Here is a 57,671-nt window from a genome sequence, read left to right as displayed (position 1 = left end):
GCGACTCGTACGAGCTGCCGCACCCAGTCTGCCCAGCCGGTCGCAGGGACGCCAGGGTGCATTTCGACACCTTGCCACAAGTAGTTGCTATGAAACCCCAAAGTGAACGTTTGTGCAGGTGAGGGGCTTATGGTGCAGTGGGGAGTGGGCTGGCGGGGCGTGAAGAAGTCAAGAAGCGGCAAGTGCAGGCAAGGAGTGGGGCGCATGAGTACGTACGAGGCGGCGGCCACGATCGACGTGGACCGGAGCGACACCGCATACCGGGCGTGGCTGAAGGACGCGGTCCGGAAGGTGCAGGCCGATGCGAACAGGTCGGCCGACACCCATCTGCTGCGCTTCCCACTGCCCGAGCAGTGGGGCATCGACCTCTACCTGAAGGACGAGTCCACCCACCCCACCGGCAGCCTCAAGCACCGCCTCGCCCGCTCGCTGTTCCTGTACGGGCTCTGCAACGGCTGGGTCCGCCCTGGCAGACCGGTCATCGAAGCGTCCAGCGGTTCGACCGCCGTCTCGGAGGCCTACTTCGCGAAGCTGATCGGCGTTCCGTTCATCGCCGTCATGCCGCGCACCACCAGTGCCGAGAAGTGCCGTCTCATCGAATTCCACGGCGGACAGTGCCACTTCGTGGACGACCCGATGAAGGTGTACGAGGAGTCGGCGGCGCTCGCGGTCGAGTGCGGTGGTCACTACATGGACCAGTTCACCTATGCCGAGCGGGCCACCGACTGGCGCGGAAACAACAACATCGCGGAGTCGATCTACCAGCAGCTCAACCGGGAACGCTATCCGGAGCCCGCCTGGATCGTCGCCACCGCCGGTACGGGAGGTACTTCCGCGACCATCGCCCGCTACGTCCACTACATGCAGTACGACACTCGCGTGTGTGTGCCCGACCCGGAGAACTCCTGCTTCTTCGACGGCTGGACCCGCGGCGACGCGACGGCCACCAGCGACTGCGGCTCGCGTATCGAGGGCATCGGCCGCCCCCGTATGGAACCGAGCTTCGTCCCCGGCGCCATCGACCGGATGATGAAGGTGCCGGACGCGGCGACCGTCGCCGCCGTCCGCGCCCTGGAACGGGCCATCGGCCGCAAGGCGGGCGGCTCCACCGGCACCGGGCTGTGGAGCGCGCTGAAGATCGTCGCGGAGATGCTGTCCGCAGGGGACAAGGGCAGCGTGGTCACACTGATCTGCGACCCGGGCGACCGCTACCTCGACAAGTACTACTCCGACGCCTGGCTGGCCGGTCAGGGTCTTGACATCGCTCCGTACGCCGAGGTGATCGACCGCTTCCTCGCCACGGGGAGCTGGCCGGACTGAGCGCCCGTCAGCGGTCAGCCGGCCAGCGAGGCGAGACGGCGGTCGAGACGGCGCACCGCGTCACGGAAGGAATAGCCCACGCCTGCCTTGCCCAGCCGCATCCCGAACCGGAGCAGCCCCGGGCCGTCGACCGCCATGGTCCACCGCACCCGGGTGCCGGACCCCGCGGGCGCGAGGCGCCACTCCTCGAGCATGGCCCGCACACCGGGCAGATTGGTTTCGTCGATCCGGTAGGCGTACCGCGTCGCGGGTTCCGAGGCCATGACCGTCTCCCGGAAACGGACCCCGCCCCGCAGAGCGACGTCCCGGCCGGCGCCCTCCCGGGTCGGCTTCGCCCGGGCCACGGCGGTGAACCAGGCCGGCCAGCCTTCGACGTCGTCGGCGAGTGCGCGGTAGACCACCGACGGAGGCGCGGCCACGTCGGCGGTGAACACGAGGCGCACGGGGGCGGACTCGACGAAGTCGAGCGGCACGGGGTTCAGCCTGCGTGGCATCGGAGCGTACCTCCGGGTGGGTCGGGCGGGATGGCGTACGGGCCGGGACACCATAGCCGCCGGAACGCCGATGCGGCAGCATCCCCACGTGAGCGAAGCGCTGCGCAGTTCCCAAGGGGCGGTCCCGTGCTCCCCGTTGGATCAGCGTGCGGCGTCGGATGCATGGGGTCTTCCCCGGCCCTTCGGGGCCGAGGCGTGGGGTCTCCCCACCGAGGGTCAGGGGAGGCGTCCTCAATACCGGGCGTATTCGGATGACCCGACACCGCAGCGTGGGGGTACCGCCCGGCGAAGCCAGGGGGAGTGCCGTAGCGGGCGTCGTGCGCCGGCTGGGGGACCGCCTCAGGCCCTGGCCAGCAGGCCGTCGACCACCCGGCCGAACACCCGGCGGGCCGCCAGCGCCACAGTCGCATCCAGGGCGCGGGGCACGCCCCGTGGCCGGAGCTCCTCCTCCCAGCTCACCCGGGACCCCCCGGGCACCTCCCGCACCTCGATCTCGGCCCAGCCGAGGACCACCCGACCGCGCTTCTCGAGGCGGCACCGGCCCGGCAGTCCCGGGGCCGGGGGCTGCCAGTGCACGACCTCCATGATGTCGTCGAAGGCGCAGGGACCCAGCCCGGTGCGCGCGACGAAGCGGGTGCCCGCACCCGGTGGAGCGGGTGTGAGGACCGAGATCCGGGTCAGCGGTACGTGCGTCGCGTGCGCGGGCCAGTCGGTGAGGCGCCGCCAGGTCTCGGCGGCGGGGAGCGGTGTCGTACGGACGACGCGGAAGACGGCCATGTCTCAGTCCCCGGTGGCCGTTTCGCGCCCGGGTGCCCCGTCCGCCAACTCCACACGCGGCAGTCGTTCCGCGAGTGCTTCACCCGTCCCGCGCGGCAGTCCCTCGGTCGCCGTGGCGTCCGGCACCGCGACGGCGCTCCGCGGCCCGGCCATGCCTGCGGCCGTCCGTGCGATGTCCTCCGTCGCGCCGGGCTCCGGCGCCGCCTTGGCTCGGCACCCCGGCTCATGTGCGCCGGCCTCGCCGTGCACCACACCGTCGTGCACGTTCGTGACGGTGCTTCGCCGGGCGAGAGCGTCCGGACCGCGGCACACGGTCACAGGGGAGACCTTCCGCCTGCGGGTGGGCTCGCTGACGCGGGCGCCGCCCCGGCGCCGCACCTCATCGCGGATCAAGGCGCGCCGACGCTCCGCGAGGAGGTTCTGCCTGCCGTTCACCACCGGGCCGCTCCTTCCGCTGGGCTGTTCATCCTGCCACGGTCCAGAGGCACTCGTACGGGGGAGATTCCAGGAGAAGCCCGCGCCGGTGAGCCACGGAGCGCGACGCTGGACAAGCGGTCGATCCTCCCAGCGGAGAGGAGCCACGGAATTGTCTGCTGCCACCCCCGCACACGATCCGGCGTATGAACCAGCCCGTTTACCGGCGCCATCGGCCGAAGGCGAGGGCGGCGGTGCCGCCCTGGAGCTCCTGGTCCACGGCGTCGGCGGCGCCACCCCGCAGGACATGCTCGGCGACCCCCGCACCGTGAGGATCACCGGCGACGCGACCGCAGCCGTCTACCGGCGCCCCGAGGACGCCGACGCCGAGCAGCACCCCGACCGATACGCACACGGCCCTGTGCCGGAGGCGTACTGCTGGGCCAACCTCACCTCGGGCAACGGCGCCCGCGCGCTCTGGCTGCTGCTCCTGCCGTTCATGGTGGTCAACCTCGCGCACTGGATGCGCCCGACGACCAAGGGCCCGCCGGCCGCGGTCAGATGTTACGGAATGCTGGTCCGCCTCGTGGCGCTCAGCCTCACCGCCCTGCTCACCGCAGCCACCTGCGAGGTCGCACTCGATCTGACGGCCTGGCAGTGCGCGGGCTCGGCACCCTGCTCGGCGAGCCGCTCCTGGCTGGGGTTCCTCTCCGCGGCGGGCGACGGCTGGTGGTCACAGCCGGGCCGGCGACTCTCGCTCGCGGCGCTCGTCCCCACGGCACTCGTGGGACTGCTCTGGTACCTGTCCAACCGCACCTGGAGCGCCTACGAGTCCCAGCGGCCGCCCGCCACCGAAGCCGCACACGGCACCGGAGCCACCAGAGTCACCGGAGCGATCGCGACCGCCGCAGCCACGGGCGGTCCGACGTCCATGCGCCCCGCACTCGGACGGCCCGGCTTCTGGTACGGGCGGCGCATAGTCGCCCGGCTGCGGGCCGCGCACACCGCGGCCGGATTCCTGATCGTGGCAGCCGCCGTCGCCGGGGCGGCCGCACGCCACGACCGCGGTGCGGACGTCCTCGCGCTCGACCTCGCGGGCCGGGCCCTGGAGTCGGTGCTCGCGCTCGCCGGAGCCTTCGTCGTCGCGGTCGTGTTCCGCCGCGGGCACAGCGACAGCCTCATCGACCAACGCATCGACCGCGCCGTCGTCGGCTGGCTGCCCGGCATCTCCCTGGTTCTGCTGGCCCTCGCCATGCTCTACGCGTCCTGGTCCCGCCCCGGCTGGGCCTCCCACGGCACACTCCCCGGCGAGGAGGCCTTCCGGATACTCACCCTCGTCCAGGGCGTCCTGATCGTGGCTCTGGCTGTGTGTGCTCATCTCCTGCACCGGCGTGCCCGCCATCCCCGCACCGCCCTGCACGGCCTTGGCGGGCCCGCGGTCGCCCTCCTGGCCTGCGCACTCGGCGGGGTCATGACCGGTGGCGTCGCCCAGCGGGTCGCCGACTGGCTGGACGGCCCCGCCACACCCGGCATGGGCCACGGGCCCATCACCGGCCCGCCCGTGCTGCTCAGTTGGCAGGCCTCGGTCATCCCCGTGCTGCTGCTCCTGCTGCTCGTCCCGTTGGCGGTACTCGCCGTGCGGACATGGCGCACCGCCCGCTCCCTCGCCACGGCGGTGGAACACGACTACCCCGACGAGCGGCCGGACGAGGTCCGCACCCGGCGCATTGCCGCCACCCGGGCCACCGCGGCCCTCACCGACGCCATCCCGGCCATCATCGGCATCCTGTGCACCGCCACCCTGCTGCTCGGCGGGGGCGCGTTGGCCGGCTCCTGGGCGACCGGTGAGGTCCCGGGCGAAGCCTTCGACCGGGCCCATCCGGTGGTGGAAGCCATCGCCGACGCCGCACAGACACTGGGCTCGCTGCTGATCGGGCTCGGCTTCGTGCTGATCGTCACCTGGGGCAGACGCGCTTACCGGGACGCGGCGGCCCGGCGGACGATCGGCATCCTCTGGGATGTGGGCACGTTCTGGCCTCGCGCCGCCCACCCCTTCGCCCCGCCCTGCTACGCCGAGCGGGCCGTGCCCGACCTCACCTGGCGCATGGCTTCCTGGACCGGCAGCACCGGCGGACGCCTCGTCATCTCGGGCCACTCGCAGGGCAGCGTGCTGGCCGCCGCCGCGGTCTGGCAGCTCCCCGCGGCCACCCGGCGCAGAGTGGCCCTGCTCACCTACGGTTCCCCCCTGGAGCGCCTCTACGGACGCTGGTTCCCCGCCTACTTCGGTCCCGCGGCACTTCGCGCGCTCCACCGGGAGCTGCACTGCTGGCGCAATCTCTGGCGTCACACGGATCCGATCGGCGGACCCCTGCTGCTCCCGCCCGAGCAGGGCAAGCCCGCCGTCGACCGTGCAGCGCTGCGAGACCCGGTGGTCTACGGGCGCACCGACAGCCATCCCCTTCCGGAACCGATACTCGGCCACTCCGACTACCAGGCCGACCCGGCTTTCGCACAGGAGCGCAGGGAGCTGCTCAACCGGTTGCCACCCGCGCTTCCGGGCCAGCGGGCCCCGGCACACACGGCGGATCCGCCGGATGACTGAGACAGGTCCTTGACGGAACATCGGACGCCGACCACGGAGAGCCCCGCTCGACCACGGCCCTGCTCAGGGCAGCTCGGGCAGGTCATCGGGCACCAGCAGGGTCAGATCGTCCGTGCTCACCTCGGCGAGCCCGGCGACCCGGCCCGCATGCCGCTCCACCATCGACTCGAAGGTCTGACGCGCCGTACGGCCGTTTCCGAACGCTGCGCCCTTCGGCAGCGCGGTGAAGTACTTCAGCAGCGCCTCGGCGGTACCGTCGGCCAGTCGGTACTCGTGCTCCTCGGCCTGCTGTTCCACTATCCGCAGCAGCTCATCCGGCACGTAGTCGCTGAAGGTGATGGTCCGTGAGAAGCGTGATGCCACGCCCGGGTTGACGGTCAGGAAGCGTTCCATCTCCGCCGTGTACCCGGCGACGATGACGACCACCGCGTCCCGGTGGTCCTCCATCAGCTTCACCAGGGTGTCGATGGCCTCCCGCCCGAAGTCCCGCCCGGAGTCCTCCGGTGACAGCGCATACGCCTCGTCGATGAACAGCACCCCGCCCCGGGCCCGGTCGAACGCCTCCTGGGTGCGGATCGCCGTCGAGCCGATGTGCTCGCCGACCAGATCCACCCGGGACACCTCGACGAGATGCCCGCGCTCCAGCACTCCGAGTGACGCGAGGATCTCGCCGTACAGCCGGGCCACCGTCGTCTTGCCGGTGCCCGGGGAGCCGGTGAAGACCAGATGGCGGCGGACCGAAGCGGCCTTGAGTCCCGCTTCCTGGCGGCGGCGGCCGACCTCGATCATGTTGGTGAGGGTGCGAACCTCCCGCTTGACGCTGTCCAGACCGACCAGGTCGTCAAGCGCGCTCAGTACGTCGTCCGGGGTGCGGATGGGAGCCGACCGAACCGCGTCGGGCCCAGCGGATTGCTGGACGGGCGCGGCGGGATGGTGTGCCGGGAGCTCGCCGAGCAATCCGGGGGAGCGCTGTGACTGGGCGGTGGTCACCACCGCCGGAGCGGGCGCCGTCGCAGCGCGCACTCCGCTGGTGTCGCTGGTGCAGTCCTCCGCGCGCACACCTTCGCCGGGGAACTCATAGCCCCCGCGGGCACAGCGTTCGGTGCGGCAGCCCATCAGCGTCGTACGGCAACCGTCGGTCACATGGAAGCCGTAACCCGAACTGTCCGTCACCCGGCAGGCGCGGAAGGTGCCGCGGCCTTCCGCCGACACGTAGAAGCCCGCCTCCGCCGGGGAGGTCACCGTGCAGCGCTCGATCGAAGGGTCGGCCCCCTTGGTGACGATCACTCCCGTCTGCGCCTTGTCGATGGTGCAGTTGTTCAGGGTGCCCCCGCTGCCGTGGTCGCGGAACCACGCGCCCGTCGAGGCCTCCCGGATCCGGCAGTCGTCCAGCTGGGCCGTGGCGCCGTCGCTGACCGACACCGCCGTGTTCCGCACCTGCGCGAGATCACTGTCGACCACATCGGCACGCGAACCACGGTCGAGCACGAAGAGCGCGTCCGGCACATCGTGGACCCGGCAGGAGTCCAGCACCGCGGTGGCCCCGTCGCTGACCCACACGGCGGGGTAGTCACCCGTGCTGTCGTGGATCTCGCACTGGTTGGCGTCCACCCGGGTTCCCGGATCCCACACCGACAGGCCGTTGCGTCCGAACCGCCGGACGGTCGACCGGGTGAGCGTGAGCACCGAACGCGAGCGCAGATCCACCGCGTTCTCGGGTATGTCATGGATGTCGCAGTCGGAGAGGGTGAGCACCGCGTCCGTGTCGAGGGTGACACCGTCGGCGGAGGTGCGGTGCACGCTGGACTCGGTGAGATGTGCCGTGGCCCGCGAGGCGATCTGCACACCGGTGCCCTTGATCTCGTACACCTCGCAGCCGATCGCCTCCAGCGCGGTCGACTCGCCCGTGATGCTGAGCCCCGCGCCCGAGGCATGGTGCACCCGGCAGCGCTCCAGTCGGGGATGGGCGCCGCCGTGCACCGAGACCCCGGACTGTCCGGCCGCGACGACCTCGCACTCCTCGAACACGCCACCCGCACCGTCCAGGACGGCGATACCCACGCCCGCGGGGTTGTCGACCGTGCAGCGGCGCACGGTCGGTCGGGCGGCGCCGCGCACCTCGACACCCGCCGCGGAGCGGGTGACGATCCGCAGGTCGGTCAACTCCGGTGTGCCGTCCTCGATCAGCAGCGCGGGCGCCGCGGTGTCCTGGCCCTCGACATGCAGGTCCCGCACGGTCGCGGAGGCCCGTATGGTCAGCGGGACCCCTTCGGAGGGCGCGATCCGCACCGAACCGGCCGCTCCGTCGGGCCCGCGCAGGGTCACGGCACACCGCACCACCAGGTTCTCCCGGTAGGTCCCGGGGGAGACGGTGAGGATGTCACCGTCGGCGGCGGCCTCCAGGGCCGCGGCGAGGGAGGCGTACTCGCCCGTGCGGCGCCGCCACCGCGACGTGCCGGTGTGCGTCACCTGGACCGTGCCCTGTGCCATGGTGCTGCCTTGCCCCCACCTCGTCGTTCACCCGCCACGCGCATGCTGTGCCCGGCGTGGCCCCACCGTAGCGTGACGGAGGCGCGGCGGGTGAGCGGTCAGCAGCCTGTGCCCGTACGGCCCCAGTCAGGACCGGATTTCGCCCATGCCCGGTCGAGATCTGCATACCTGTGCCGCATCAGCCGCCGTACGAACAGCCGTCTGCCGCTCTCCACCAGGCCGGCCAGGACGGCCGCGACGCCGAGACCCGCGAGCACGGCATGTGCCCGTGCGGCACCGCCGTCCAGGGGGCGCGTGACCGACTGGTCCCGGCTGTCGGTCCATATCCGTATGGTGTCGCCCGCGCGCACGGTCACCGTGCGTGCGGGCACTCTGTCGCGGTGCTGTTTCCCGTCTCTGCCCGTCCACTCGGCGACCACCGTGATGCGAGTGCGTTCCTCGCTCCGGGCGTCCGGATGGGCGGCTGACCGCTTCGGCTGGGGCAGCACGCGCACGACCCGTGCGGCCGTGGGACGCCGATCGGCCTGCTGGACGCGCACGGTCTCACGGAGCGCGGAATCGGCCAGCGCGCCGCAGAGCCATCCGGCGACCGGTGCGCCGACGGCCAGCAACAGCACCGCGGCCAGCGTCACCCATGCCTCGACCAGATCGGTGGTGCGCCGCAGGGGATTGCGCCGCCAGCGCCACACACCCATGAAAGCCCGCACAGGTCCGCCCCCTCTGCGCCGTGACGGCCTCGCAGCCCGCGCAGACCTCCGCAGGCTTCGACACCGCTCGGAGAAGCCGGCACATCCCGGCTCAGGGCCAAACGAGCGGGACGGCGCGGGGGTTCCGTCGCCCGGTGAACCGCGGGGGTTCCGTCAGTCGATGATCCGTACCGGGTCCCCCACCCTGACCGACCCGGACGTCTCCGGGACCAGGTTCTGGCCGAACACCAGCCGGTCCCCGAAGCGCCGGTGGCGGGCGAGGGTCCGCAGCGGTTCCCTGCCGCGTACCGCGGTCGACTGGTCGGTGGTGGTCACGACGCAGCGGCCACACGGTTTGCTCACCCGGAAGCGGACCTCACCGACCTGGACATGCCGCCACTCGTCCTCGGCCCATGGGTCGCCGCCGTCCACGACGAGATTGGGCCGGAAGCGGTTCATGGGCAGTGGGCCCTCGTCCGGGTTGTCTCCCCGCGCGATGAGGGTGTTCAGCGCGTCGAGCGACGCGCGCGTGGTCACCAGCAACGGGAACCCGTCCGCGAACGAGACCGTCTCGCCCGGTCGTGCGTAGTCCGGAGCAACTGGCCTGCGGTGTGCGGGATCGTCGAGATGCACCAGCCGGACCGGTGCGCCGACGTACGCGCCGAACCAGTCGTCGGAGGCGGCGCCGGCCGGCACCGCCTCCACCTTCTCCCCGAAGATCTCCACGACGACCGTGCCCTCCGGCTCGGGCACCGTCACGGTCAGCGGTGCCTGACCGGGCGCCGTCACCAGGATCCCGCCGTCGTCCGCGGGCACGGCGGACGCCAACGCGAGCCGTGCGTGCTGGCGTTGGGTCACTGCCCGGCCCGTGGCGTCCACGACCATCCACCTGCGGTCACCGGCCAGACCCCATGGCTCCACGACCGCCGTGTCCGGAGCGAAGCCCGCGAGGGACTTCACTGGGTGGACATGGAGGGAGTGGACGGAGCGCTGCACGGGACCGGTCATACGGCCATCCTGCCAGCAGACGTGCCGGTATCGCTCGGCGCCGGCGTAACCGGTACGGCTGGTTCTGGCCTAGTATCCGCCGCCCTGGTACGGGCGGTTGTACGGGTCGTCGTACGGCGCCGGGGTCGGCATCGGGCGCGGCGCCGCCGGGCGCATCGCCTCGTAGCCGGTCGCCAGCGGCCTGGGCATCTGCTGGGGCTGGACGCCCGGGTAGCCGCGCGGGGCACCGGGCTGCTGGGCGATGTACGGCGCCGGGGCCTGTTGCAGCGGCACGGGCTGCGACATCTGCTGCGGGTAGCCGTACGACGGTGAGGGCTGGGAGGGAGCCGCCGGGAGGGCGGGCAGGGCCGCGGGAAGCGCCGGCATGTAGCCGCTGCCGACGGAGTCGTAGGCGGCGGGCACTCGGATCGGGGCGATCTGAGGCGTGCCCCGCTCAGCGACCAGGGAGTCGTAGATCGGGGTGTCGGCGAACGGCGGCACGGAGTAGTAGCCGCCACCGTAGGTGGAGCGGGGGGAGGTCATGGCACATAAGTTAAGCCCACGATGTGCTGGTTGGGGAGCCCGATAAGAGGGTTGTTTGACGTGATACCGGTGGCCGGCGATCCCCAATGCGAGCGAATTATGGAAAATCGGTCGCCCGGAGGCATCTAGATCATGTAAAGGGCGAGCTGAGAGGGGGTTACCCACGGGTCGCAGGGGTGCCCGGACGGCGTCCGGCGCTACGTTGGGCTCATCGAATCGACCGGGTGCCAGGACCCGTGATGGGGGCGAGGATGTCCATGCTCAAAGGGGCGAATGTCCCCGTACCCGTGCCGATCGTCCATGTGGAGCTCGGCTGGCGCTCCGGGAGCGGTGCGCCCGACGTCGACGCGTCGGCTCTGCTGCTCGCCTCGGGTTCGGGAAAGGTCCGCTCCGACGCGGACTTCGTCTTCTACAACCAGCCCGAGCACGCTTCGGGTGCCGTCCGCCACGAGGGCAAGCGCACGGCGGGCGCCGTGACCACCGACCACATCACCGTCGACCTCGGCCGTGTCGAGCCGTCCGTCGAACGGATCGTGCTCGCGGCGTCGTCGGACGGCGGTAGCTTCGGACAGGTGCCGGGGCTGTACGTCCGGGTGCTCGACGCGGCGGGCGGCGCGGAGATCGCCCGCTACGAGAGCGGCGACGCGACGGTCGAGACGGCGTTCATCCTCGGCGAACTCTACCGGCGCCAGGGTGCGTGGAAGTTCCGCGCCGTGGGCCAGGGATACCAGAGCGGACTCGAAGGGCTCGCCACCGACTTCGGCATCACGGTCGACGAACCGCAGCAGGCCGCACCGCTGCCGACTGCCCCGGGCCCGGTCCCCGCGACCCCGCAGGTGCCTGCCGCGGCCTCGGCTCCGGTCGCCCCCGCACCCGTGCGCCTCAGCAAGATCACCCTGACCAAGGAGGCCCCCACCGTCTCGCTCGCCAAGCAGGGCGGGACATCCGGCACCATGCGTGTCAACCTCAACTGGGAGGTGCGCAAGCAGTTCACGGGCTGGGGCTCCAAGCTCGGCCAGGCCGTGGCCATGCACGCCGATCTCGATCTCGACCTCTGCGCCCTCTTCGAGCTCGGTGACGGCCGCAAGGGAGTCGTCCAGGCTCTCGGCAACGCCTTCGGGGCCCTCCACCAGCCCCCGTACATCCAGCTCGACGGTGACGACCGCACCGGCTCCGTGGCCACCGGCGAGAACCTCAGTATCAATCTGGACCACAAGGACAAGCTCCGCCGCGTCGTCATCTTCGTCACCATCTACTCCGGTGCCCGCAGCTTCGCCGACCTGCACGCCACGGTCACCCTCCAGCCCCAGCACGGCGCACCCATCGAGTTCTCGCTCGACGAGTGCACCGTGCCCTCGACGGTCTGCGCCCTCGTCCTCCTCACCAACCAGGGCGGTGATCTGGTCGCCCAGCGCGAGGCGCGCTATCTCGTCCCCGAGCGAGGAGTCAGCCCGCAGCGCACGATCGACCACGCCTACGGCTGGGGCATGAACTGGACGCCCGGACGGAAATGAGCCCGCTCAGCGGTCCGGCGCGGCCTCGGGGCGCGCATAGGTGCGCCCCTTCCAGGCCGCGCCGCGTCCCTGGTAGTGACGCACCGCCGAGTCGACCGTCATCAGCAGGTAGAGCAGCGCCGTGACCGGAAGCAGCGGAGCCAGCCACAGAGTCTGCCGGTAGTAGCGCAGTATCGGCACATACGTCCCGGCCATCACCGCCCACGCCGCGCCCCCCGCCCACCACGCCACCGCGTCCCCGGCGCCCCCAGCCCCGTACACCCCGGCGAACACCGCCACCGGCGGCACCAGGTAGACCAGCGAGAGACCCGCCACCGTCCCGGCGAGCAGCAGCGGACTGTGGCGCAGCTGGGCGTACGCGCTCCGGGAGACCATGCGCCAGAGGTCCGTCAGCCGCGGATACGGACGGATGCTGTCCACTCGCTCGGCGAGACCCAGCCACACCCGCCCCCCGGCCCGCCGCACCGCGCGCGCCACCGCCACGTCGTCGATGACCGACTGCCTGACCGACCACGGAATGCCCGCCCGTTCCGCAGTCGCGGTCCGCAGCAGCACACATCCGCCCGCGGCGGCCGTCGCGCGGGCCCGCCCGCCGCCCGCCTTCCTGTCGCCCGCTCCGCGGTTGATCCAGCGGAACGGATAGAGCTGCGCGAAGAAGTAGACGAAGGCAGGCACCACCAGCCGCTCCCATGGAGTGGCCACCCGCAGCCGCGCCATCTGCGAGACCAGATCGATCCCGTGCGCATGCGCCGCGGAGACCAGATCGGACAGACTGTCCGGCTCATGCGCGATATCGGCGTCCGTGAGCAGCAGATACTCGGGGTCCCTGGCCCGTGCGAGCGCGATGCCATGGCGCAGCGCCCAGAGCTTGCCCGTCCAGCCGGGCTCCGGCTCCCCCGGGGAGGCCACGGTGAGCGGCAGCCCGCCGTAGCGCTCCGACAGTTCGCGCGCCAGGGCGCCCGTGCCGTCCGTACTGCCGTCGTCCACGAGGATCACCTCGGCCTCCCCCGGATAGGACTGCCGCAGCAGCGAGGGCAGGCTCTCCGGCAGTACGGCGGCCTCGTCCCGGGCCGGTACGACGATCACCACCGACGGCCAGTCGTCGTACGCCCCCGGCGCCGCCTCGCGCCGGGGCAGCCGCTGATCCGTACGCCAGAAGAAGCCCTGCCCCAGCAGCAGCCACAGCCACACGGCCAGGGAAACCACGGCGATCCACGCGAGGGTGCCCATTCTTCGCAGTCTGCCCCACAACGGCCGGGCCGCAAGGGTCGTCGGCTAGGGTGACCGGGTGAAGATCGCACTGATGGACTCCGGGATCGGCCTGCTGGCGGCCGCCGCCGCGGTGCACCGCCTGCGACCCGACGCGGACCTGGTGCTCTCCTGCGATCCGGACGGGATGCCCTGGGGTCCCCGCACACCGGAGGATCTGACCGCACGCGCGCTCGCCGTCGCACGCGCCGCCGCGGCGCACCGCCCGGACGCCCTGATCGTCGCCTGCAACACCGCGTCCGTGCACGCGCTGCCCGCACTGCGCGCGGCGCTGGAGCCAGGCGTGCCCGTGATCGGCACCGTACCCGCCATCAAGCCGGCGGCCGCGGGCGGCGGGCGGGTGGCCATCTGGGCCACCCCCGCCACGACCGGCAGTGCCTACCAGCGCGGCCTCATCCGCGACTTCGCCGACGGCGCCGAGATCACCGAGGTGCCCTGCCCCGGGCTCGCGGACGCCGTCGAGCAGGCCGACGAGGCCGCCATCGACCGGACCGTCGCCGCCGCCGCCGCTCTCACCCCAATGGACGTACGGGCCGTGGTCCTCGGCTGCACCCACTACGAACTGGTCGCCGAGCGCATCCGCGCCGCCGTCAGCGCCGGCCGTCCCGACGGGCTCAAGCCAGTCGTCCTGCACGGTTCGGCCGGTGCCGTAGCCGCCCAGGCGCTGCGCCGCGCCGACGCCCAGCCCGCGCCCGCCGCCGCACACAGCACCAGGCTGACCGTGCTGCTCAGCGGACAGCAGGGCGCGCTGCCCCGGCCCGCGCTGGCGTACGCCGAAGGCCGGCTGCTGGACACGGCGAACACGGTGGATCCGGTCACTCCGGCCTGCTGACCCGCCACGTCACAGCGGCCCCCGCGGGCCGGACCCGGCATGCGGGGACGCTCCCGGCAGGCCGCGTACGCGAGCCAGGCGACCCGGTGCCGGCGGAGCGGAACGTGAGTACGCTGCTACGCATGACGGACCACCCCGGTGTTGAGGGGCAGGCCGCTCACGCGCCGCCCCCGATCTGGACCGGCCGCGCGACCAACCGCATCCAGTGGGTGCTGGCAGCGGTCGGCGCCGGATGCATGGCGCTCGGCATCGAACTCGCCGTCGACGCCCCCTGGACCTCAGGCGTCCTCGCCCTGCTGATGTCGGTGATCGGCTGTGTCGCCGCCGGCCTGCTGGTGCTGTTCGGCACCCTCGCCTTCGTCCATGTGGCGGTCACGGTCGACCGCGACTGCATGGAAGTGCGCTGCGGCTACATGGGCCTGCCGCGGCGGAGGATCCCCCTGGACTCCGTGGTGGGAGCAGACTTCGTCCCCCGGGTCTGCCCGCGCCAGTGGGGCGGCTGGGGCTACCGCTGGCGTCCCGAGCAGGGCACGGCGGTGATCGTCCGCCGCGGCGAGGGCCTCGCGCTGAGACTCGGCGACGGCCGGATGTTCACGGTGACCGTGGACGACGCGGAGACGGCCGTCCGGGTGATCCGTGACAGACTGCGGCTGACCTCGAAGGGGACCGCAGCGGAGATCTGACGTGCACGAGCTGACCTATGACGACATCATCTCCGCCACGGCGCGCGTCGGGGGACGCGTGCGGCCGGTCACGGTCGCCCCGGGTGAACCGGGATCCGTCGGGAGCGGCGCCGGCGAGACGTACGAGGTCTGGCTGGCGCTCGAGTACATGCAGCACACCGGCTCGTTCAAGGCCCGCGGCGCGCAGAACTTCATCCAGGCCCACCGCGACGCCGGCACCTTCCCGGACGCGGGGGTGACCATCGCCTCCGGTGGCAACGCGGGCCTGGCCTGTGCCTGGGCCGCCCGGCAGCAGGGCGTGCGGGCCACCGTGTTCCTGCCCGCCACAGCGCCCCAGGTCAAGGTCGCCCGTCTGCGCGGCTTCGGCGCAGAGGTGCGCCTGGTCGGTACGGAGTACGCCGAGGCACTCGCCGCCTGCGAGGACTTCGCGGTGGCTACCGGCGCGCTCGCCAGCCACGCCTACGACCATCCGCTGATCGCGGCGGGCGCGGGCACCCTGCTCGAGGAGATCGGGGCGCGGATCCCGGGCGGCCCGGACACCGTGGTGGTGGCGGTCGGCGGTGGCGGGCTGTTCGCCGGAGTGGCCACTGCCGCGGAGCGGCACGGAGTCCGCATGGTGGCGGTGGAGCCGGCCGGGTGCCGGGCGCTGAACGCGGGGCTCGAGGCGGGCCGCCCGGTCGACGTCTCCGTCGACTCGGTCGCGGCGGACTCCCTCGGCGCCCGCAGAGCCTCCGCGATGGCCCTCGCGGTCGCTCAGCGGGACCACGTCCGCTCCGTGCTGGTCGCGGACGAGGAGATCGTCCGGGCGCGCAGAGCGCTGTGGGACCGGCACCGGGTGGCGGTCGAGCACGGTGCGGCGACCGCGCTGGCCGCGCTGGGTGGTGACGGTGGGCCCGGATTCGGCTACCGGCCGACCGCGGGGGAGCGGGTGTGCGTGGTGCTCTGCGGCGCGAACACCGATCCCGGGGACCTCGTGGGGACGGGCTCCTAGGCCGTGTTGGAGAACTGGCGTCGTCCGCCCGAAGGGCGGGGCCCGCGGCGTCCGGTGCGTGCCATCGCAAGGCGGTGGGGGTTCCCCCGCCGGAGGCAGGGGGAGGTCGTCCTCGTCCTGGGGGTACGTGGACGGTTCGACAACGCAGCGCGTGTGCGTGCCAGGCGTCGCGATCCAGGCGGGACTTATCACACGCGGCCTTGGCCCTGCCGACGATCTTCTCCGGCCCGCGATGACGGCTACGGCCCCCTGACCGGGGGGCCGGGCCGCGTCGGGGGTCCCGGGCGGGGCTGGGTTCCGGTGCTTTTCCAGCGCCGTTGAGTGGCCGACGGGGCGTGCGGGACGACCGGGCGGGCGTGGGCGTGCCCGTAGACTCCGGGGCGTGAGCGCCACCATGACATCCGTCGACACCGAGCCGCAGGGGCCCGAACCCTCATCCGCATCCGCAGGGCGGGTTCACCGGTTGCTGAGCCGGTTCACCAGGCCGGGGGCAGCCGTGCTCTCCGGCGTGCTGCTGTTCCTGAGTTTTCCGCCCCGGCCGCTGTGGTGGCTGGCCCCGGCGGGCTTCGCAGTGCTCGCCTGGTGTCTGTACGGCCGTCGTCCGCGCGCGGCGCTCGGTCTCGGATACCTCGCGGGCCTGGGCTTCCTGCTTCCCCTCCTGGTCTGGACGGGCGAGGAGGTGGGGGCGCTGCCCTGGGTCGCGCTCTCGGCCGTCGAAGCGCTCTTCATCGCCCTGACCGGCGTGGGCATCGCCGCGGTCTCCCGGCTGCCGTGGTGGCCGGTGTGGGGCGCCGCGGTCTGGGTGGTCGGTGAGGGGGTACGCGCCCGGGTGCCGTTCGGCGGCTTCCCCTGGGGCAAGATCGCCTTCGGGCAGGCCGAGGGGCTGTTCCTGCCGCTCGCGGCAGTGGGCGGCACCCCGGTCCTGGGCTTCGCGGTGGCGCTGTGCGGTTTCGGTCTCTACGAGCTGGTGCGTCAGGTCCGTCGCTACCGGCGGACCGGAGAGCTGGGGCGCGGACCGCTGGCCGCCGCCGCGCTCAGCGTGCTCGTCCCCGTCTCCGGGGCGTTCGCCGCACTGCCTCTTGTCGATGACTCGCCCGAGGACGGCACCGCGACCGTCGCTGCGGTCCAGGGCAACGTGCCCCGCCTCGGACTTGACTTCAATTCCCAGCGCCGAGCGGTCCTGGACAACCACGCCCGCCGTACCGAGCAGCTCGCCGCCGATGTCGCCGCGGGCAAGGTGGCCAAGCCCGACTTCGTGCTCTGGCCCGAGAACTCCTCCGACCTTGATCCGTACCGCAACGGCGATGCGCGCCTGGTGATCGACCGGGCCGTGCGGCGGATCGGTGCGCCCACGGTGATCGGCGCCGTGCTCACCCCGGACACGGGCAAGCTCCGCAACACCCTGATCGAATGGGATCCCGAGCGCGGCCCCGTCGACACCTACGACAAGCGGCATGTGCAGCCGTTCGGCGAGTACATCCCGATGCGCTCCTTCGTCCGCCTCTTCAGCGCCGACGTCGACCGTGTCAGCCGTGACTTCGGACCCGGTACCAAGGTGGGGGTCTTCGACCTCGCCGGTACCAAGGTGGGCCTCGCGACCTGCTACGAAGCCGCTTTCGACTGGGCGGTACGTGACACGGTCACCCACCGCGCCCAGCTCATCTCGGTACCCAGCAACAACGCCACCTTCGGCCGCAGCGAGATGACCTACCAGCAGCTCGCCATGTCGCGGGTGCGGGCGGTCGAGCACAGCCGTGCCGTCGTCGTCCCGGTCACGAGCGGTGTCAGCGCGGTGATCAACCCGGACGGGAAGATCGTGCAGCAGACGGAGATGTTCACACCGGACGCCCTGGTCGCGAAGGTCCCGCTGCGCTCCTCGCTCACCCCCGCCACCCGCATGGGTACGCTCCCCGAGGGCCTGATCGCCGCGCTCGCGGCTGGGGCGCTCGGCTGGGTGGGGTACGCGCGCCGCCGCACCTCCTGAAGGCGGCCTCGAGCCGCTGCCCATAGGGTCGACCCCATGGGCACCCCTGACTTCATCAGCCGGATCCGTGCCAGTGCGGGCACCCAGCTCCTCTTCCTGCCGGGTGTGAGCGCCGTGGTGTTCGACGACGACGGACGGGTCCTGCTGGGGAGACGTGCCGACACCGGTGGGTGGTCGATCATCGGGGGCATCCCCGAGCCGGGTGAGCAGCCCGCGGCGACCGCGATCCGGGAGGTGTACGAGGAGACCGCGGTGCGCTGTGTGGCGGAGCGGGTCGTGCTGGTCCAGGCCATGCCCAGGCCCGTCACCTACCCCAACGGGGACCGGTGCCAGTTCATGGACATCTGCCTGCGCTGCCGGGCCGTGGGCGGCGACGCCAGGGTCAACGACGAGGAGTCGATCGACGTGGGGTGGTTCTCCGTGGACGCTCTCCCGGAGCTCGAGGACTTCGCCGTGTTCCGGATCAAGCAGGCACTGGCCGACGGTCCCACCTGGTTCGATCCCTCGGTCCCGGGGGCCGGGGGTCACGCGGGCGCCTGACCCGGACACCTCGGCATCCGCACCCCGTTCAACGAGGGGATCCTGCTCGTCGCTCGATGCCCGGCAGCCTGGTGGTCGCAATCCTCGTGAGCTGCCGTCAGTAACACCGGCCAGTAGCCAGTCTCCAGCAACGCCCCACCGCCCGGCACGTCCTGCTCATGCCCCGCAGCGTCGGCACCCCTGGACGAAAGGCGGCCATGGTGGACTCCAGAGGCCTCCTCGGAGGCTGCATCTTCTCCGGCCGCCAGGCCGGACGCGCGGCGGCAGCGGCCACGGCGACGTGACGCCGTCGCGACCGGAGCCCGGACTTGCCGGTGCGTCAACGGACGCACCGGCAAGTCCGAGCGGTTTCACGCGGTGTGCCCGAGCCGCGGGCGCAGTCCGTCGAGGACGATGCCCAGGTAACGGCGCCAGTCGGCGACCCCGGCCTGCACCACATGGCAGAGGCCGATGTAGAGCGGCGACACATCGGACACGGTCAGGTCCGCGCGTACCGAACCCTCGGCCTGGGCCCGTTTGAGCACCTTGTCGGTCAGCTCGTTGAGCTCGGCGATCGCCTTCGCGTCGAAGGTGCTCCCGCCGACCATCGCCGTGATCGTCTCCGCGTAACCGCGGTCCTGTTCCTGCATGATTCCGCAGAACTCCAGGGACCTGGCCAGGCCGTTCCACGGGTCGGGGTCGGGGAGCACCTCGTTTCTGAGGAAGTCGAGGGTCTGCTGGAAGCGGTGCTCCACGATCGCCTCCGCCAGTGACTCCTTGGTCGGGAAGTGGCGGTACACCGTCCCGACGCCCACCCCGGCCCTGCGGGCGATGTCGCCCATCTGTGCGTCCCGGCCGGACTCGGAGAAGGCGGCCCGTGCTGCGTCGAGCACCTTGAGCCGGTTGCGGGCGGCGTCGGAGCGCAGTTTGCCGCCGGTGGGCGTGCTGGAAGGGGGTGGGGTGTTTGACAAGGGGAACCGCGCCTCCGTATCGTCGCTATCCGGAATCGGACGTCCGATTCCGTTTACCACCTTACCCTCAGGAGCGTATCCCTCCCATGGCCACGCCTCCCGCTTCCGCCTTATCCCCTTCGTCCCCGGACCCGCTGCGCTGGAAGGCGCTGGTCGTGCTGGCCGTCGCCCAGCTGACAGTGGTGCTCGACGCCTCGATCGTGAACGTCGCACTGCCCTCGATCCAGCGGGATCTGCACTTCAGTGACTCCGACGTCCAGTGGATCGTCAACGCCTACGCACTCGCCTTCGGCGGCTTCCTGCTGCTCGGCGGCCGGACCGCCGATCTGCTCGGGCGGCGGCGGGTGTTCATGACCGGACTCGGTCTGTTCGCCGTCGCGTCGCTGCTCGGTGGCCTCGCCCCTGGCGCGGGGTGGCTGATCGCCGCCCGTGTCGGCCAGGGCCTCGGCGCCGCGATCATCGCGCCCGCCGCACTGTCCATCGTCACCACGACCTTCACCGAAGGCGCCGAACGCAACAAGGCCCTCGGTATCTGGGGCGCGCTCGCCGGAGCGGGCGGCGCCATCGGTGTGCTGCTCGGCGGCGTGCTCACCCAGTGGGCCGGCTGGGAGTGGGTGATGTTCGTCAACGTGCCGATCTGTGTCGGCGCCGCCGTCCTCACCCCGCGTCTCGTCCGAGAGAGCCGCGGCCGTGAACGCACCGGGATCGACTTCGCCGGTGCCGCACTGGTCACCGGCGGTCTCAGCCTGCTGGTCTATGCGCTCGTGGACGCCGAGCGGGCGGGCTGGGGCTCGGCCAGGACCATCGGACTGCTGGTGCTGGCCGCCGCGCTGCTGCTGGTCTTCGCCCTGGTCGAACTGCGTGTCGTGAAGCACCCGGTGATGCCGCTGCGGATCTTCCGCAACCGCAACCTCTCCAGCGCCAACATGGTCTCCCTGCTGGTGGGCGCCGCGCTGCTGTCGATGTTCTTCTTCATCTCCCTCTACCTCCAGCAGGTGCTCGACTTCTCCGCACTCGAAGCCGGACTGTCCTACCTGCCCTTCTCGATGGCGAGCATCCTCGCGGCCGGTGTGGCCTCGCAGCTGGTGACGAAGGTCGGGCCCAGGCCCATCCTGCTCACCGGTCTGGTGCTCACCACGGTGGGCCTGCTGCTGTTCACCCGCATCCCCGCCAACGGCACGTTCGCCGGGGACGTCCTGCTGCCCTCGGTGGTGGCGGCCCTGGGGCTCGGGTTCTCGTTCGTACCCGTGACCATCGTCGCCGTCTCCGGTGTGACACCCCAGGAGTCGGGCCTCGCCTCTGGGCTCATCAACACCACCCAGCAGATCGGCGGTGCGCTCGGCCTCGCTGTGCTGTCATCCGTCGCCAACACCCGAATCGGCGAACTTCTGGAGGGCAAGCGGCCCGACGGCCCGGCCGTGGCCGAGGCGATGACGGAGGGCTTCCGGCTGGCCTTCGCCGTCGGAGCGGGCTTCGCCCTGCTGGGCGTGGTGATCACCCTGCTGGCCGTCCCCAAGATCGACCGTTCGGTACGGGACGACGTGCCGGTCGCGGCGATCTGACGGACGGGCACATACGGGAGACACGGCACGGGCCCGGCCGTCATGGCCGGGCCCGTGCCGTGCAGTGCGTCTGCCGGTGCGTCAGTAGGACAGCCCCGGGCAGTAGACCCCTGCCTCCGGCGCCGTGTACGAGCCCCGTACGACCAGCGTCTCCAGCCGTTCCAGGGCCATGCCCCGGGTGCGGAACGCCCAGCTCAGGGTCTCGGGCATCAGACGGCCCGGGATGCGCAGCCGGGGCGCGGGACCGTCGGGAGCCGTCCTGCGCATCAGCTCGCCGGCGCCCGTGTACAGGGCCCGCACCGCGGCTTCCGAGACCGCCGTCAGATGCCCCAGGTCGGACAGGCCCGTGGTGTACCCGGCGATCGCACCGGCCGACCGGTCCACGACGACGTACGGCTGCGACCAGCCGAAGGCCCGCTTGGCGGACATGTGGATCTCCCCGTCCCGCGTATGGCCGTTGACCGTGCGGTAGAGCTCCTGGCACGCGGGTACATCGTCCTCGGACATCGGGCGCACCGTGAAGCCCGCCAGGTTCGCGGGGGTGGGCGGTGTGTACCCGGCGACCACGGAGAGCTGCTCGTGCGGTACGAATCCGAGCGAGGAGTACAACCGGTACGCGCCGAGGTTGTTGGTCACCTGCACGGCACGCACGGAGTCCCGGCCGTGCTGTGCGGCCGCCGCGACCACCTCGTCCATCAGCAGGCGTCCCACTCCGCCGCCCTGGGCGCCGGGCGCGACACTCAGGGGGCCGAAGGCGGCCACCGATTCGCCCAGCACCAGGAAGTTGGAGCCCACCACGGCTCCCGTGCCGTCGACCGCCACAAAGGCGAGGCAGCCGGGCGAAGCGAGCCGGTCCCGGAACATCTCCGTCACCGCGTCCACCGAGGACCACTCGGGCGCAAGGCCCAGCGAGGCGTTCAGCGTGTTGAAGGCGTCGAAGCAGATGCCCGCCATCGCCGGCAGGTCCTGCCACCCCGCCTCGCGGACCCGGATACCCTCGCCGCCCGCCGCGCGGTCCGTGCTGTTCTTCTCGGCGCCGCTTCCCGGTTCGGGGAAGTAGCCGACGCGGACGAAGAACCCCACGTACTTCTCGAAGAGTTCACGCGTCATGGGAGGGCAGTCGATGCCGGTGCCCGACAGCAGTTCCCGGGTCTGAGAGGTGTCGACGGACAGATAGTGGTTGCGCCCGCTGTAGATGGTCGACTCGAAGGCGTCGACCATCGGGACCATCGCGTTGTCGCGGTCGGAGCGGATGCGCTCGACCCAGGCCTCCCAGCGCAGTTCGTCCAGACGGTAGCCGAGGGACCGCAGGGAGTCCGTCATCTCGGAGAACGGCAGATGCGTCCCGTTCGCGAGATGGTGATTGCGGCCCGCCCCCCGTTCGTCGCGGGACAGCCGCAGGATCGCCGCGCTGACATGGTCGACCGGCACCAGATGGAAGATGCCGGCGGGATCCGCCGGTACGGCGCCGGCCTGCACGATGCCCTTCATGCTCAGCCAGACGAAGTCGTGGGTCTGGCAGAAGCCGCGCTCCGAGTCGCCCGAGATCTCGTCCACCCGGTAGACGGAGACCGGCAGCCCCCGTTCCCTGGCGAGCCCGATGATCTGCTCGGCCACCAGCTTCGTCTGCCGGTAGCCGGAGGACAGTGCCTCGGCCGGCCCGGGCGGATCGGTCACCTTCAGAGCCATTCCGGGGGTCGCCTCCGCGGCGAACACACCCGTGGACGAGACATGGTGGACGGGCACGGTCCGGTGCCGGGCGGCAAGCCGCAGGATCTCCGCGGTGCCCGTGACGTTCGCGTCCCTCAACGCCGAGTATGGATAGAGACCGTTGACGGTCGCCGCGGCGTGGTAGACGGCGTCGACGCTCCGGGACAGGGCGTCGAAGCGGTCCGGGGCAAGCCCCAGCAGGGGCTGGGCGAGATCGCCGACGACCACGGACAACCGGGTCGTGTCGATGTCGTCCCAGAACTCGTACCACTCCAGGTTCTTCCGCAGCCTCGCCTGTGCGTCCGCCTCGTCGGCCCCGCGCACCAGGCAGTGCACGGTCGCACGGGTCGTGCGCAGCAGATCGCGCAGCAGATATGCGCCGAGGAATCCGGTCGCGCCGGTGAGGAGCACCTCCCGCGGGTCGTCCGCGACCCGGATGACCTCGTCGGCGGGGGTGATGTCCGCCGCCAGCACGACCTCGGCGGCGAAGTCCACGGCGTCCTCGTCGGTGCCCGGCGCGGTGGACACCGCGTCCAGCACCTTCGCCAGCAGATGGTCGGCGAGCACTGCCAGGGTCGGATGCTCGAAGACGAGCGTCGGACGCAGACTCACTCCGCAGAAGTCACTGATCTGGTTGCGCATCTCCACGGCCATGAGCGAGTCGACCCCCAGATCCAGCAGCGGGACATCGGGGTCGATGTCGTCCGCGCCGTCGTGGCCGAGCACTGCCGCGACCCGGGCGGCAATCCGGTCCATCATGTGGAGGAGCTGCTTCTCCTCGTCCATCCCGGCGAGTGCGGCGGCCAGCCGCGCCGCGACCTCCGGACGTTCGCCCGGCTTGAGGGTCCGTCCCGCGGGAGCCGCCTCACGGACGTCGGCGACCGGCTCCGGGACGTGTGCCGGTGCGAGGGTGGGGGCGGCGGGTGTGGGCAGCCAGTGGCGCCTGCGCTGGAACGCATAGGTCGGCAGTGTGATGTGACGGGTGCCGGTGCCCTCGAAGAACGCCGTCCAGTCGACCGGGACACCGACGGTGTGGAGCGCGGCGGCGACGCCCACGGCGGTCGCGGCGCCGGGCCGGTCACGCCGGGACACCGGCAGCGCACGGTGGTCGTACCCGTCGCCGACGACATGGCGCACCAGAGCCGTGAGCACCCCGTCGGGGCCCAGCTCGACGAAGGTGTCGGTGCCCCGGTCCCGCAGCGTCCGGACCGCGGCTGCGAACCGGACGGCCGAGCGAAGCTGTCCGACCCAGTACCCGGGGGTCAGCAGCTCGGCACCGGCGAGGTCGCCGGTGGCCGTGGAGACGATCGGGATGTCGGGCGCACCGTAGGCGACCGTGCGGGCGACGGCCGCGAACTCCTCCAGCACCGCGTCCATACGGGGCGAGTGAAAGGCGTGACTGACCGTCAGGCGTTTGGTTCTGCGTCCCTGTCCGGCCAGGGTCCGGGCCACCTCCGACGCGGCGTCCTCGTCGCCTGAGACGACGACCGACCGGGGCGCGTTCACCGCGGCGATCCCCGCCCGGGACTCCCGGCCTACGAGGAGCGGCAGTACCTCCTCCTCGGTGGCCTCCAGGGCAAACATGGCACCGCCATCGGGCAGCGCCTGCATCAGCGCGCCGCGAGCGGTGACCAGCCTGGCCGCGTCGGGCAGCGAGAACACCCCGGCCACATGGGCCGCGGCGAGTTCGCCGATGGAGTGACCGGCGAGCGCGTCGGGCCGCACTCCCCAGGACCGCAGCAGCGCGAACTGCGCCACCTCCAGCGCGAACAGGGCCGGTTGGGCAAAGCCGGTGCGATGGATACGCCCGTCGTCCTCGGCGTCATCCGAGGCCAGCAGCAACTGCCGTACCTCCGGGGCCAGATGCTCGCACGCCGCGTCCAGTGCAGCGGCGAACACCGGGAACGCCTCGTACAGTTCACGGGCCATGCCCGCCCACTGGGAACCCTGCCCCGTGAAGAGGAAGGCCGTGGTACGGGCGGGCCCGGCGAGTCCCGTCGTCAGTCCGGCCGCGGGCTCATCCTCCGCGAGCGCGCCGAGGCCGCGCAGCAGCCCCCGTGTCCCGTCCCCACCGGCCGCGCTGTCCGCGACCACGGCGGCGCGGTGCTCAAGACCGGCACGGGACTGGGCCAGCATCCGTCCCACGTCCACGGGTTCGCAACCGGGCGTCGCCCGCAGGAAGGACTCCAGGCGGCGGGCCTGCTCGCGCAGCGCGGCGGGGGACTTCGCGGAAAGCAGCCACGGCACGGCGGTCAGTGGCCGCACCGGGGTCTCTTCGGCAGCGGGGGAGCGGGGTGCCTCCTCCAGGACGACATGGGCGTTGGTGCCGCTGATGGCGAAGGAGGACACACCGGCGCGCCGGGGCCGTCCGTCGGCGGCCGTCCACGGCCGTGCCTCGGTGAGCAGCCGTACCTCTCCCGACGACCAGCCGACGTGTGCCGACGGCCGGTCGACGTTCAGCGTCGCGGGGAGCACGGCGTGCCGCATCGCCTGCACCAGCTTGATCACACCGGCGACGCCCGCGGCGGCCTGGGTGTGCGCGATGTTGGACTTGACCGACCCCAGCCACAGGGGCCGCTCCGGTTCCCGGCCCTGCCCGTAGGTGGCGAGGATCGCCTCAGCCTCGATCGGGTCGCCGAGGGTGGTCCCCGTGCCATGGGCCTCGACGAGGTCGACCTCGTGCGCGGCCACCCGGGCGTTGGCGAGGGCCCGTCGGATCACCCGTTGTTGTGCCTGGCCGTTGGGCGCGGTGAGCCCGTTGGACGCGCCGTCCTGATTCACCGCGCTGCCCCGGATCACGGCGAGCACCTGGTGGCCCGCCCGGCGCGCGTCCGAGAGCCTCTCGAGCAGCAGTACGCCCGCTCCTTCGCCGAAGGAGGTGCCGTCGGCCGCGTCGGCGAAGGCCTTCACCCGGCCGTCCGGAGCCAGACCGCGCTGCCTGCTGAAGGTGATCATGTCGTCCGGGGTCGCCATCACCGTGACACCGCCGGTGAGCGCGAGCCGCGACTCGCCGGAGCGCAGGGATGCGCAGGCCAGATGGAGGGCCACCAGGGATGCGGAGCAGGCCGTGTCCACGGTGACGGCGGGGCCGTGGAGGCCCAGGGTGTAGGCCACCCGCCCCGACATCACACTGCCCGACGTGGCAAAGCCGAGATAGCCCTCGTACTCGGACGCGGGCGCCGCGAGGGTGCTGTACGTCTGGCCCTTGGTGCCGACGAAGACTCCGGTCTCCGAGCCCGCGAGCCCGGTCGGATCGATGCCCGCCCGCTCGAAGACCTCCCACGCGATCTCCAGCAGCAGTCGCTGCTGGGGATCCACCGCGGTCGCCTCACGGGGGGCGATGCCGAAGAACCCGGCGTCGAACGCCGACGGGTCGGTCAGGAACCCGCCGCGCGAGACGTAGCTGGTGCCGTGGTGGTCGGGGTCCGGGTCGAACAGGGTGTCCAGTGGCCAGCCCCGGTCGGCGGGGAAGTCCGATGTGGCGTCCCGGCCTTCGGCGATGAGCTCCCACAGCTGCTCGGGCGACTCGACCCCGCCCGGGAAGCGGCAGGCCATACCGATGATGGCGATCGGCTCGTCATCCGCAGAGCGCGTTCCGTCGCCCGCGCCGCTCCCCGTGGCGTGCGAATGCTCCGCCGTGAGCGGTCCGGTGGGGGAGTGGGTGCCCGGTGTCCCTGTCAGTTCTCCGACCAGCCGGCCGGTGAACGCCGCGGGCGTCGGGTGGTCGAACACCGCGGTCGGCGGAAGCCGCAGCCCGAGCAACGCGCACAGCCGTTGCCCGACCGCCACGACGGCCAGCGAGCCGAGACCGAGATCGACGAACGGCCGTGCGGGCACCACCTGTTCGGGTCCGTCCACGCCGAGCGACCGAGCCACCTCGGCACGCACCAGCTCCAGGACGGTCCGGGTGCGCTCGGGCCCCGTCATGGGCGCGAGCCGCTGCGCCCACTCGCCCCGATCGCCTTCGCGACCGGACTCCGGGCCGGATGCGCCACCGGTGGCCACACCGAGCAGCCGGGGGTCCGACTCCGCCAGCAGATGGCGGGTGATCTTCCCCGACGCGGTCCGGGGCACGTGTTCCACGGCGTACACCTTCTCCGGCACCTTGAAGAAGGACAGACGCGCACGGCAGTGCTGGAACAGCGCCTGCACGTCCACGCCTTCGGGCCCCGGCACCACATAGGCGACGGGCACCTCGCCGAGCACCTCGTGGTGCTCCCCGCCCACAGCCGCGTCGGACACGCCAGCCGCCGTGCGTACCACGTCCTCGATCTCCACGGGGTGGATGTTCTCGCCACCCCGGATGATCAGTTCCCTGAGCCGTCCGGTCAGGGTCACATGCCCGAGGGCGTCCCGGCGCGCGAGATCGCCCGTGCGGTACCAGCCGTCCCGCAGCACCTCCGCCGTGGCACCGGGCTGACCGTGGTAGCCCAGCATCAGGCTGGGCCCGCTGACCCAGACCTCGCCCTCCTCGCCGACGGGCACATCGGCCCCGGACCCGCTGTGCACCAGACGGATGTCCACCCCCGGTACGGGGAGCCCGGCCGATCCCGCGACCCGGTCACCGGTCGGCCGGTTCGAGGTGATCGCACCCGTCTCGGTCGATCCGTACTGGTCCACGAGCGGAACGCCGAATGCCTCCTCGAAGCGGCTGCCCAGGGCCGCGCCGCTGGCCGACCCGGCGACGAACCCCAGCCGGAGCGAGGGAAGTCCGGTGCCGTCCTCACGCGCACGGTCCAGCAGATAGTGGTACGTCGTCGGTACCCCGGCGAGGAAGGTCACACCTTCGTCGCGCAGCGAGTCCAGGACCTCGGAAGGGGCGAAACCACTCATGAGCCGGGCACTGGCGCCCACCGCCGCGACCCCCATGACACACAGGTTCTGGCCCAGGCCGTGGAACAGGGGCATCGGCCACAGCAGCCGGTCGTCCTCCGACATCCCGAGCACACCCACATGGCAGGCCTCCACCAGCCACAGCGAGCTGCGCAGGGAGTACAGCACGCCCTTGGGCCGGCCGGTGGTGCCCGAGGTGTAGAGCATCCACGCCGGGGCGTCGAGCGGACTCTCCTCGGGCGCCGGACTTTCGGGTTCGGCCCCGACGAGTTTCTCGTACGCGGTGATGCCGGGGGGCGCGAGCTCCGGCGCGTGGGCATCGCCGGTGAGGACGATCGCCGGCCCGGCGACGCCGGACGCGGACACCGCCCGCAGCAGTACGTCGAGCCGCGCCGGGTCGCACAGCACCACCGATGCCCCGGAATCCCTGAGGAAGTGGGCCAGTTCGGCATCGGACGCCTGCGGATTGAGCGGCACGGTGATGCCGCCCGCCCGTATGACGGCGAGACAGCTCTCCACCATCTCGACGCTGTTGCCCATCAGGACGGCCGCCCGGCCGCCCCTCTCCAGCCCCAGGGAGGCCAGCCGCCCGGCGAGCCGAGAGGTCCGCAGATCCAGTTCCCGGTAGCCGACGGCGCGCCTGCCGTCGGCGAAGGCCACCTTGTCCCCGATCCGGGCGGCATGTCCGCCCAGCAGTTCGGACAGTGGGCGGATCAGCGAAGGGGTCGTGTCAGGAGCCATGTCATCGCACCTCTCGGCTCTGTGCTCAGTGCTTGGTGGGCGGTTGCGGCCGTGCCGTCAGCGGACGGCCAGCACGGTCCTGGTCGGGCAGGAGAACTCCAGGGAACCGTCGGGGCCCGCGAGCACCCGCAGCGCTTCGCGCGCCTCGTCGGTGGCCTCGGCAACCCGCTCCGGGGGCACCAGGTCCCACTGCATGCGGGTGGTCACGGTCCTGGTCCAGGCCAGGTAGTCGTCGATGGTGTCGAAGCGGGAGTCGGCCGGGACGTGGCGAATCCGCACATCGCGGAATCCGGCGTCGAGGAAGGCCGCGGCCGTGGACTCCTCGCTGACCAGCGGACCGCCGAGACCCAGGACCACCTGCCAGGGGTCGTCCACGCCTTCAGGGAGGTACTTGGCCAGCACTCCCGCGAGGATCTCGGCCGACTCCCAGCCCGCGGCCAGCCCGCCGTTCTCGGTGGGGAAGGTGGTCGCGGCGAAGCGGCCACCGGGGCGCAGCGCCGCGACAGCGCTGGACAGTGCCTTCTCCGCCTCGGGCAGCAGGAACAGCACCATGCCGGCGCTCGCCGCGTCGAAGGGCTCGGCGAAGGCGAAGTCCTGGGCGTTGCCCAGCTCGGCACGGGCCCAGCCCGAGACCCCGCGGGCGGCGATGTCCGCCGTGCAGGCGTCGACCATGCCCTGCGCCTGGTCGATACCGAGCACGAAGCCGTCCGGGCCGACCTGGTGGGCGATGGGGAACAGGCAGGCGCCGCGCCCGCAGCCGATGTCGAGCACCCGCTCTCCCGGTGAGAGCTCCAGCAGGTCGGCGACCATCTTCCCCAGCGGATGGAAGATCATCTGACCTGCGGACTCGTACTGCTCGGCGGACTTGTCGTAGGCGTCCCTCACCAGGGAGGTGATGCGGATGTCCTCGGTCATGGCGTGCTCTCTTCCTGCTCTTCCTGAGTCAGCGGATGGTCGGATGTCGTCGGCCGCACGATGCAGCCGAGACGGAATTCGGCGCAATGCGGCTTGTCCTCGACGCGCCACCACAATTGATCCGGGGTGGGCAGCATTTCGGACACGACGACTTCCCCTTCCGGAAGCCGTGCGATATCGAGCACCGACAGCGGATCGGCGAAATCGACGTACAGTGGCTTTGGTTCGGCCGGATGCTTCACATACACATGGCGTGGAATTCCGTGAGCGGCCCGCAGCCGCTGCACGGCCAGCCATTGGGTGACGGTGTCCCCGGTCCGTCCCGGAACGGCCAGGCGCCAGCGGGCACGCTGAAGCACGACACCGTCCAGCACGATCCTGGGGGTGTGGGCGCCGAGGTCGACCAGCACCGGCACCAGCGCGGGCCTGGACAACGCGCGGTGCAGCGTGGACGACAGGTCGCCCGGGTACAGCAGCCGCCGCTGCCCGCCGACCAGCACCGAGTCCGCCGAGGCGGGGACGACGGCATCGGCGATCGGCACCACATCGGCACGGTCCTTGCCCGAAAGGCCGCTCAACTCGATGGAGACACCGGGAAGCTCGGGTGTCACATGCGCGCTGCGCCGGCGCGAGACGATGGTCGCGGCGGTCCCGGCAGGCACGGCCCGCGCCACCCGCTCGCTGAACCCGTCCCACAGCCCGTCCGGGTCGCTGTGCAGCGGCCGTTCCAGACCTCCGAAGATGGAGCTGCAATCGTCGTGCAGCTCCGAGAGCACCCAGGTGGCCGTGGCCGGATCGGGGCCCGCCGCCATCAGGTCCGGACTCGGGAGGCACGCGTCCTGCGGACCGTAGGACACGGCGTCCCACAGCGGCGCCAGCGCCTCATCGAGCTCGCTCCGGCTCAGTTCGACGACAGGCGGAGGGCCGCCGTCCGCACCCGCCCGCTCGACTGCCCGCACGACCAGACCGCGCAGCGCCGAGTCCAGGCGGTCACGCCGCAGCGAGCGGGCGGGGATCTCCCGTACGGCCAGCGCGGCCAGCGGCGCCGGGGAGCCGCTGAGTTCGTCACGCAAGGCGTCGCGGGCGTCCTCCCTTGCCAGGAGCGCCGCGAGGAACGCGAGCGGGAACACCGCCTCCGTGACCTGCCGGATCCGGTCCACGACCGGCGCCCCGAAGCCGACCCGCTCGCTCAGCGGACTGGACCTGTCCTCGTGGAACAGCTCGCGGTCGGCGTAGTGCCTGCCGCTGTCGCGCGACACCTGCCCGCCGTCCTGAGCACGTGCCGCCCGCGCGGCCAGGAGATGGCCGGCCCGCTCCGGCCATGCCGCCTCCGCATACGTGTCGCGGGCCCGCGCGAGTTCCACGACCGAGGCCGTGGGGTGCTCGGCCGCCAGCCTGGTCAGCGCATGCAGTTCGGTCGCCGGGAGGCGCCAGGGAGAGACGATCAGCGCCGGTCCGAGTGCCTTCACCAGCCTGGCCGCGTAGGCGTCGTCCGTCCCTGTCCCCTGTGCGGGGGAAACCGCACCGGCCGCCGCGACGAGCGCGTCCAGACGACTCCCAGGTGCCGCCGCGGCGGCACTCCACAGAGCCAGGGCGGGAGCCGCGACCTTGAACCTGCGGCCGTCGGTGGCCCGTTCCAGCACCGGGGACGGATCCGGGCGGTGGAACAGGGGACTGGGCCACACGTGCTGAAGCGCCAGCGGCACCTCTCCGGCGGCCTGCGTCCGAAGCTCCTCAACGAGCCAGGCACTCGCCTCCACCACGACCCCCTCCCGGCCGGGCGCGCCGACCAGCAGGGCGTCCTCCTGGCCCGGAAGCAGCCGACCGAACAGCACCGGGCCGAAGAACGAGACCGTCTCGCACTTGGTGGCGAAGCGGCGCAGATAGCGGTGCAGGGTGTCGACCCGGCGCCGCAGGGCACGCGGCAGCGCGCCGTCCCCGTCTTGCGCCTCGGCCCAGCCCGGATGGGCCAGCGGGGCTGTCTGCAGCGCCGTGTGGTGGAACGACGGATTCGACACGAACACGGCGTGCCCGACGTCATCCTGGCCCGCCGCCTCCGCGGTGCGCAGCCGGGCTCGCAGCAGTGCCGCCTCCAGCTCCTCACGGGCCGTCGCCGACCGCTCGTCGAACGTGGCGATCAGGGCGTTCCAGCGGGAGGCCCAGTGCGGTGCCCCGGTCGCCGTGAGGACCGACTCGCACCGCTCGTCCAGCGGTGTACCTTCCTGGACCAGCCGGCGGCAGCTCTGGAGGGCCCGCAGGGACCGCTGGCGCGGTTCGACGGTGCGCACGGCCTCACGCAGCTTCGGCCACAACTCGTCCAGGAACGACGCCCGCTCGCCGGCGATGGCGTCCTCGGCCGCCAGCACTTTGGCAGCGGTGGTGAGCAGCCCCTCGGAGGCGATCCCGTCCAGGAGGCCGGCCGGGAAGCCCGTCGCCCGCAGCAGCGACCACGGCATCGTCTCGACGGAGAGTTCCCCGTTTCCCGCACGCACGTTCCACGTCAGTGATGCCATGTCAATTCTCCAGACTGGTCTCGCTTTTCGTCCGCGGCTCCGGTAGGAAGGAAAAGGCCCAGGCAATGTTCGGCCAACCAGTCGCCGACGGGCCAGGTAATCCGGAGGGGAAAGAAGAAATGCGGATCTCGTCTCGGACCATGCGCCGTTGCCGCGAAAGCGTCGACCGCGCCGAGCAAAAGCTGATCGCCCTGTCGAGGAGTATTCACGCCGAGCCGGAGACCGCATTCCAGGAGCACCGCAGTGCGGCCAAGGTGAGCGGGCTGCTGCGGGACGAGGGATTCGAGGTCGAGCCCGGCGCCGGGGGGCTGGAGACCGCGTTCACCGCCCGCTACGGCAGTGGCCCGCTCACCGTCGGCCTCTGCGCCGAGTACGACGCCCTGCCGGGGCTCGGCCACGCCTGCGGACACAACATCATCGCCGCCTCGTCGGTGGGCGCCGCCCTGGCGCTGAGGGACGTGGCCGACGAACTCGGCATCACGGTCATGGTGCTGGGCACACCGGCCGAGGAGGAGGGCGGCGGCAAGATCACGATGCTGGAGGCCGGGGTCTTCGACGAGGTGTCCATGGCGATGCTCGTCCACCCGGCTCCCGAGGACAACTGCGCTCCCCGCCCCCTCGCACTGGTCGAGCTCGAAGTCCGCTACACCGGACGGGAGTCGCACTCCGCGCTCGCCCCCCACCTCGGTGTCAACGCCGCCGACGCGCTGACCGTGGCCGAGGTCGCCGTGGGCGTGGGCCGCCAGCACTTCGAGCCCAGGCAGCAGGTGCACGGCATCGTCACCCGGGGCGGCGAGGTGCCCAACGTGGTGCCCGCGCACACCAGCGCCCTCTACAACCTCCGAGCCGCCGACATGGAGTCCCTGGAACGCCTCGAAGCACGCATCAAGGCCTGCTTCGAGGCCGGAGCCGTCGCCACGGGCTGCACACACGAGGTCCTGTCCACCCCCGCGTACGCCGAACTGGCCCACGATCCCTTCCTGGTGGAGGCATACCGGGCCGCGGCCACCGAGCTGGGCCGCCCCCTGGTCTCCCCGGACGAGGAGCGCTCGATGCCCACCGGCAGCACCGACATGGGCAATGTGAGCCGGGCCCTGCCCAGCGTCCACCCGAGCATCGGCATCGACAGCGGCGGCGCGGTCAACCACCAGCCGGAGTTCGCCGAGGCATGCGCGACCCCGGCCGCCGACCGGGCGCTGCTCCAGGGAGCCGTGGCGCTCGCCTGGACCGCGGCGCAGGCCGCCGAGGACGACCGGACCCGGGAGCGCCTGCTGGCGGCCCACCGGGCGCGCCGTGCCGAAGACCGCGCGTCCGGCTGACGGCCCCCGCCCGGACCCGCCCGGCCGGACCGGGGCCGTCCGGGAGAGCGGCCCGGGCCGCCCGGCCGCGGCGGTGCTGCGGCCGGGGCGGTCCGGTGTCCACCCAGGGGCGGGACGTGCAGCGGTCACGGAAGCCGCACCACCGTCTCGCCCTCGGCGGTGTCGATGTGCACCGCCGTGATCCGGGGACCGGCCGCGGGGTCCACGACGACGTCAAGGGCCGGGAGTCCGGGCCACCGGTCGGCCCAGTCCCGCTGCTGCGGCCGGCCCGTCTCGAGGCGCCGCAGCGACTTCGGGCACACCTTGTGTCCCGCCGCCTCGAGGTCGCCCGGGACCCGTGCCGCCCGCGCCTGGGGGTTGCCGTAGCTCAGGAAGAACGGCAGCACCCGGCTGCGCCAGGACAGGTCGAACGCCGCCTCGGCCCACGGCACCCGCTGCCCGTCCGCACGGACCGACTCACCACGGAACAGATCCGGATCCGCTGCCGTCACCGCCTCCACCTCACGCGCGGTGGACTCGATGTCGTCGGTCAGCACCGCCCAGTTGAGGAAGTCAGGTCCGTCCGCGGTCCGTTCCAGGAACAAACGCCCGAAGTCGCTGTCCGCCAGTTTCTGCTCGTCATGGGTGACGAGCAGCTCCAGATACTGCACCTCGGGCGTGTCGAAGGGGACGACCCAGCTTGCCGTGCCGTCCGGGTTGGGGCTGCCGTCGGTGACGCCGAACCCGTACCGCTCCCAGAGCAGTTCACGCAGCGGCTCGATGGTCCGCGCGCCCAGGATCACATGGTCGATACGCATCAGGCGGCACCGCCCAGCGCGTGCGAGGGGCACATGCTGTACGGCAGCGCCTCCCAGTCGTCACCGACAAGACCGGCCGCCATCCCCTTGCCGGTGGCGCGTGCCGAGAGCAGCCCGTGCCCGGCATGGCCGGCCGACAGGAAGATCCTCTCGTTTCCGGGCAGAGCGCCCGCCAGGGGCCGTCCGGTGCCGGACACGGGACGCAGCCCGGCCCGCAGCTCCACGGGCACCGACTCGGCGAGCCCCGGCATGGCCGTGGTCGCGAACCTCAGCAACTGCGCGATGCCCTGGGTGGTGACATGCTCGGCGAAACCGGCGTCCTCTTCCGTCGCGCCGACGATCACATCGCCGCCGACACCGGGTGCGAGGTAGTACGCGGAGGAGAGGATGCAGCTCAGCTCCTCCTCGGTGCGCAGCACCGCCATCTGGCCGCGCTGCGGCCTGACGCCGGTCGCCTCGGCCAGGCCCTTGCCCGAGCTCCACGCACCGGCGGTGATCACCACCCGGTCGGCGTGGAGCGTGCCGTCAGCGGTGACGACGGAGACGGTCGGGCCCTCCTCGCGTACCTCCCGCACCGTGACGCCCTGCCGCCACTCGACGCCCTGGGCGAGGCAGCGGCGCCGGACGGCGTCCAGATAGCGGCGGCCGTCGACCATCAACCCGTCCGGGTCGAGGAGGTAGCGCCGAGTGGACGGCAGTCTGAGCCCGGGGGTGGCGTCCGCGAGCGCGTCGGCCTCCACCCAGGCGCCGACCCCGAGACCGGCCAGCACCTCGCCGTAGGTCTCCACATCGGTCTCGCGCAGCGCGCGCAGGATGGGCCGGGCCACGCTGAACGCGCCGTACTCCGGTTCAAGCCGGGTGACATCGGCGTCCAGGTCCCGCTTGGCGATCCGCAGCCAGTCGTAGAACTCCCGGTCCACGAGATAGCGAAGCGAGGGAACGGCCACTCCCGCCGCGCGGTTGGTCGCGTGCCCGGGTTCGTCGCCGGAGTCGAGTACGACGACGGACGCCCCGCTGCGGCTCAACTCCTCGGCGAGGCAGGCGCCGACGATTCCGCCGCCGATGAGCGTGAAGTCAGGGGGTGATGACGGTGACGACGGCATGTCCTGCACCTTCCATGTCGGCCGCGCCGGCGAGTACCAGCGAGCGGGTGGTCACTTCGCTGTCGCTGTGGACAGCCGTGGGCGGGCCGGCCAGGCCGCGGGCCTGGCGCAGCAGATGAACGGGTTTGCCCCGCAGGACGAGGCGGAACCAGGCGCCCGGCCGGTCCGCGGTCCTGGCCAGGCACTGGAGACGGACGGTGCCGTCACCGTGGTAGCGCTGGAGGCCCTCGACACACCACACGAGTTCCACCGCGTCCGGGGGCGTTTCGGCGTCCGGCCCGGTGAGTTCGAGCCGGGCGAGCGACGGCGGGCCGAAGGCGCCGGCGTCGTGGTCCCATACGGCCCGCCCGAGCGGGATGCCCTCGGCGAGCGGGGACGGCGGGCAGATCCGGCCGGCGTCCACGAGGGCGCTCGGGAGCGCCGGATCACCCCGGTCGTCCCGTCCTGATTCGGACGGCGCCGACGGCAGTTCGCGCAGCGTCAGCGGCGGCAGCACACGCCGACCCGCCAGCCGCCGCGCGGTCGCCCGCCCGCCGCGTGAGGTCAGTGAGAACGCGGCACCGGCGACGAGCACCGCCGCGGGGGACGGCCGGAGCACCAGTGGCCGCTCGCGCCAGTCGTCCGGCGGGGCAACGGAAACGAACGGCTCGGAGAGTGCCCCGAGCTCGTCCCAGGGCAGTGCCTCCACCAGCGTCCCCGGATCCCCGCGGCCGCTCGTTCCGAGGAGCACCGGACCGCCCGGTGTCTCCACACGGGCCAGCAACTCGGCCCGCCTCGACACGAGCAGACCATCGGCGTCACGCCACTCGTGGACCTGGGCCACCGCGCTCTGCAGCCCCGCGAAGGCGGTTGCCGCGCGCGCGGCCGCCTCGGTGAGCAGCAGTCCGGTCTCCTTGTCAGCTCCCTGGTCCAAGGGTCCGCTCAGTCGCCGGGAGCCGATGACCCCGCCCGTGGAGGCGTCGTGTTCGAGGCGCAGGGTGTCGAGCGAGACGGTGAGCCGGGGCGCACCCCGGGTGGGGGTGAGGATTCCGGAGGAACGTATCCGCGTCTCAGCCATGGGACACCGCCCGCAGCCCGACCAGTCCGGCCGGGAGCCGGAAGCCGGCGTTGGCGAACGACACCAGCACCGGGTACTGCCCCAGCTTTCCGCAGCCTCCGGTGGCCCGCAGATAGGCGGCCACCCGGTGCTCGTACGGCCGCAATCCGGCGAGCACACGCGCTCCGTCGCCGGTCACCGTCAGCGGGCCGAGCCGGGCGGTGCTGCCGTCGGCGCGGTGCAGCAGGGAGAAGGGCGCGTGGAACACGAACGCGCCCGACGCGATGTTCATCATGTCCAGCCGCAGTCCATAGGGGGCGACCCAGTCGCCCGTGGGCGGCTCCAGCGGGGTACCCGGCTCGATCAGGGCCACGGTGTGGGTCATCCGGGGGATCGCCGGATGCCGGTAGTCCTGCTTGCGCCCGTGCCCCGAGCCGGGGCGGCCACCGAGCCGGGCCGCGAGCGCCCGGTCGGTCATCGGCTGCCCCACGCTGCCCCGGTCGATCAGCCGGAGCGTGCGGCAGGGGGTGCCCTCGTCGTCGAACGGGCTGCGGTAGCCCGGTCCGTCGTGTGCGCCGCCGTCGACCACGGACAGCCATTCGGGCGCGACCCGCTGCCCGGCGCGCGCACCGAGATAGCTGGTTCCGGAGGCGACCACATCGGCCTCCATCGGATGACCGGCGATCTCGTGGAAGAACGCCCCGGCGAGACCGGGAAGCAGCACGAGGTCGGCCCCGTCCGGCAGTTCGGTGGCGAGCGGCAGCGCGAGTCGTGCGCGTATCGATCCTGCGGTACGTACGGCCGCGTCCCGCAGCCCGTCCGGACCGGATCCGGGGCGGGCGCACAGCAGTGACCGGGAGTGCACGGTGCCGTCGGCGCCGGTCACCCGCGTCTCCAGGGTCGTGACGATCCGCTCCGTGGTGACGACGCTTTCCGCGTCGCCCGCGGCGATGTGCTGCTGGGCCACACCGAGGGTCAGCTCGGCGCCGGTGTCGGCGGCGATCCCGGCCAGTTCGGTGTGCAGCTCGGCGGTGAGTCCGAACAGGGGCCGTTCCTGTACCTCGCGCAGTGCGTCCGCGGCTTCGGCGTCGGCCTGTGCCGCGCCGGAGGTCAGCAGGTCGTCGCCGTCCGCGAAGCGGTGTTCGGTGAATCCCCGGCCGAGATGCCGCTCGATGCTCATCCCGCGCACCGAGGACCGCTCGGTGGTGATGGCGCCGTCCGGCAGCACATCGGCGCGCAGCCGCAGCGACCGCTCGGCGAAGAGCGTGGTGTCCGTCATTCCGGGCCGCTCCTACCGCTGTCCCTGCCGATGATCTGCATCCGCAACTCGCTGGTGTAGCGCTGGCCTTCGGCGTCCCGCAGCCACAGTTCACCGGGACCGGGCGCCATGCGTTCCACGCCCAGCTGTTCCGCGCCGCGCGCCACATGGCTGACCAGGTCCGCCGCGAGCGGCGACGCCAGGTCGATCAGATACGGCTTGCGCTCGTGGGCGCTGCGGCAGAAGACGAACCGGTTCCCGGTGTCGCGCGCCAGCCTGCGCAGAGCCAGGAACCGCGCGTACGGCTCCGGCGCCGCGAGCGCCGCCGCGGGCACCTGCCAGCGGGACCGCTGCAGGACGACGGATCCCAGGGCGACTTCGGGTTGAGCGCCCTCGGTGCTGAACGTGGGATGGAGTACCTGCGGATGGGAGAGCGCCGCGATCGGGGCGTACTTGACGAAGTCGCTGAGAGGGACGTACGCGCTGACCTGACGGCCTTCCGGATCGTGCAGTGCGACGTCGTCCGGACCGATGCGGACCGTGAGGTCCTCCGGTTTCAGCAGGTCCGGCTCCCCGTGGTCGGTCCAGGTCAGCGGACGCATCGCCACCTCACGGCCGGGGAAGCGGTAGTAGCCCTTGTTGCGGCGCCCGAAGTCGAGGCCGACGACCGTGCCGCCCTGCTCCGACGTCCAGGCGGCGGCATCCGCGCCGAGCCTGGCCGGATCCGGGTGCATCGTGCCCAGCCAGCTGCGGACGAGCAGATGGTGATGGGCGCGGGAGAGCACGAGCGGGGCGCCGTCGAGGCCGGTGGCGTCCGGTGTGGCGGGGCACAGGTCGATGACCGCGTACCGGTCGCCGTTCAGCGCCTTGGCCTCGCCCGCGAGCCGCTCGACCTCGGCCCTCCAGTCGGCGCCGGGGTAGCTGGGTGCGTGCGCCGCCTGGAAGGTGCTGGTGGAGTCCGACCTGCTGGCGGCCGCCCGGGTCGCGTACGTGAGCAGGTCCAGCTCGACAGCCGGTCCGTCAGGACCGTCCGCGAACGCATCACGCACCGCGTCCGCCGCAGCGGACCGGGCGGCCCAGCCGTGCGCCGCGCACACCTCCATCACGGGGGCGAGCTGCTCCTCCCAGCGGCGGACCAGTCCGGCGCCGAGGGTGAGGGCGAAGGGTGAGGCGCACTCCTCGAAGAACACGGCACGGTCCGCGTACGCGGCCCCGGCGCCCCGGCGGGCCGGCTTACCGGTGAACTCGGTGAACCGGTGCTCCAGGGTGGCGACCGTCGCCGCCTTTCCGTCGAGCGGCTGCTGTGCCAGCTCCGCGATGAGTGAGGCCAGTTCGCCGATCCGGTCGCGCCACAGCTCGCGTGCCGGTGAGGGGGGCAGCGCGGAGACCTGCTCCCACAGGGTGGTGAGCGGCTCGAGATCGTAGTCACCACCGCCGAGGCCGATGGTGACGGCCTCCTCGGCCACCAGCCGCATCAGGGCCCGGGCGACGTCGCGCGCCGGCTGCCCCGCCGTGCGCACCAGGTCGCGGAACGAGGTCCCGCCCGCGGACACCAGGGACAGCAGCGGCTTGTCCGCGGCCTCGGCCCGGCCGGTGGAGTGGAACGTCAGATGCGGAAGGATTCCGGGGTCCCTGGCGATGGCCGTGGCCAGCGCGCGAGCAGCCCAGTGCGAGAAGAAGACCCTGCGGACGCGGGGCACGTCGTCGCGCAGTGCCGCTCCGTCGCCGTCGCCGTCATCGACCGTGCCGTAGGCCATGGGCCCGAAGAAGCTCACGGTCTCGTTCTTCGCGCAGAACCGCTGCACATACGTGTACATCTGCCGGCGCACCCTGCGCCAGCGGGAGGTCAGCGGACCGTCGTGTGCCAGCAGTGGGAGCAGCATGTTGCGGTACGCGTCCGGGTTGGACAGGAACACCGCCTCGGAGACCCCCGGATCCGTCAACCGGTCCCGGAGCCGTCTGCCCACCTCGTCGTCGGCCTGCTGATAGGCGAGCACATAGCGCTCCGACGCCTCGGCCCAGGCGGATACCGCCCGGTTCCAGTCGGCGCCGCCAGCCCTCGGCAACTGCCGTACCCGTCCCCGTAGTACGTCGGACCGCACGGCTTCGGCACGGGACCCGCCGAACTGGGTCTCCACGAGCTCCAGCACGGTCCGTTCGCGGTCGAGCAGCTCGTCCGAGAGCTCCAGCAGGGAGCGGGGCGCACCCAGCTCCTCCAGCCAGTCGAACGGCATTCCCGCATGGCGCAGGATGAACTCCCGCCCGATGCTCCACTGTCGGCTCACTGGGTCCTCCGCATCACTCCGGCCTGGAGCAGCCGGCCGGTCAGTTTCGTGCGGACCGCATCGCTGATCCGGTCCAGGACGGCGGTGTCGCCGGACGAGAGCCGCTCCACGACCGGAGTCAGCTTCGGGTGCAGCCGGAACGCGCTGCCCGTCCGCAGATTCACCACGAAGGAACCCGGTCCCCGGTCGTCCGGGCCAGGACCCGACTCGGCCACGACAGCGGCCGACGGCTCCCATACGGGAGGTTCGGGGCAGGACCCGGCCCCGGGGTTCAGCACGCAGCAGGCGAACCGGCCCGGGTACAGATCGGACACGGCACCGAATTCGGTGTTGAGGCCCCCGATCGCGGCGGTACGTGCCGCCTCGTCCAGGGTCCCGGGAGCGCCGAACCGGTCCCAGCGCGGCAGATCGTGGCCCGGCGACGGGTGCCGGGTCAGGGGTACGCCGTCCCAGGTCGCCGCTGCCCGGCCACCGTGGTCAGCGGGCAGCCGGAACGGGCTCAGCCCCGCGAGCCGGGGCGCGGGCCCGTGCAGCAGGCTCCGGGCGGTGGTGCCGGTCTCATCGGCGCTCACCCCGGGTGCCCCGACCAGCAGTTCAACGGCGAGCAGCGCCTCGCCCGCCAGCTCGAGGACCGGCCGCAGATCGGTGCGGCTGCCGTCCGCCCCCGTCACCTCGGCCCAGGACGTCAGCCGTGCCACGGTCAGCGCCGCACCACGGCAGGCGTGCCACGCCTCGCCGGGCAGCGCCGCCGCTTCCTCGGGGGCCAGCCAGCCCGCCCAGGCGACACCCGCCTTCCAGTCCGCGGCGCGGCGGACCCAATGGATCCGTGTGCCGTCCCCCGACCACTCCTCGCGCAGCCGCCACGTGGGCGCCCAGTCATCGAAGCCGACCGCAGCCGAGAACGGAGCCAGCGCCCGCAGTGCCTCCCGGTGCGCGACGGCGAAACGCCCGCACAGCACGACCCGTTCGGGGCCGAGGGCCTCCAGCAGCACTGCGGCGGCGGGGAGTTGCTGATCGGTCTCGATCACCAGATGCACACCCCGGTCCCCGGCAACCTCACGCGCCCACTGAGCCTCGGGCCCCAGCAGCCCGGTGCGCTGAGCGGCCAGGACCACATCGGCCCCCGACTCGGTGGTGCCGTCGACGAGTTCCACATCGTCCGCCGCCAGCCTCAGCGCCGGGTCGTTCTCGCCCGCCAGCCTCAGCGCCACGCCCATGGCGCGCAGCCGGCCCGCGTCATGGCTGCCGCGCGCGGTGATCCGTGCCGCGGCCCGCGCGAACAGCGCCCTGGTGCGGGCCGCGGCGGTATCGGCCCCGCCGCGCCCGCCGAGCGCATAGCCGCCGGCCAGCTCACCGAGGGCTTCGGCGCTCGTGAGCCGTGTGATGAAGTGCGCGTTCACATCGAGCAGTCCGACGTCCTGACCCAGCCCGGGCCCAAGGTCCGGTTCCAGACTCGGGTCGAACAGTGGGGGGATCACCACAAGACGCATCACCGCTCACCCCCGCCCCGCAGATACACACAGCGCAGCTCGGAGGCGAAGCGCAGCTCCCCGTCCCGTAGCCAGGCTTCCTCCGGCGCGGGCAGCGCCTCGGAGACCACCAGCTGCTCCGCCGTGCCCGCCAGCCGGGCGAGGCCCTTGAGCAGCTCGGGACTCGCGGTGTCCACGTACACGGGTTTGCGCTCGGCCGGCGACTTCACGAAGAAGCGACGGGGCAGTCCCCGCTCCCGTACCAGCCGGGCCGACGCGAGCAGCCGGTCGGCCTCCCGCTGGCTGCTGTGAGCCTCCATCACCGCGGCGCTCGGCAGCGACCAACGGCGCCGGGAGAACACCACATTGCCCCAGCGCAGCCGTGGCACATGCGGCAGCTCCGGCAGCGCCGGGCGGCGGATCCGGGGCAGCGCCAGCGCGGTGTGCACGGCGGTGTCGAGCTCGCCGTTGTGGAAGAGGAGGCTCTGCCCCGGATGGGCGTCGCTGCGCAGGACGACCTGCTCGCCGTCGCTGTCCAGCCACAGCTGGTCCAGGCCGATCCGCTCCCGGCCCGAGGACGCCGTCCCGCCCAGCTCGAGCACCACACCGGGGAACTCGAGCGGCGGCAGTCCGGTCGTACGGCGCGAGATCACATTGACGGCGAGCTGGTCGCCCAGTGCCCGGCGCACCGCGGCGTCCCGCTCGGCCAGCAGCCCGGCGGAGTCCGGATGGAACTGCAGCGCCCAGGGGGTGAGCAGCGCCGCGTCGTGGATGTCACCGAGCACGAGCGGAGTCGTCCCCGGCTCGTATCCGGCCAGATCGGGTGCGGCGATCAGTACGTCGATGCTGCACAGCACCGGGGCCGCGGGCGGCGGCGGTACGGCCAGCAGCCCCGCCACGTCGAGTTCGGTACGGTCCTCGCCCTCGGAGCCGAGCTGGGCGATGACCCGGCCCAGCTCGGCGCCGAGCGCTCCGCCCGACTCGATGCCGAGGTCCGCGCAGTCGCGCAGGGCCCGCAGCAGCGGGATCCTGCCTGGGCCCAGCCGTGCCGCGACCGCCCGGTTGGTGCGTACCCGCGTCATCTCGGCCTCGTGGGCCAGCAGGTCAAGCACGGGTGCGACGGAGTCGCACATGTCCCGGGCGAGCGGCCCGCGGACATCCAGCCCGGCGGTGCCCACCGCGGCCTCGTGGATGACGACGCGGTCGTTGTAGAAGCGGCCGCGGTCCGCCGAACGGTCGGCGACGGGCAGCAGCGACTCCAGCTCGGCCTGGATGGTCAGCTTCCGCTCGGGCGGCGCCCACGGGTAGCCGTCGAGCAGTTCCAGCATCTTCACCAGCAGCGCCCGCACTCCTGCCGCGCGGCCGGCCGTCTCGGGGTCCGAGCCCTCGATGCGTTCCAGGGTCCAGCGCAGCGGGTCGACCACCGTGGCCGGCGGGCACAGCGTATGGGTCAGCGTCCCCTTGGCCACGGCCGTGGCGAACGCCTCCACCGTCTCCCGCGCATCGGCACCCGACCCGGCAGCGATCTCGGCCACCGTGCGTACGCCGTCGGCCTCCCGAAGCAGCAGGACATCGATGCCCGCCCCGCCCGCGGGCGTCCGCGGGGTCCGCACGATGGTCTTGCGCACCGGTACGAGTCGTCCGGCCAGTGCTTCGTCGCCCAGCAGCAGCGCCTGTACCGCGTCGTTGACCCGGGCGGCGGTGTGCGCCTGACGGACCCTGATCGCGGTGTGGCCGTCCCAGTCGAGAGCCGTCGGAGCGTCGGAACCGGGGCTGAGTCGACCGTAGTTGATCGGTCCGAAGAAGCTCATCGTCTCGCTCTTGGACGCGAGTCGCTGTGCGTAGGAGGCGAGCTGGCGCCTGATGCGCCCGCCGGTCGCACCCCGCGCGAGATCGCGATGGACCGCGGGGGACGAGCAGACGATGGCGTCGTTGACGCGCGGATCGGTGCGGATGGCGGCGAGCGCCTCGTCCGCCACGGCCGCGTCGGCCTCGACGGTGGCGGTGAGCCGCTCGCGCGCCGCGGTGACCTTCTCGGCCGTGGCGTTCCACTCGGCCAGCCAGTCGGCCGGGAAGGTATCGGACGGCGGCAGGGGCCGCAGACCGCGCAACTTGCTCTGCTGGCCCCGGGACAGGCGCCCCGACGGATGGAGCCGCGCCGCCACTTCGGTTGCCTGCGCCTCCAGGGCGAACAGCTCGTCGAGGAGCAGACGGGTCTGCCCGTACGCCAGTCGCTCGACCATCTGCCAGGGGAACCCGGCGCTGCGCAGGACGACCGTGGGCAGCAGTGTCCAGTCGTGCCGCGGCGGAACGGGGGAGGAGGACTGGGCGGGTGGGGCGGTCATGACGACGCTCTCTTCATGGCGATCCGGAACTCCGAGGTCACAGGGGCCCCGCCGTGGCGCAGCCACAGCGCGTCCGGCGCCGGTCTCATCTCGGCCAGCGACACGGTCGGACCGTCACCGGCCAGCACCATGGCCACCAGCGCGTCCACCGCCAGCGGGTTGTCCAGATCGATTCCGACCGGTTTCGGCTCGTGCGCCAGGGAGGCGAAGCAGAACCGGGGAAGGCCGAGCCGGGCCCGCAGGGACTGCACGGCGAGGAAGGCGGCACGCGGGTCGCGCACCGAGTCGACACCGAGGTCGGCCCGGTCGAACCACCACCGGGCCCGCTGCACGATCAGATCGCCCACCACGATCCTCGGCGCGAAGTCCCCGAACCGCACCAGCGGCAGTCCCACACCGGGAGCGGCGAAGGCCCGCAGATGGACGTGGTCGTCCTCGCCCGCGTACAGGGTCAGTTCGCCGTCGGGCGTACGCAGCCGGGGTGTGCCGTCCACGAGGGCGACCGTGAGATCGGTGAGCGGCACGGTGCGCTCCCGGTCGTCGCTGGCCACCGAGGTGATCTCGACGAAACGTCCCGGGAACCAGTCGGCGACCAGGCCCTTGTGACGTCTGCGCCGGATCACCGTGGCCAGCCGCTCGGAGCCGCCCCACGGTTCGAGACCCGACGCGAAGTCGCCCAGCATCCGGTCCTGTTCCTCGCTGAACAGCCCCTGTGAGCCCCAGGCGAAGACATACGGGTGCAGCTCGCCGAGCACCAGCAGCTCGCTGCCGCCCTCCCTGCTCTCCAGCATCAGATCCGGGCTGACGAAACGGTGCCTGCCGGGCTCGGGCGCGAACGCCGCCAGTTCGGCGGGCGTGAGCCTGGCCTCCTGCCCCTGTACGGCGGACTCCACCAGCTCCGCGTAGTCCCGCTTGAACGCGATCAGCGGGCCCGCCAGGGCGTCAAGTGCGCCCGCGTCGACGGATGCGTGCACGCGGCGGATCAGCTCGTCGTACGGCATGGTGCCGGTGCCCGCCGTACGCATGATCTCCGTGCACAGCTCGGCCGCGGCGCGCTGCTGGAGTTCGCCGTAGCGGGCGGCGACGTCCAGCACCGGGCTCAGCTGGGACTCCCACCGCCGGGCCACGTCCCCGCCGACCACCACCGGGCTCTGGTCGCCCTTGGCGTCCAGGGAGACCACCAGACGGTCGGCGTACATCCGGCCACCGGCGCGACGCGCGTCGACCTCGGTCAGCCTGGTGAAGCAGTCCTCCACCCGTTCCAGCGCGGCTGCCCTGGCGCGGTGGCCTTCGGCCGCGGCATAGGCATGGGCCAGATCGCGCAGCTCGCGCAGCCGCACGGGCCAGGGGGTGCCCTCCGCGTAGCGGTCGGCCCAGGAGACCAGCCAGTCCAGGGGGCGGGCCGCGGTGGACGGCGGTTCCGGCCAGAGCCGTACCGCCCCCGCCTGCCGCAGTCGGTCGAGCACGCGACGCGCCTCAGCGGGTTCGAGGCCCGCCAGCGCGGCGAGTTCACCGGTGGAGCGCCGTCCGTCCACGGCCTCGGCGAGCTGCCACTGGACGCCCGACAGGGCGATCCGGCGGCCGTCGGCGGACTGGATCGTCCCCGATCCCGGCGCCCCGCCCCGCGTCCTGCGGCAGGACGGCAGCCAGGCCACGGGCGGCCGGTCCCGTACGTCAGGGTCCGTACCGACGAGCCTGGCCAGCTCACACACGGCCCAGAACGCGGTCTGAGCCTCCAGGACGTGGTAGCCGGAGTCCGTCTCGGGCCCCAGGGCGGTTCCCTCGGCCGCACGGTCGATCCTGCCGTGCACCAGCGGACCGAAGTAGCTGGTCGTCTCGTTCTTCGCGCCGAGACGCTGACCGTAGAGATAGACACGGCGGTAGAAGGAACGGTCCTTGGCGCGGTTGCGGCCCGTCGCGGTGTCCCGCTGCTCCCAGCCGTCGATCCAGCGCACCACCTCGGTATGGAAGGACGGCGACAGCTGGAGCAGGGCGTCGCACACCCGCTCGTCGCCGAGCAGATCGCGGACCCGCTCCGGCCGCCGCAGCACCTCCTCTCCGAGGGCCCCGGTCAGACGGCCCGCCGCCTCCTGTCGCGCGGAGTGCGCCGCGCGGTAACCGTCGACCGCCAAGTCGACGGCGCCGCCGTACGTACTCCGCTCCACGAGCAGCCTGCGGCCCACCCGGCTGCGCAGCTTCGACAGATCACGCAGCTCCGCGCGGTCCGTTTCACGGTCGGCCCGCGCGACGGACTTGGCGATCGCCTCCTGGAGCCGGGCGCGGCTCTGCTCGAACCCCGACACCGCCTCCCGGTAGTCCGCCGCCGCGGTACTCGTCGGCCCGTCACCGAGGGCGGTCAGCAGGCCGACGCCGAAGCCCGCCCTCCTCAGCAGCAGCCGGGGATACAGCTGCCATTGCGCCCGCTGTCCCGTCCGCCCTTGCGTCGCTTCGTCGTCCGCCATGCCTCAGTCCTGAAAGTTGATGAGGTCGAACGGACGGTTGAGCTTGGTACGCGGCTTGGGCAGCAGCCCTTGCAGGTCACCGCCTTCGGCGACGGCCTTGGCGAGCGCGTCGGCATCGCCGGGACGTGTGAGGCTCAGCGCCGCCGTCACACCCACCGACTCGGCGGCGGTCGAGGAGCCGCTCGTCATCACCTGACCCGCCTGCGCCAGTGCGATGCGATACGGATCGCCCAGCTGCCGTGCGGCGGACTCGGCGCGCACGTACTGCTCGGCACCGGCCTTCGTGTCACCGCCCGTGGTATGCAGCATGCCCAGTTCGAGACGCACCTCGGTCTCATGGAAGAGGTCACCCAGCTCGGCCGCGTTCGCGAGCGTGGTGTCCAGGTCCTCCAGAGCGGCGTCCCGCTCGCCCACGAGCAGCCGCAGCCCGGCGCTCCGGTAGGCGTGGTGCTTGCGGAAGCCCGCGTTCGACGAGCCGGCGGCCTGCTTGAACTTCTCCCAGGTCGCGAGCGCCGAGCCGTGCTTGCCGGCCTTCTCCTGGAGCACGCTGATGTTGGAGTACAGATTGATCCGCAGATGCGCGGCACTGGCGTCGGTGAGCCCGGCCATGCAGGCCAGCGCCTGCTTCTCGTGCTCGAAGGCCGCTCCGAGACGCCGTTCGGAGAACAGGGTCAGCCCGCGCAGGTTATGCAGCCAGCCACGCTCGCGGCGCACGCTCTCTGCCTCGTCAGACCGCTCCCTGACCGCCTCGAAACCCTGCTCGACCTCGGCGACGGCCTCCCCGAGCCGGTTCTTGCGCTTGGAGAGGGTGAGGGCGGAGTACAGGTGCGACTGGGCCCGCAGCTCCGGGGAGAGACCGGCCGCGTCCTCCCTGATGGAGCGGAAGCAGGCGACGGCCGTGTCCTGGTCGCCGCGGAAACCGGCCTGGATGCCGAGCACCTTCAGCAGGAAGCCGCGCACATCGGCGGTGCCGCGCAGGATCGCCGTCTCGAACTCGATGGCGTGGACGAGCTCTTCCTCGCGCTCCGCCTTGGTGAGCAGCCCGGGAATGTCCGACTCGGGGATACCGGACAGCAGCCCGATCGCCTCGTCGGCGACGGCGGCCATGCCCTCCCAGTTCGCGGAGAAGAACGCCCTGCGACAGTAGGCCAGTGCGGAGGACACCCGGTCCACGGCGGTACTCTCGGTGTCCCGCGCCCGCTGGTAGAGCTCGCCTTCCTCGGACACCGGCACGAAGCCGGCGTCGGAAGCCGATCCCAGGTCCATGACCAGGTCGTCCTCGGTGACCGGCAGCCCCATGCGGCGCAGGCACCGCACCCGCTCACGGCGGTAGTCGGCGTACCGGCCGACCGGCTCGCGCACCGATGTGGGCGCGTCCAGCAGCAGTTCGGCGCCTTCGACCACCTGCGCGTGCTCGAAGGCCCGCATGAAGCCGCGCAGCGAGGACAGATCGGTGCCGCCCACTCCGCTCAGCAGCAACGGCCTGCCCAGCTGCGCGGTTCCCGTGCAGAGGGCGGCCGCGGCCACCGTCAGTACCCGGTACACCTGCTCGCTCTCCCGGTGGAGCCGCCGCTCGGACGGCGCGAGCGCGATCTCCTCCAGCGGGGCGGTGCCGGGGGCGGTCTCGGCGGGGAACAGCTCCGCCCACTCCGACGGATGGCGGCCGGCGAGACCGGTGAAGTCGGCGCCATCGGCGCGCAGTGCGTCGATGCCCGCCCGCAGCCCCGTGTACGAGGCGGCGGGCCCCGAGTTCACATCGACCAGGACGGCGCTGCCGGAGGAGCGGCCCGCTTCGGCCGCACGCGTCACCATCGCGGGAGCTCGCTGGCGGCGAGGGCGAGCGGGGCGATCTTGTTCTCGACCTCGTCGAGGTCGAAGTCGACGTCGTCCAGGTCGTCGAGCGCCTCCAGCTCGGTGTCCTCGGCCTCGGCCTGCGGGGCCTGCACCTCGGGGGTCTCCTCGGGGTCGGTGGACTTCGTGGTGTCTTCCATGGCGCGCTCCATTCGGGATCACGGTCGGACGTGGGCATGCGGACGCGAAGGGTCCGGCGGCAGGGCGGCCGGAACCAAGGGGTCTGCGGGATCGTGGGGGACGGGTGTACAGGACAGGCGGCGGTCGGCGGGAAAGGGTCAGTCCGGATCAGTCGGGATCAGATCGGGTTGAGGGCTCAGCCGACCGGTGTGCGCATCCGGGCGAACTCGACCACTTGCCGGCCCACGGCGGCCAGTTGTGCCGCGATGTGCGGATCGGTGCTGCTGCCGTCGGACGCCAGGGTGACGTTCTCGGTGTTGACCGTCACTCCGAGGGGAGTGGGCCAGCCTCTCAGGGCGTGGACCACCGAGCGGAGACCCGCCAGCGCCGAGGCGGCCTGCGGACCGCGTGCGGTGACGACACAGCCGACGGCACGGCCATGGAGATAGGGCCGCGAGTCCTCGCGCAGGTCCTCCAGATAGTCGAGGGCGTTCTTCACCAGCCCGGAGACGCCACCGTGGTAGGCGGGCGTGCCGATCACCAGGCCGTCGGCGAGGGTGACGGCCTCGATGAGCCGTCTGGCGGCCTGGGTTCGCAGCTCCTCCCCGGGTGCGTACAACGGCAGTTGCAGGTCCCCTGCACCCAGCAGCAGGGTCCGGGCCCCCGCCGACGCGGAGGCTGCGAGAACCGCCCGGACCGCCCGTTCCGTCGAGGAACCAGGGCGGACGGTGCCACCGATGCCGACGATCAGGGGTCCGGCATCAGCTGAGGCGCCAACGTCGGGATTCTCCACCGAGGGACCGGAACCCGGTTCCGTCTCCAGCACGGTCACACCAAACCTCCTTGGCCGGTCGCGGGAATCCCGAGTGTAGGAAGGCCGGTTACGGAGTGGTTACGCGTTGGCCAGAGGATCGTCCGGGAGGCTGGACGGCGGCCTGCGCGGGCGCGTCGTGCACGCGCAGGACCCGCTCGAACAGCCGCTGCGTATCAGGGCTGACATCGATGTCCAGGCCATTCGACATCCGGGCGCTGCACAGCCTGTACCAGGACCTGGCCTGGCCCAACTGCCCGAGGTCGCCATGCACTTGGATCAGGGTCCGGTAGACGTCCTCCTGATACGGATCGATGTCCAGCGTGCGCCGGCACACATCGATCACCTCCGGCAGCTCACCCCGGTCCAGGGCTTCCTGGAGGAGGAAGTCCGCTGCTCCGAGAGCCAGCGATCGCACCCAGTCCTGCTGCTCCCTGGCCCAGTCGGCACTCTCTCCGGGCAGGAAGTCCCCGACATGGAGCTCCAGTGCGCGGCGGTAGTACGCCGCGGCCGTGATCCGGTCGCTGCGGGCCGCCGCTCTGTGCCCCTCGTTGCACAGCCGCTCGAACTCCTCGAAGTCCAGCCAGGCGTCATGGACCTTGAGGGTGTACCCGTACTCGTTGAAGACGATCTCCGCTGCGGGCTGTTCTTCGGCCGCCTGCTCGCCGCTGAGGATCTGGTGCACCGCGTGCTTGGCGACCTTGACGGAACTCGACCCCGCCGACCGGTTCCGGTCGGGCCACAGGGCGGCGTGCAGCTCGTCGCGGTCGACCGTACGGCCCCGGTTGATGAGCAGGTAGAGGAACAGTTCACGTGCTTTGCCTGCCCGCCATCGTTTGACCGGGTGTCCTCTTAATTCCAGTGAAAAGCCACCGAGGCAGCGTACGACGGCATGCGTGGATATCTTGGACATGCTGAAGACCCTCTTCCTTCGTGGGGGTAGACCAAACCCGTGAGCGGTCACGACGTTGCCTCTGGCGGAAGGCCCCACACCCCCACTGCCAGCAGTGGTGGTGAGAGTCTGCTCGGAGTCGTTGCGTACTCAGTTTCTTCACAACACGACGCTGCGGCAATGGGCGCCATCGATGACTGGAAAGATGGCCGGTAAGCGTCGCGGAAGAAGCGGTTCCGAGCGAAACGCAGTGGTGAGAGCCCGGAGAACTCAATGAACGCAAGGTTGAGCAGCTGCTGCTGACGGAGCACAATCACGCGGTTCGCGCTCGCTTGAACCCGCGTCAGGAATCTCCTTGTGTGGGACCTGTGTGCCTTCGTTGGGCGGAATGCTTCTCGGGAGGCGTTATGGGTCCGCACGGCATGGTCGATGGTCCTTTCGATTGCTTCGGGTCCGGCCGGTTCGTGAATGCCGCGCAATGCCAACGTTGTCATGGCTGTTGGTGATTGAGGATTGGCGGTCGTGGATAAGGCGCCTGGCCGGTGCACGGGGTTTTCGCGGTCGAACCCCGCGAAAACTCAATTCCCCCATGGCGCTGCCCGTAGAGCGTGTGCGTCGGGAGCGCGCCGTGGGCCCCAGTACAACCGGTGGCCGATCGGCAAAGCAAGGCGGACACGCCGTCCTGAGAGCATGTCCACACAAGGCATCCGCGGGGCAACCTGAGACGGGGACCCACCGTCTCAGGAAGGTGGGCACGCCGGTCGGGGACGCTCGTCAGCAGGGCGCTTCTGATGGCGCGTAGGCGGTCGCACAGGACTTCTCCGGTCAGGGCTCGTGGCGGTGGACAAGGACAGCTTGATCCATAAGGCTCCGCACGAGGGACGGGAGAACAACGTATGTAGGTACTTGGATGGCGGTGCACCCACATCCACGCTCATCGATCGCATGAGCGACCCACTGCTCCAGCGTGCCTATCCGGCCCGGATCGTCCCGCGATCCGGGCCATGGCCTGGTTGAAGATCGCCTGCCACCGGACAGGGTCTGCGCTGTGGCCCGCGGCCACCGAACGGTCTTCAGGAATCGGTACAACCCCGATGGCCGCGTCGTGGCCGTGCCCTTCCCCCGTTCCCGGCCGGGGTCCGCCGCGACACCGTCCCAGAGGCATCAGAAACGCCCTGGCGTCCTGCGCTGGAGATCCGTCGGCAGGAGTGTGCGAGGCGTTCGAGGATCTCGCCGACGGTAGCGCCGTGGCACTAGGTGGCGTCGCCCGCCGATACCGGCTCGCAGGGGACTGGTGTGGCCTGGTGGTAGTACAACCGCCAGGCCGTGTCCGCCCCTTGCCTGCGCCACAGCGAACTCCGCCGTGCGCGGCGGCCGTCGAGGACGGTCTCGTAGGTGAGATGCACCAAGCCCGGCGCCAGCGGCACGCCCTTGACAGCGGAAGGCTCATAGCGAGGGCCGTCCTCAGCCGCGCCTTCCAGCGTGGGCAGTGCGGCGAGCATCTCCTCGTAGGTCCACCGCCGGCCTGATGCGCCCACCTCGGTGAACTCCGGGTCCAGCAGCTCCCGGGCGAGGACGGCCGAGGTACGGACATCCGGGTTCATCAAGCGGAGTTCGGCCGCGATCGCCTCGGCCACCTAGTCTGTCTGATGGTTCATACGACGTATTGTTGCGGCTCTGCGGCATCTTAGGGCCGCTGCCCTGCCGAGGTCACGGTCCGGGGAATTCGCCCACGCCGCCTTCGCGATCGAGCACCATGGCATGCATGGTGCAGGGGGGAAGCAGGAGAACCACCGCAGGCGTGCTGGTCAGCGTGGTCGTGATCGTCGCGAGCATCGCCCTGACGTGGTGGATGCTGCCGCAGGTGAAGGTGAGCGACGCCGATCCGGCAGGCGTGCTGTCGCTCGCCGTCGGGGTGATCGGCACCGTGGCCGGAGTCGGTGGGCTCGCGGTCGCCGTGCGGTCCGCGCAGCAGCAGCGCACCGGTGAGATCGTGGCCCAGCTGCTCGCGCGTACGGTGGTGCGGCTGGAAGGCGCCGAGTACCGGCAGCTGCTCGGTGGCGGGACCTCCGCCCTCAACGGCCGTATCGACCTTCCTTTCACCGTGGTCGACGCGACCGGCGTCACCGGCGCGGCGGGATCCGCGGGCGCGCCGGGGATTCCCGCCGCGGGGACCCTGGAGACGGTGGCCGACTTCTTCCAGGGCCTGAGCCCGGGGCGTCTGGTGATCACCGGTACGCCCTCCCCGGTCAACGATCCCTCCGGAGCCCCGCCGGGCAGCGACGCCGGAACGGGCAAGACCGTGGTGGCTTCGGCCCTGGTGCTGCAACTCGCCGAACGCCGCGAGCCGGGCGCACGTGTTCCCGTGCGCCTCACCGCGGCCGCCTGGCCGGGGAGCGACATCCGGGCCTGGGTCATGTCCCATCTGATCGACGTCTACCGGCTCACCCGGCGCGACGCCGAACTGGTCGTGACGGAAGACCTGGTGCTCCCGGTCATCGACGGACTGGACGAACTGGACTCGGTCGCGATTCCCGGGCCACCGTGCCGGGCGGCACTGCTGCTGAGTGCCGTGGAGCGCTACGAGCGGGGAGCGGTCAAGGCTCCCGTCGTCATGACCTGCCGTGACCAGGTGTACCAGTCGCTCCAGCTCGCCGACTCACAACCGCAGGTGGTCGTGCACATCGCGCTCACCCGCGTCACCGGCGAACAGGCCCGGCACTACCTCGAGACCCGCGTCGGCTACTCCGCCCGCAACCGGGCGCGCTGGCAGCAGGTGCTCGACGCACTCGCTCCGCCACCCGGCGCGGCAGGCGCTCCCGACGCAGCCGTCGTCCAGGCACTGAGCACCCCATGGCGCCTGACCCTGGCCGCGGTCGTCTTCGAGGAACGGGACGAACACACACGGCAGTTTCGCCGCTCGCCCCACGACATACTCGCCCTCGCCCAGAGCGGGCAGCTCTACGGCCTGCTCCTCGACCAGTACGTGGCAGCGGCCGTCAAGAGCACACTCGCCCACCCCGACGAGACGGAGGACGAGTCCCGGCTGCGCGGCGAGGAGGAGGGGCGCACGCCGCTGCCCCGGCTGAAGGCCGCCGCCACCTGGCGGCACCTGGCCGTGCTCGCCGGGTATCTCCACTCCAACTCGCTCACCAGCGCCCGCCGCGCCGGACGGAACCTGTCCAGCACCGACCTGGTGCTGCACGAACTGTGGCCCCTGTCCCCCCGGTCGCGCGCCGTGGGCACCGCGCTGATCGCAGCGGTGCTCCTGCTGAGCATGCTCACCGGCGTGCACCTGCTGCGCCGCACCCATGGCGGCCAGGCGGCAGGAGAGGAGTTCCTGGTGCTGGTGTTCACCGTGCTCATCCTGGTGGCAACCTTCGTGGGGGCCTGGCCGGTGCCGCTGCAGCTCCGGCTACGCCCCATGACGACCTGGCCGCAGCGCCGCCGCGCACTGGGATGGGTCATCGGCGGGACCTTCGTCGGGCTGACGCTCGGCGGCGGGCTCGGCACCGCCGCCACCCTGCTGCTCACCGCGGTGTTCGGCTTCTTCATCGGCCTGATCGTGTTCTTCAGGGCGCTGCTCGGCCTGCCCTCCGTCGACATGGGGATCGGCAACCTGCTGAAGAACGTCTACCTCGTCATGATCTCGATATCTGTCACGGTCGGTGCCCTGGCCGGAGTGGCCAGGGCACTGTGGCGGCCCGTGACCGAGCCGACCGGCGATCCCCGCTCCTTCATCCGCAAGGACGCCCTCAGCGCCGTCGCCGTCGCCGCGGCCGTGGTCACCGCGATCGCTCTCGCCTTCGGGCTCGCGGCCCATGTGGCGGCGGTGGTCACCCGCACCCCGGGCCGCGGAGCCGCCCCGGCCGCCGCCCTCGGCTTCACCCTGGCTCTGGCGGCCGGTCCCTGCCTGGCCCTGGCCAGGGGCCGTGCCGGCGCGGCGAGCCTGCGCTACCTCGCCCTGCTGCTCTGTACGCGCCGGAGGCTTCCCTGGCGCCTGGGCCGCTTCCTCCACACCTGCCACCAGCTGGGCCTGCTGCGGACGGCCGGGGCCGGGTACCAGTTCCGCCACCGGGAACTCCAGGAGCACCTCGCGGCAGCGCCCACGCCCCCCGCCGGGTACTGACGGCGACCCAGCTTTGACAGCTGTCCACCAAGGGTATGGCCCGGGCATGAGCATGCCGGGCAGAGATGACGGGATCTGGTTCTTCCCCTGCGGAATGGACCGCGAGACGTACGAGACACTGCGCAGACTGGACACCCGGCGGCCCTCCCGGGATCGGGAGCAGTGGCTGAGCGACCGGTCCGCTCTGGAGCGGGCCGGCGTCGCCAGCACCTCCGGAGCCCTGTCTCCGTCGACCAGACAGCTCGCCGAGGCCGTGGTCGAGGCCGGCCGGGCCGCCGTCGCGGCAGCCCGGCTGCGGGAGGTGTCCCGGGAGGAGAGGTGGGAGGCGCAGGCCCACATAGCGGGCCGGGTCTGGCTCGGCGTTCATGTGCTCGACGGCATCAGCAGCCTCCCCGACGAGGACCGCACCGCGCGCCACGCCTATGCGCGCCGCATCCACGACGAGCTGCGTGCCCTCGCGGAGGCTCCCGCCACCTGACGTGGCCTGCCGGGGCACGGCAGGGCCGGAAAGTCAGTCCTCCTGCTCGGTGCGCGCCGCGTCCCTGGCCTTGATGCGCGCGGTCTCCTTGCGGACCTCGGCCTGGGTGGTCCGCTCCTTGCGCAGCCACTCGGGCTCGTCCTGCTTGAGCGCGTCGATCTGCTCCGTCGTGAGCGGCTCCGTGATGCCGCCGCGGGCGAGCCCGGAGATCGAGATGCCGAGCTTCGCCGCCACCACGGGGCGCGGATGCGGACCGTTGCGCCGCAGTTCCTGCAGCCACTCGGGCGGATCGGCCTGGAGGGCGTTCAGCTCGGTGCGCGAGACCGTGCCGTCACGGAACTCCGCGGGGGTGGCCTCGAGGTACACGCCCAGCTTCTTCGCCGCGGTGGCGGGCTTCATCGTCTGGGCGCTCTGTTGCGATGTCATACCGTCCAGGGTATTCGAGCGTGTGCACGACCTCTGACCAGGCCGGTAGCCTGGCTGCGTGACTGGCTCGGAAGTACCTCCCTCGTTCCGGCTTGCCTACGTCCCCGGAGTGACGCCCGCGAAGTGGGTGCGGATCTGGAACGAGCGGCTGCCCGACGTCCCCCTGCACCTCGTCTCGACGACCGCTGCCGAGGCTGGCAGCGTGCTGCGGGAGCGCGGCGTGGACGCGGGTCTCGTACGGCTGCCGGTCGACCGGACGGAGCTCAGCGCGATCCCCCTCTACACCGAGAAGACCGTGGTGGTGGTCCCCAAGGACCACATCGTGGCGGCGGTCGACGAGGTCACGCTCGCCGACCTGGCCGAGGAGATCGTCCTGCATCCTCTTGACGACGTGCTCGACTGGGAGCGTCCGCCCGGGCGGCCCGCCGTCGAGCGTCCCGCGACGACAGCGGATGCCATCGAGCTCGTGGCGGCGGGAGTGGGCCTGCTCGTGGTGCCGCAGTCACTCGCCCGGCTGCACCACCGCAGGGACCTCACCTACCGCCCGCTCACGGACGCCCCGGAATCCGGCATCGTGCTGTCCTGGCCACTGGACGACACCACGGATCTGGTGGAGCAGTTCATCGGTATCGTCCGCGGACGGACCGTCAACAGCACCCGGGGACGCCCGCAGACCGAGGCGCAGCCCAAGTCGAAGGGCGCACGGAAGCCGACGGGCACGTCCACGGGGAAGCCGTCCGGACGCTCCGGCACCCCCGGGAAGTCCGGCACACCCGGTAAGTCCGGGAAGGGCTCGCGCGGCGGCGGCCACAAGAGCGCAGGACGAGGCAAGCCGCGCCGCCGCTCGTAGTCCCCCTGTCGGTCGCGGTCGGGGTGCCCGGGTCGTTGCCTCTCGTCCTCTCTCCTGCCTGCTCGCAGCGGGTTTCCCAACGGCCTGCCGGAGGGGCGACGGGAAACCCGTCGACGCCCCGGAGCGACCGGGGAAAGGCTGAGGACGTCAGCACACAGCAAGACCCGCAAGGGGGACATCATGCGCAAGACCTTCCACGCCTTCGCAGCACTCGCGACCGCCGCCGCGGCCGTGATGGCGCTCACCGGCCCTGCCGAGGCCAAGCCCGCCGACTGGGCCGGCTGCCCGGACGGTGCGGTCTGCATCTACCCGCAGAACCAGAACCCGGCGGTCAGGCCGACCCATGTCTTCTGGAGCTACGGGGCCCACAACCTCAGCAACCAGTTCGGCAACCACTGGGTCCTCAACAACCAGACAGGTGGCGCGACCGCCGCCCTGTGCACCGGTTCCAACGGTGCGGGCTGCGGCGGGCGGATCGCCGCCGGGCACGGCGTCTACGCCGACCTCACACCGATCAACTCGATCACGCTGTACCGGCCGTAGCAGGAGAGCCGCGTCGGGGCCGTCCATCGCGGCTCCGACGCGGTTTCCGGGGTTCACCTTCGAGTCGTTTCGCCACACCGTTCGTCATACCAATGGAAAGGTTTGCTTTTCCCCACCGCCCCCGCACTAACGTGGGCATTTGCCGCCTCTGACCAGGGCGCAGATCGCCATGGGGGATCCATTGGGGGAGCAGCAGTACGGACACGGGGCCGACGACCCGGCCGAGCAGCCGGAAGGGATCGGGCCGGCCGGCCCGACCAGGCCGCACTTCCCCGCCCAGCTGAGACGGCTGCGGCAGGAAAGGGGCCTGTCGCTGTCTGATCTCTCGCGCCTGACGCACTACAGCAAGGGCTATCTCAGCAAGATCGAGACCGGTGCGAAGCGTGCGACGATCGATGTCGCGCGCCGCTGTGACCAGGTACTCCGGGCGGATGGCGAGCTGTTGGCGCTGCTGCCGGAACAGTCCTCGCAATCCGGCAGCCCCGCAGGCGGCGGCTCCGCCGCGCCCGGACCGCAGTCCGAGGGCGCATGCCCCTACCGCGGTCTGCCCGCCTTCACCCCTCGCGAGTCCGAGTGGTTCTTCGGCCGTGAGCGCGCGACCTCCGCGCTGGTCGACCGGGTCTTCGAACGGATCGGGCAGGGACCGCTGATGCTGGTCGCCCCCTCGGGCGCCGGCAAGTCATCTCTGCTCAACGCCGGTCTCGTACCGGCCCTCCGGCGCCCGGGGGGATTCCCCATGCCCGGCGCCGAGACCTGGCCCGTGGTCCGGTTCACCCCGACAGCGCGCCCCCTGGACGAGCTGCTCACCCGCACCGCCAAGGCGCTGGGCAGCGACCCCGGCCTCACCGTGAACGAGCTGAGGGAGCGTCCGGAGCGGCTGCTGGAGGTCGTACGGGCGCTGTCGGACGGCACGCCGTCCCGTTCCGAGCAGCATCGGCCGTCTCCACCGGTCCGGCCGGTGCTGCTGGTCGACCAGTTCGAGGAGTTGTTCACGCTCTGCTCCGACGCGGAGGAGCGGCACGCCTTCGTCCGGGTACTGTGCGCCGTGTCCGGACCCCGGCCGGACGCGGCGGGTCTCGACCCGGCAGTGGTGGTGCTCGGAGTGCGGGCTGACTTCTCCGGTGACTGCCTGGAGCTTTCCGAACTGGCCAGCGCCTTCACCGACGGACTGTTCGTGCTGCGCCCGATGTCCTTGACGGAACTGCGGGAGTCGATCACGCGACCCGCGGAGCTCGCGGGTGTCACTCTCGAACCGGGACTGGCCCAGCTGCTGCTGCGGGACGCCGGACTGCGCGACGGCCCGGGAACATCCGCCACCGGAGTGGTGTCCGAGGTCACGCCCTCCGGGGCGCTGCCCCTGGTGTCCCACGCGCTGATGGCCACCTGGCAGCAGCGCGAAGGCGCCATGCTGACCGTGTCCGGCTACGAGCGCACCGGGGGGATCCAGGGCGCCATCGCGCGCACCGCGGAGGACGCCTTCGCCCAGCTCTATCCGGCCGAACAGAAGACGATCCGCCGCCTCCTGGCACGGCTGGTCCATGTCGCGGACGGCACCGCGGCGACCCGGCGCCGGATGAGCAGAACGGCCCTGATGGAGCAGCTCGCCGACGCAGACGGTGTGGCGGCGACCCTCGACACCTTCGTACGCGCACGGCTGATCACGATGGGCAGCGACACCGTCGAGATCACCCACGAGGCCCTGCTGCACGCCTGGCCGCGGCTGCGCGGCTGGATCCACGCCGACCGTGCGGGACTGCTGATCCACCAGCAACTGGCCCTTGCCGCCGACGAATGGGAGCGCGCGGGCCGCGATCCGTCCGTGCTCTACCGCGGCACCCGGCTGGACACCGTCCGTTCCTGGGCCGACGAGCTGGACGGCAGAAGCCGGCTCAGCCCACGGGAGGAGGCGTTCCTGCTCGCCGGCCAGGCCGAGGAGGACGCGAGAGGGGAGCAGGCCCGGCGCCAGGTGCGGCGGCGGCAGCGGACGTCGGTCACCCTCGTGGTGCTGCTGATCCTGGCCCTGACCGCCGGAGGCCTCGCGTACCAGCAGCGCGAAGCCGCACGCGACCAGGAACGCGTCGCGCGCTCACGGGCCCTCGCCGTGCAGTCCACCCTCCTCGCCTCCGGCCGGCCGGAGGCATCGATGC

41 protein-coding genes are annotated in these 57,671 nt (G+C 71.9%); 15 read left to right on the top strand and 26 right to left on the bottom strand.

The annotated features are described in order from the left end of the window. The first annotated feature begins 204 nt into the window (after positions 1-204). Entirely contained in the window at positions 205-1,320 is a 1,116-nt protein-coding gene (locus tag ACFV6V_RS24605; protein WP_385568757.1) for a PLP-dependent cysteine synthase family protein, read from the top strand. 14 nt (positions 1,321-1,334) lie between these two features. Here the strand turns inward: ACFV6V_RS24605 and ACFV6V_RS24600 are convergent, their stop codons facing one another. From ACFV6V_RS24600 to ACFV6V_RS24590, 3 genes are all read right to left on the bottom strand, one after another. Then, on the bottom strand, positions 1,335-1,814 hold the full coding sequence (locus tag ACFV6V_RS24600) for an SRPBCC family protein (protein WP_385568755.1): 480 nt from the start codon (positions 1,812-1,814) through the stop codon (positions 1,335-1,337). 339 nt (positions 1,815-2,153) lie between these two features. Continuing rightward, a complete protein-coding gene (locus tag ACFV6V_RS24595) occupies positions 2,154-2,591 on the bottom strand; it encodes an SRPBCC family protein (protein WP_385568752.1) in 438 nt (145 codons plus the stop codon). 3 nt (positions 2,592-2,594) lie between these two features. After that, positions 2,595-3,026: a hypothetical protein gene (locus ACFV6V_RS24590; RefSeq protein WP_385568750.1), complete on the bottom strand. Its 432-nt coding sequence runs from the start codon at positions 3,024-3,026 to the stop codon at positions 2,595-2,597. A 241-nt stretch (positions 3,027-3,267) separates the two neighbouring features. Here ACFV6V_RS24590 and ACFV6V_RS24585 point away from each other — a divergent pair, with 241 nt between their 5' ends. Next, positions 3,268-5,607 (top strand): hypothetical protein, encoded by a 2,340-nt coding sequence (locus tag ACFV6V_RS24585; protein WP_385568772.1) that lies wholly within the window; start codon positions 3,268-3,270, stop codon positions 5,605-5,607. 63 nt (positions 5,608-5,670) lie between these two features. On the opposite strand, the gene ACFV6V_RS24580 is transcribed toward ACFV6V_RS24585, so the two are convergent. From ACFV6V_RS24580 to ACFV6V_RS24565, 4 genes are all read right to left on the bottom strand, one after another. Further along, positions 5,671-8,097 carry a right-handed parallel beta-helix repeat-containing protein gene (locus ACFV6V_RS24580; protein ID WP_385568747.1) on the bottom strand — a complete coding sequence of 809 codons (2,427 nt, stop codon included), beginning with the start codon at positions 8,095-8,097 and terminating at the stop codon, positions 5,671-5,673. Between the two features lie 98 nt (positions 8,098-8,195). Next, entirely contained in the window at positions 8,196-8,804 is a 609-nt protein-coding gene (locus tag ACFV6V_RS24575; RefSeq protein ID WP_385568745.1) for a hypothetical protein, read from the bottom strand. Positions 8,805-8,957: 153 nt separating this feature from the next. Then, on the bottom strand, positions 8,958-9,791 hold the full coding sequence (locus ACFV6V_RS24570; protein WP_385568742.1) for an MOSC domain-containing protein: 834 nt from the start codon (positions 9,789-9,791) through the stop codon (positions 8,958-8,960). Positions 9,792-9,860: 69 nt separating this feature from the next. Next, positions 9,861-10,313 (bottom strand): DUF6643 family protein, encoded by a 453-nt coding sequence (locus ACFV6V_RS24565; RefSeq protein ID WP_361289524.1) that lies wholly within the window; start codon positions 10,311-10,313, stop codon positions 9,861-9,863. Positions 10,314-10,564: 251 nt separating this feature from the next. On the opposite strand from ACFV6V_RS24565, the gene ACFV6V_RS24560 reads away from it, so the two are divergent. Beyond that, positions 10,565-11,827, top strand: coding sequence for a TerD family protein (locus ACFV6V_RS24560; protein WP_385568740.1), 1,263 nt, complete (start codon positions 10,565-10,567; stop codon positions 11,825-11,827). A 6-nt stretch (positions 11,828-11,833) separates the two neighbouring features. On the opposite strand, the gene ACFV6V_RS24555 is transcribed toward ACFV6V_RS24560, so the two are convergent. After that, positions 11,834-13,057, bottom strand: coding sequence for a glycosyltransferase (locus ACFV6V_RS24555; protein WP_385568737.1), 1,224 nt, complete (start codon positions 13,055-13,057; stop codon positions 11,834-11,836). A gap of 58 nt (positions 13,058-13,115) precedes the next feature. Between ACFV6V_RS24555 and ACFV6V_RS24550 the strand changes: the two genes are divergently transcribed. The 5 genes from ACFV6V_RS24550 to ACFV6V_RS24530 all read left to right on the top strand — a co-directional run bounded on the left by ACFV6V_RS24550 (position 13,116) and on the right by ACFV6V_RS24530 (position 18,126). Further along, positions 13,116-13,928 carry a glutamate racemase gene (locus ACFV6V_RS24550; RefSeq protein WP_385568735.1) on the top strand — a complete coding sequence of 271 codons (813 nt, stop codon included), beginning with the start codon at positions 13,116-13,118 and terminating at the stop codon, positions 13,926-13,928. Between the two features lie 122 nt (positions 13,929-14,050). Beyond that, on the top strand, positions 14,051-14,611 hold the full coding sequence (locus ACFV6V_RS24545) for a hypothetical protein (RefSeq protein ID WP_385568732.1): 561 nt from the start codon (positions 14,051-14,053) through the stop codon (positions 14,609-14,611). Position 14,612: 1 nt separating this feature from the next. After that, the gene (locus ACFV6V_RS24540; protein WP_385568729.1) at positions 14,613-15,602 is read left to right on the top strand and encodes a serine/threonine dehydratase; all 990 of its coding nucleotides are present in this window, start codon (positions 14,613-14,615) and stop codon (positions 15,600-15,602) included. A 382-nt stretch (positions 15,603-15,984) separates the two neighbouring features. Further along, positions 15,985-17,586 carry an apolipoprotein N-acyltransferase gene (lnt, locus tag ACFV6V_RS24535; protein WP_385568727.1) on the top strand — a complete coding sequence of 534 codons (1,602 nt, stop codon included), beginning with the start codon at positions 15,985-15,987 and terminating at the stop codon, positions 17,584-17,586. A gap of 36 nt (positions 17,587-17,622) precedes the next feature. Then, positions 17,623-18,126 carry an NUDIX domain-containing protein gene (locus ACFV6V_RS24530; protein ID WP_385568724.1) on the top strand — a complete coding sequence of 168 codons (504 nt, stop codon included), beginning with the start codon at positions 17,623-17,625 and terminating at the stop codon, positions 18,124-18,126. A 350-nt stretch (positions 18,127-18,476) separates the two neighbouring features. Here ACFV6V_RS24530 and ACFV6V_RS24525 read toward each other — a convergent pair whose 3' ends face one another. Continuing rightward, positions 18,477-19,076, bottom strand: coding sequence for a TetR/AcrR family transcriptional regulator (locus tag ACFV6V_RS24525; protein ID WP_385568721.1), 600 nt, complete (start codon positions 19,074-19,076; stop codon positions 18,477-18,479). An 86-nt stretch (positions 19,077-19,162) separates the two neighbouring features. Between ACFV6V_RS24525 and ACFV6V_RS24520 the strand changes: the two genes are divergently transcribed. Further along, positions 19,163-20,638, top strand: a complete 1,476-nt coding sequence (locus ACFV6V_RS24520) for an MFS transporter (protein WP_385568719.1) — start codon at positions 19,163-19,165, stop codon at positions 20,636-20,638. 81 nt (positions 20,639-20,719) lie between these two features. Here the strand turns inward: ACFV6V_RS24520 and ACFV6V_RS24515 are convergent, their stop codons facing one another. Genes ACFV6V_RS24515 through ACFV6V_RS24505 form a run of 3 tightly spaced genes read right to left on the bottom strand, consistent with a single transcriptional unit; the run spans position 20,720 to position 31,350 of the window. Beyond that, positions 20,720-27,922 carry a thioester reductase domain-containing protein gene (locus ACFV6V_RS24515; RefSeq protein WP_385568716.1) on the bottom strand — a complete coding sequence of 2,401 codons (7,203 nt, stop codon included), beginning with the start codon at positions 27,920-27,922 and terminating at the stop codon, positions 20,720-20,722. A gap of 57 nt (positions 27,923-27,979) precedes the next feature. Next, entirely contained in the window at positions 27,980-28,837 is an 858-nt protein-coding gene (locus tag ACFV6V_RS24510; RefSeq protein ID WP_385568714.1) for a class I SAM-dependent methyltransferase, read from the bottom strand. After that, a complete protein-coding gene (locus ACFV6V_RS24505) occupies positions 28,834-31,350 on the bottom strand; it encodes a hypothetical protein (RefSeq protein ID WP_385568712.1) in 2,517 nt (838 codons plus the stop codon). The genes ACFV6V_RS24510 and ACFV6V_RS24505 overlap by 4 nt, the downstream gene beginning before the upstream one ends. Positions 31,351-31,469: 119 nt before the next feature. On the opposite strand from ACFV6V_RS24505, the gene ACFV6V_RS24500 reads away from it, so the two are divergent. Next, positions 31,470-32,669, top strand: a complete 1,200-nt coding sequence (locus ACFV6V_RS24500; RefSeq protein WP_385568709.1) for a M20 family metallopeptidase — start codon at positions 31,470-31,472, stop codon at positions 32,667-32,669. Between the two features lie 125 nt (positions 32,670-32,794). Here ACFV6V_RS24500 and ACFV6V_RS24495 read toward each other — a convergent pair whose 3' ends face one another. From ACFV6V_RS24495 to ACFV6V_RS24435, 13 genes are all read right to left on the bottom strand, one after another. Beyond that, positions 32,795-33,466, bottom strand: a complete 672-nt coding sequence (locus tag ACFV6V_RS24495) for a VOC family protein (RefSeq protein WP_385568706.1) — start codon at positions 33,464-33,466, stop codon at positions 32,795-32,797. Continuing rightward, positions 33,466-34,569: an NAD(P)/FAD-dependent oxidoreductase gene (locus ACFV6V_RS24490; RefSeq protein ID WP_385568704.1), complete on the bottom strand. Its 1,104-nt coding sequence runs from the start codon at positions 34,567-34,569 to the stop codon at positions 33,466-33,468. Before ACFV6V_RS24490 ends, ACFV6V_RS24495 begins: the two co-directional genes overlap by 1 nt. Beyond that, positions 34,541-35,626 (bottom strand): hypothetical protein, encoded by a 1,086-nt coding sequence (locus ACFV6V_RS24485; protein ID WP_385568701.1) that lies wholly within the window; start codon positions 35,624-35,626, stop codon positions 34,541-34,543. Before ACFV6V_RS24485 ends, ACFV6V_RS24490 begins: the two co-directional genes overlap by 29 nt. Further along, the gene (locus ACFV6V_RS24480; protein WP_385568698.1) at positions 35,619-36,884 is read right to left on the bottom strand and encodes a metallopeptidase TldD-related protein; all 1,266 of its coding nucleotides are present in this window, start codon (positions 36,882-36,884) and stop codon (positions 35,619-35,621) included. The genes ACFV6V_RS24485 and ACFV6V_RS24480 overlap by 8 nt, the downstream gene beginning before the upstream one ends. Then, entirely contained in the window at positions 36,881-39,148 is a 2,268-nt protein-coding gene (locus ACFV6V_RS24475; RefSeq protein WP_385568696.1) for a lantibiotic dehydratase, read from the bottom strand. The genes ACFV6V_RS24480 and ACFV6V_RS24475 overlap by 4 nt, the downstream gene beginning before the upstream one ends. Beyond that, on the bottom strand, positions 39,145-40,638 hold the full coding sequence (locus ACFV6V_RS24470; protein ID WP_385568693.1) for a hypothetical protein: 1,494 nt from the start codon (positions 40,636-40,638) through the stop codon (positions 39,145-39,147). The genes ACFV6V_RS24475 and ACFV6V_RS24470 overlap by 4 nt, the downstream gene beginning before the upstream one ends. Beyond that, a complete protein-coding gene (locus ACFV6V_RS24465; RefSeq protein WP_385568690.1) occupies positions 40,638-42,962 on the bottom strand; it encodes a lantibiotic dehydratase in 2,325 nt (774 codons plus the stop codon). The genes ACFV6V_RS24470 and ACFV6V_RS24465 overlap by 1 nt, the downstream gene beginning before the upstream one ends. After that, a complete protein-coding gene (locus tag ACFV6V_RS24460; protein ID WP_385568687.1) occupies positions 42,959-45,424 on the bottom strand; it encodes a lantibiotic dehydratase in 2,466 nt (821 codons plus the stop codon). The genes ACFV6V_RS24465 and ACFV6V_RS24460 overlap by 4 nt, the downstream gene beginning before the upstream one ends. 3 nt (positions 45,425-45,427) lie before the next feature. Then, entirely contained in the window at positions 45,428-47,236 is a 1,809-nt protein-coding gene (locus ACFV6V_RS24455) for a hypothetical protein (protein WP_385568685.1), read from the bottom strand. Next, entirely contained in the window at positions 47,230-47,427 is a 198-nt protein-coding gene (locus ACFV6V_RS24450; protein ID WP_385568683.1) for an ammosamide/lymphostin RiPP family protein, read from the bottom strand. Before ACFV6V_RS24450 ends, ACFV6V_RS24455 begins: the two co-directional genes overlap by 7 nt. Positions 47,428-47,591: 164 nt before the next feature. Next, on the bottom strand, positions 47,592-48,227 hold the full coding sequence (locus ACFV6V_RS24445) for an NADPH-dependent FMN reductase (protein ID WP_385568681.1): 636 nt from the start codon (positions 48,225-48,227) through the stop codon (positions 47,592-47,594). Between the two features lie 49 nt (positions 48,228-48,276). Further along, positions 48,277-49,119 carry a BTAD domain-containing putative transcriptional regulator gene (locus ACFV6V_RS24440; RefSeq protein WP_385568679.1) on the bottom strand — a complete coding sequence of 281 codons (843 nt, stop codon included), beginning with the start codon at positions 49,117-49,119 and terminating at the stop codon, positions 48,277-48,279. Between the two features lie 1,232 nt (positions 49,120-50,351). Next, positions 50,352-50,735 (bottom strand): DUF4440 domain-containing protein, encoded by a 384-nt coding sequence (locus tag ACFV6V_RS24435; RefSeq protein ID WP_385568677.1) that lies wholly within the window; start codon positions 50,733-50,735, stop codon positions 50,352-50,354. A gap of 128 nt (positions 50,736-50,863) precedes the next feature. On the opposite strand from ACFV6V_RS24435, the gene ACFV6V_RS24430 reads away from it, so the two are divergent. Together ACFV6V_RS24430 and ACFV6V_RS24425 are read left to right on the top strand one after the other, a co-directional pair. Further along, positions 50,864-53,227, top strand: coding sequence for a hypothetical protein (locus tag ACFV6V_RS24430; protein WP_385568675.1), 2,364 nt, complete (start codon positions 50,864-50,866; stop codon positions 53,225-53,227). Positions 53,228-53,273: 46 nt separating this feature from the next. Then, positions 53,274-53,705, top strand: a complete 432-nt coding sequence (locus ACFV6V_RS24425) for a hypothetical protein (protein WP_385568672.1) — start codon at positions 53,274-53,276, stop codon at positions 53,703-53,705. A 33-nt stretch (positions 53,706-53,738) separates the two neighbouring features. On the opposite strand, the gene ACFV6V_RS24420 is transcribed toward ACFV6V_RS24425, so the two are convergent. Further along, complete coding sequence (locus ACFV6V_RS24420) at positions 53,739-54,131, bottom strand: DUF5997 family protein (protein ID WP_385568669.1); 393 nt, start codon at positions 54,129-54,131, stop codon at positions 53,739-53,741. Between the two features lie 58 nt (positions 54,132-54,189). On the opposite strand from ACFV6V_RS24420, the gene ACFV6V_RS24415 reads away from it, so the two are divergent. The 3 genes from ACFV6V_RS24415 to ACFV6V_RS24405 all read left to right on the top strand — a co-directional run. Beyond that, positions 54,190-54,981 (top strand): LysR substrate-binding domain-containing protein, encoded by a 792-nt coding sequence (locus tag ACFV6V_RS24415; protein WP_385568666.1) that lies wholly within the window; start codon positions 54,190-54,192, stop codon positions 54,979-54,981. 180 nt (positions 54,982-55,161) lie between these two features. Continuing rightward, complete coding sequence (locus ACFV6V_RS24410; protein ID WP_385568664.1) at positions 55,162-55,524, top strand: hypothetical protein; 363 nt, start codon at positions 55,162-55,164, stop codon at positions 55,522-55,524. Positions 55,525-55,663: 139 nt separating this feature from the next. Beyond that, positions 55,664-57,671, top strand: a 2,008-nt coding sequence (locus tag ACFV6V_RS24405; protein ID WP_385568661.1) for a helix-turn-helix domain-containing protein, incomplete at its 3' end; no start/stop codon positions are given.

Origin of the sequence: Streptomyces sp. NPDC059828 (assembly GCF_042731955.1) — a bacterium.
Lineage (GTDB): Bacteria > Actinomycetota > Actinomycetes > Streptomycetales > Streptomycetaceae > Streptomyces.
The sequence above is the reverse complement of the archived record's forward strand: the minus strand, read 5'-3'. Positions and strand labels throughout refer to the sequence as shown.

Coding starts and splice junctions, on each gene's coding strand:
- ACFV6V_RS24605 (WP_385568757.1), top strand. CDS start 205: ATGAGTACGTACGAGGCGGCGGCCACGATCGACGTGGACCGGAGCGAC.
- ACFV6V_RS24600 (WP_385568755.1), bottom strand. CDS start 1,814: ATGCCACGCAGGCTGAACCCCGTGCCGCTCGACTTCGTCGAGTCCGCC.
- ACFV6V_RS24595 (WP_385568752.1), bottom strand. CDS start 2,591: ATGGCCGTCTTCCGCGTCGTCCGTACGACACCGCTCCCCGCCGCCGAG.
- ACFV6V_RS24580 (WP_385568747.1), bottom strand. CDS start 8,097: ATGGCACAGGGCACGGTCCAGGTGACGCACACCGGCACGTCGCGGTGG.
- ACFV6V_RS24570 (WP_385568742.1), bottom strand. CDS start 9,791: ATGACCGGTCCCGTGCAGCGCTCCGTCCACTCCCTCCATGTCCACCCA.
- ACFV6V_RS24565 (WP_361289524.1), bottom strand. CDS start 10,313: ATGACCTCCCCCCGCTCCACCTACGGTGGCGGCTACTACTCCGTGCCG.
- ACFV6V_RS24560 (WP_385568740.1), top strand. CDS start 10,565: ATGTCCATGCTCAAAGGGGCGAATGTCCCCGTACCCGTGCCGATCGTC.
- ACFV6V_RS24555 (WP_385568737.1), bottom strand. CDS start 13,057: ATGGGCACCCTCGCGTGGATCGCCGTGGTTTCCCTGGCCGTGTGGCTG.
- ACFV6V_RS24545 (WP_385568732.1), top strand. CDS start 14,051: ATGACGGACCACCCCGGTGTTGAGGGGCAGGCCGCTCACGCGCCGCCC.
- ACFV6V_RS24530 (WP_385568724.1), top strand. CDS start 17,623: ATGGGCACCCCTGACTTCATCAGCCGGATCCGTGCCAGTGCGGGCACC.
- ACFV6V_RS24520 (WP_385568719.1), top strand. CDS start 19,163: ATGGCCACGCCTCCCGCTTCCGCCTTATCCCCTTCGTCCCCGGACCCG.
- ACFV6V_RS24515 (WP_385568716.1), bottom strand. CDS start 27,922: ATGGCTCCTGACACGACCCCTTCGCTGATCCGCCCACTGTCCGAACTG.
- ACFV6V_RS24510 (WP_385568714.1), bottom strand. CDS start 28,837: ATGACCGAGGACATCCGCATCACCTCCCTGGTGAGGGACGCCTACGAC.
- ACFV6V_RS24505 (WP_385568712.1), bottom strand. CDS start 31,350: ATGGCATCACTGACGTGGAACGTGCGTGCGGGAAACGGGGAACTCTCC.
- ACFV6V_RS24500 (WP_385568709.1), top strand. CDS start 31,470: ATGCGGATCTCGTCTCGGACCATGCGCCGTTGCCGCGAAAGCGTCGAC.
- ACFV6V_RS24495 (WP_385568706.1), bottom strand. CDS start 33,466: ATGCGTATCGACCATGTGATCCTGGGCGCGCGGACCATCGAGCCGCTG.
- ACFV6V_RS24490 (WP_385568704.1), bottom strand. CDS start 34,569: ATGCCGTCGTCACCGTCATCACCCCCTGACTTCACGCTCATCGGCGGC.
- ACFV6V_RS24485 (WP_385568701.1), bottom strand. CDS start 35,626: ATGGCTGAGACGCGGATACGTTCCTCCGGAATCCTCACCCCCACCCGG.
- ACFV6V_RS24480 (WP_385568698.1), bottom strand. CDS start 36,884: ATGACGGACACCACGCTCTTCGCCGAGCGGTCGCTGCGGCTGCGCGCC.
- ACFV6V_RS24470 (WP_385568693.1), bottom strand. CDS start 40,638: ATGCGTCTTGTGGTGATCCCCCCACTGTTCGACCCGAGTCTGGAACCG.
- ACFV6V_RS24465 (WP_385568690.1), bottom strand. CDS start 42,962: ATGACCGCCCCACCCGCCCAGTCCTCCTCCCCCGTTCCGCCGCGGCAC.
- ACFV6V_RS24460 (WP_385568687.1), bottom strand. CDS start 45,424: ATGGCGGACGACGAAGCGACGCAAGGGCGGACGGGACAGCGGGCGCAA.
- ACFV6V_RS24455 (WP_385568685.1), bottom strand. CDS start 47,236: ATGGTGACGCGTGCGGCCGAAGCGGGCCGCTCCTCCGGCAGCGCCGTC.
- ACFV6V_RS24450 (WP_385568683.1), bottom strand. CDS start 47,427: ATGGAGCGCGCCATGGAAGACACCACGAAGTCCACCGACCCCGAGGAG.
- ACFV6V_RS24440 (WP_385568679.1), bottom strand. CDS start 49,119: ATGTCCAAGATATCCACGCATGCCGTCGTACGCTGCCTCGGTGGCTTT.
- ACFV6V_RS24430 (WP_385568675.1), top strand. CDS start 50,864: ATGGTGCAGGGGGGAAGCAGGAGAACCACCGCAGGCGTGCTGGTCAGC.
- ACFV6V_RS24425 (WP_385568672.1), top strand. CDS start 53,274: ATGAGCATGCCGGGCAGAGATGACGGGATCTGGTTCTTCCCCTGCGGA.
- ACFV6V_RS24420 (WP_385568669.1), bottom strand. CDS start 54,131: ATGACATCGCAACAGAGCGCCCAGACGATGAAGCCCGCCACCGCGGCG.
- ACFV6V_RS24410 (WP_385568664.1), top strand. CDS start 55,162: ATGCGCAAGACCTTCCACGCCTTCGCAGCACTCGCGACCGCCGCCGCG.